The organism is Streptomyces sp. NPDC003011, assembly GCF_053591515.1.
Genome location: NZ_JBSFTY010000069.1, coordinates 1 through 45,093, shown reverse-complemented (window position 1 = coordinate 45,093; position 45,093 = coordinate 1). Strand labels below are relative to the sequence as shown.

The window sequence follows — 45,093 nt, the reverse complement described above, 5'->3', positions numbered from 1 at the left end:
GAACGGTGGGGCCCTTCGACATCGTGCCCGGTGAGGCACTGGCGGAGGATACGAGATTCGAACTCGTGAGGGGTTGCCCCCAACACGCTTTCCAAGCGTGCGCCCTAGGCCACTAGGCGAATCCTCCGCGGCAAACAATACAAGACGTTGAGGAGTGCTCGCGAACTCGTTCCCCCCGCTCAGATCCTGTAGCCTTGGCGCAGCCCCTCACGCGGCGCTATCTGACTGAACTCCCCCAGGGCCGGAAGGCAGCAAGGGTAGGTCGGCTCTGGCGGGTGCGTGGGGGGCGTTCGCGTTCCCGGGCGGGCTCGGGCGGGGCTGGTTGTCGGTGGGCGCCTATAACCTCGTAGGCGTGTCGTCTCTCGCGTTGTACCGCCGCTATCGCCCGGAGTCGTTCGCCGAGGTCATCGGACAGGAGCATGTCACTGACCCGCTGCAGCAGGCGCTGCGGAACAACCGGGTCAACCACGCGTACCTGTTCAGCGGTCCGCGCGGGTGCGGGAAGACGACCAGCGCGCGGATCCTGGCGCGGTGCCTGAACTGCGAGCAGGGGCCGACGCCGACGCCGTGCGGGGAGTGCCAGTCCTGCCAGGACCTGGCGCGGAACGGCCCTGGCTCCATCGACGTCATCGAGATCGACGCCGCTTCGCACGGTGGTGTGGACGACGCCCGTGACCTGCGGGAGAAGGCGTTCTTCGGGCCTGCGGGCAGCCGTTACAAGATCTACATCATCGACGAGGCCCACATGGTCACGTCAGCCGGCTTCAACGCGCTGCTGAAGGTCGTCGAGGAGCCGCCGGAGCATCTGAAGTTCATCTTCGCGACCACCGAGCCCGAGAAGGTCATCGGGACCATCCGGTCGCGGACGCACCACTACCCCTTCCGGCTGGTGCCGCCCGGGACCCTGCGCGACTACCTCGCCGAGGTCTGCGGGCGCGAGAACATCCCCGTCGAGGAGGGCGTACTGCCGCTGGTGGTGCGCGCGGGCGCGGGCTCCGTGCGTGACTCCATGTCCGTCATGGACCAGCTGCTGGCCAGCGCGCGGGAGGACGGCGTGACGTACGCCATGGCGACCTCCCTGCTCGGGTACACCGACAGCTCGCTCCTCGACTCCGTCGTCGAGGCCTTCGCCACCGGTGACGGCGCCGCCGCCTTCGAGGTCGTCGACCGGATCATCGAGGGCGGTAGCGACCCCCGGCGGTTCGTCGCCGACCTGCTGGAGCGGCTCCGGGATCTGGTGATCCTCGCCGCCGTGCCGGACGCCGCCGAGAAGGGGCTCATCGACGCCCCCGTCGACGTCATCGAACGGATGCAAGCCCAGGCCGGCACCTTCGGCGCCGCCGAGCTGAGCCGCGCCGCCGACCTCGTCAACCAGGGGCTCACCGACATGCGGGGCGCCAACTCGCCCCGCCTCCAGCTGGAGCTCATCTGCGCGCGCGTGCTGCTGCCCGCCGCGTACGGCGACGAGCGGTCGGTCATGGCCCGCCTCGACCGCATCGAGCGGGGCGTGCACTTCTCCGCGGGCGGCGCTCCCGCGATGGGGTACGTGCCGGGTCCGGAGGCTCACGGGGGAGCGGGCGCCGGCACGGGCGCGGGCGCGGTGGGCACACCGGCACCGCCGGTCCCCACGGGCACCGGTCCCGCCGCGGTGCGGGCCGCCGTCCGAGCTTCGGGCGGGCCGGCCGGTGGTACGCCGGCGAGTGGCATGCCGGCCGGGGCCGGTGCCGCCGCGCCGGTGGGGCACGCGGCCCCTGCGGCCGGCCAGGGCGGCGTTGCTCCGGGCTACGACGTCTCGGGCCCCGGTGCCGCCGCCGACCAGGCAGCCGCATCGGGCGTCGGGCCGGCCGCCGTCGCGGGACCGGGACCGGGACGGGGACCGGGACCGGCCGCAGCCGCGAATACGGCCGCATCCACCGGTCCGGCATCCACCGGTCCGGCATCCACCCGTCCGGCACCCGGTCACCCTGGCGGCGGACAGCCCGAGCAGCCGCACCCGTCCGAGCAACCGCACCCGTCCCCTACGGCATCCGCTCCCGCCCCCGCCGCTCCCACCGCGCCTGCCCCCGGCGCCTGGCCCACCGCGGCTCCCGCAGGCGGTGCCCGACGCCCCGGTGGCTGGCCCACCCCCGCCTCCGCGGGCGGCGTCCGCCCCTCACCGGCACCGAGCCCACCGCCCGCACCGGCATCCGCGCCCGCACCCACCCCCCAGACCGCACCGCCCCCCGGTGCCCCTGCCGCGTACACGCCCCCGGCCGGCGGCCTCGACCCCCGCATGCTCTGGCCGAACATCCTCGAAGCGGTCAAGAACCGCCGCCGCTTCACCTGGATCCTGCTCAGCCAGAACGCCCAGGTGACCGGCTTCGACGGCACGACACTCCAGCTCGGCTTCGTCAACGCCGGCGCCCGTGACAACTTCCTGAGCAGCGGCAGCGAGGACGTACTGCGCCAGGCGCTGGCCGAGCAGTTCCACGTGCAGTGGAAGGTCGAGGCGATCGTCGACCCGTCGGGCGGCGGCTCGGCACCCCCGGCGCCCGGCGGATCCCCCGGCTTCAACGGAGGCGGCGGCACCGGCTACGGCCCGGGCGGCGGTGGCGGTGGCGGTGGCGGTGGCGGTGGTTACGCCGGCGGCGGCGGAGGCGGTACGTCTCCTCAGCGCCCGGCGTCCCCCCAGGCGGGCGCCCCCGCCGGATCCGCTCCCTCCGCCACGGCATTCGCCCCCGCGGCCGGCGCTGCCCCGGCCCCCCGGCCCTCCGCCCCCGAACCGCCGCCCCCCGTCTCCCCCGAGGACGACACCCCCGAGGACGACGACCCCGACCTCGACGAGTCCGCCCTCTCCGGCCACGAACTCATCGTCCGGGAGCTGGGAGCGACGGTGGTGGAGGAGTTCTCCAACGAGTAACGAGTAGCGACGACCGGTCAGGGCCCCGGACCCTCCGACCCGCCCCTCTCGGAGGAACCCACAACCAGCCCACCCCCACCCCTTCGGAACCCCGCACAAAAACCCCGTTAGGCTGGCCCCTGTGAAGGTCCTCGTCATCGGCAACGGCGCTCGCGAACACGCCCTGTGCCGTTCCCTGTCCCTCGACCCCGACGTCACCGCGCTGCACTGCGCCCCCGGCAACGCCGGTATCGCCGAGGTCGCCGAGCTGCACCAGGTCGACGCCCTCGACGGCGCGGCCGTCTCCGCGCTGGCCGTGCGACTCGGCGCCGACCTGGTCGTCGTAGGCCCGGAGGCGCCGCTCGTCGCCGGGGTCGCCGACGCCGTGCGGGAGGCGGGCATCCCCGTCTTCGGCCCCTCCGGGGAGGCCGCGCAGCTGGAGGGCTCCAAGGCATTCGCCAAGGAGGTCATGGCGGCGGCCGACGTCCCCACGGCCCGCTCGTACGTGTGTACGACCGCCGAGGAGGTCGCCCGGGCCCTCGACGCCTTCGGTGCCCCGTACGTCGTCAAGGACGACGGGCTCGCGGCCGGCAAGGGTGTCGTCGTCACCGCCGACATCGAGGCCGCCAAGGCGCACGCGGCCGGCTGTGAGCGCGTGGTCATCGAGGAGTTCCTCGACGGCCCCGAGGTCTCCCTCTTCGCCATCACCGACGGCGACACGGTTCTGCCTCTCCAGCCCGCCCAGGACTTCAAGCGCGCGCTCGACGGCGACGAGGGGCCCAACACCGGAGGCATGGGCGCCTACTCCCCGCTGCCGTGGGCCGACCCGAAGCTGGTGGACGAGGTCATGCAGACCGTCCTGCAGCCGACCGTCGACGAGATGCGCCGCCGTGGCACCCCCTTCTCCGGCCTGCTCTACGCCGGTCTCGCGATCACCTCGCGCGGCGTACGGGTCATCGAGTTCAACGCCCGCTTCGGCGACCCCGAGACCCAGGTCGTCCTCGCCCGTCTGAAGACCCCGCTCGCCGGCATCCTGATGGCCGCCGCCACCAGCAACCTCGGCTATCTGGAACCCCTGCGCTGGAGCGAGGACGCGGCGGTCACCGTGGTCATCGCCTCGCACGACTACCCCGCCACCCCGCGCACCGGCGACCCGATCACCGGCCTCGACGAGGTGGCCGCCCAGGACGCCCCGCACGCGTACGTCCTGCACGCGGGCACCCGGCAGGACGGTGACGCCGTCGTGAGCGCGGGCGGTCGTGTCCTGTCCGTGACGGCGACCGGCAAGGACCTCTCGGAGGCCCGCGAGCGCGCGTACCGGGCCGTCGGCCGCATCCGTCTCGACGGCTCCCAGCACCGCACGGACATCGCGGCGAAGGCGGCGGGGGCGGCGGGGACGTAACACCCCGGCTCGGGCGGGGGGCGTAACGCCCCGGCTCGTCCCGCCGCTGAGAGGACCCGGGTGAAAAGCCCGGCTCCGGTCAACCCGACAGGCCTCGCATCCGTCTCAGGATGCGGGGCCTGATCCTTGCTTTCCGTCATCCACCTTTCCCCAAAGCCATTCCATCGAGTGACCGATGCCCCATCCGGCTGACGGGGGCCGGGGCCCCAACTAGGGTGCGGCGCAAGCGTTCCGGCACTTGGCCCACCGGCATTGCGATGTCAGTGGTGGCTGCCACAGTGGGGGAGTGGGCAACGCCAGGAGAGCCAGACGGCCAGGACAGCAGGGAGGGGGCGAGGTGAGGTCGTGACCGGTATGGGTGTGGAGGCAGGAGCGCAGGCCGCGCGGCACCGGGCACTCGCCGTGCTGCGCGTCCGCAGCCGGGCGCTTGCCGTGGCGCTGCTGCCCGCGGCCGTCGCCGTGGTGCTGTTGGCCGGCGGTGCCACGGACCACTTCGTGGGCCGCGGCTGGAACACGGCCCGCTGGACGGTGAACGGGGCCGCGGTGCTCGTGCTGCTCGCCGCCGCCGGCATCGCCCTGGTCGTCTCCCGCGCCCGGCCCGCCGTCAGCCCGACGGTCCCGATCGCCGAGCAGTCCGCGCCCGACCTGTACCGGATGGTGCGCGACCTCGCCGACCGGCTCGACGTTCCGGCCCCCTCCGCGATAGCGCTCACCCCCGACTGCGACAGCTGGCTGGAGGACCGCACCCACCGGGCCCACGGCCCGCCCCCGCGCGAGGACCAGGACGAGATAGCGGGCGTCCGCGGCGCCCACCGCCGGGCCACCGCCGCTCCGGTGCTGGTCATCGGCTCCCCGTTCCTGTGGTGGATGCGTGTCGGCGAACTGCGCGCGGTCCTCGCCCCAGTCGTCGCCGGTACGGGACCCTCGGCGCACCCGGACATAGCGGCCGCCCGCCGGTTCGTCCGGGGCCTGGACGCGGCGGTGGCCGTGGCCTCGGAGCCCGGCCGGAACCCGCTGACCCGTACGGTGCTGGTGGGCGTCGGCTGGGTCGCCCGGCTGCTGCTGCGGAGCTGCCGCGGCCATGCCGCCGAGATGGAGCGCGGGGTCGCCGCGGCGGCGGCCGAGCGTGCACAGGCTGTGGATTACGGCCTGAGGATCGTCGCCCAGGAGCAGGTGGGGCTCGCGTACGCGGGCTGGGACCGGCTGCTGACCAAGGTCGCGCTGCCCGCCTGGCGCATGGGCCGCTGGCCCTCCCGGCTGGACGCGGGTGTCGTCGCGGCCCTGACCGAGCTGTCCCGCCGGGACCGGCTGGCCGAGGGATTCACCTCCCGGCTGGGCGAGCGCCCCGCCTGTGACCTGCTGGAAGAGCCCGGCGCGGTGGATGAGGCGGCCTCGCTGCTCGCCGCCCGTCTCTTCCACGGCGGCCCCGCGGAGCCGGGCCCGGACTGGTCGCCGGTGGACTGGCAGGAGTATCCGGACGAGGTCGTCGACCGCAAGTGGCGCACGGACGCGGCCCGTCTCCACCGCGTCCTAGACACCCTCGGCGTCCGCCGCTCCCCCGACCCCGCGTCCCCGGCCCCCGCCGCCCCCAACCTGGCCCGGGTCATCGACCACCTCACCGACCCGAGCCCCCCGGCCGACGGCACCCGAACCGCGTCCACCGAAACCGCGTCCAATGAGACCCACCCCTTGGCCGGGCACACCAAAGCCGAAGCCAAAGCCGAGGCCGAGGCCGAGGACCACGGAAACCGAAACCGCCCCGCCGTATCCGACGAGGCACTCCCCGGCGCGTCCGCCCTTCCCGACAGCGCCCCCCAGCACTCCGCCGCCGCACAGCACGGGCCCTACGGCCACGACTATGACGACGACCTCCCCCGCGAGAGCGAGCGCGGTGCGGCCCTGGCCGCTGGTCTCAGTGCCGAGCTCGCCCGGGAGGAGGCCTCAGCCTCCCCGCAGGCAGACGCGGCTCCGCCCGCCCCGGGACAGGGCAGTCCCGACACCGCACTGTGGGACGACGGCATGCTGCCGCTCTTCCCCCTGCAGCCGCCCCGTACCGGACGCGAGCTGCTCACCGACCACGTCACCGCGATGGTGTGCTGCGCCGCGATCGACAACGCCGGCGCGACTCCCGGCCTCGACTGGCTCGACGGCCCGTCGCTCCTGGTCAACGGCGAACGCGCGACCGACCTGACCTCCCGCGTCCTGAGCCTCGTCGAGGACGGTGATCCGGAACCCCTGCGGATCTGGCTGATCGAGGCGGGCATACGCCCGGAGAAGCCGGTCCGCCTCGGCTGACGAACGCCCGCCCGCGGACCCAGCCCCCGCCTCCCGCCCTCCTCTTAAGCGGATCCCCCCGTTCCACTTCCGGTCAATTCGCAACGAGTAGTGACAGCTCGCATGCGGAATGTGATGTGCTGGAATCCTTCGCGCGCACCGCAAGAGCTTGCGACATACGACAGGCGCACACCACGCGACAAGCGCCCGCAGCGAAGACCGCACAGACCGCACAGACACCGCAGAGGCAGAAGAGACCGCGCACACCACACCCACACCGCACCTACACCACACGCACATACGGGGGCACGAGGGAGGGAAGCGACCATGGCACCGAAAGCGGGACCCGAGCAGATCCGCCGCTGGGAGTCGGGAGCACTCGCGCACGCCGTGACGGATCCCTTCGGCCAGGGACCCGTCCCCTGGCTCCGCGGCAGCGTGACGTACTTCGACGACACCGGCCAGATGGTCCCCTGGTACGTGGACCCGGCCCAGCAGCCGCCCGGCGCGGGCACCAGTACACGTACGGGCACGGGCACGGGTACGCGTACGGACCGGCACCGCGTCCCCGCCCCCCGCTCCACCGGAGGCCCCCGCTCCGCCGACGACGTCCACCGCCAGATCAAGGGCTTCACCTCCACCGGCGCGGTCACGCCCGGCGAGGCCGTGGACTTCCACGTCACCGTCGACCCGCCGCAGCAGTTCGGCGTCGACATCTACCGCATCGGCCACTACGGCGGGGACGGCGCCGCCAAGATCACCACCAGCCCCCGGCTGTCCGGGATCGTCCAACCGCCGCCCCTCGCCGCCGACCGCACGGTCTCCTGTCACCACTGGTGGCTGTCCTGGCGGCTGCAGATCCCGTCGTACTGGAGCGTCGGGGCGTACGTCGCCGTCCTCACCACCGCGGACGGCTACCGCTCCCACATCCCGTTCACCATCCGGGACGACCATCCCGCGGACCTGCTCCTGCTCCTGCCCGACATCACCTGGCAGGCCTACAACCTCTACCCGGAGGACGGCCGCACCGGCGCCAGCCTCTACCACGCCTGGGACGAGGAGGGCCGTCTGCTCGGAGAGTCCGAGGCGGCGACGACGGTCTCCTTCGACCGCCCGTACGCGGGCGCCGGCCTCCCCCTCCACGTCGGCCACGCCTACGACTTCATCCGCTGGGCCGAGCGCTACGGCTACGACCTCGCCTACGCCGACGCCCGCGACCTGCACGGCGGACGCATCGACCCCACCCGCTACCGGGGCCTGGTCTTTCCCGGCCACGACGAGTACTGGTCGCAGGCCATGCGCCACACCGCCGAGCGGGCCCGCGACCACGGCACGTCCCTCGTCTTCCTCTCCGCCAACACCATGTACTGGCAGGTGGAGTTGAACGCCTCTCCGTCGGGCGTCCCCGACCGCCTGCTCACCTGCCGCAAGCGCCGGGGGCCGGGCAAACCCGTGCTGTGGCGCGAGATCGACCGGCCCGAGCAGCAGCTGATCGGCATCCAGTACGCCGGCCCCGTCCCCGAGCCCAGCCCGCTGATCGTCCGCAACGCCGACCACTGGCTGTGGGAGGCGACCGGCGCGCACGAGGGCGACGAGATCGGGGGCCTGGTCGCGGGCGAGGCCGACCGCTACTTCCCCCGCGTGCCGCTGCCCGACCACGACGAGCGCATCCTGCTCGCCCACTCCCCCTACACCGACGCCGAAGGAACCGTCCGCCACCAGGAGACCTCCCTCTATCGGGCCCCCTCCGGCGCCCTGGTCTTCGCATCCGGGACGTTCGCGTGGTCCCCGGCCCTGGACCGCCCGGGCCACGTCGACCAGCGTGTCCAGCGAGCCACCGCGAACCTCATGGATCGCATCTGCAAGCGAGACTGACCGCCCACCTGCCAGTCCCTCTGCCAGTCCCTCTGCCAGTCCACCTGTCAGTCCCTCTGCCAGTCCCTCTGCCGGTCCCCCTGTCCGGAGCCGGACTCCCGTACGGGAGAATCGAGTGACTTGGACAAACCACGGGGAGGAACCGTGTCCGGATTCGTCGAAAAGCCCGAGCCGCTTCAGGTTCCGGGCCTGGTGCACCTGCACACCGGCAAGGTGCGCGACCTGTACCAGAACGAGGCGGGCGACCTCGTGATGGTCGCCAGCGACCGCATGTCGGCGTACGACTGGGTGCTGCCGACCGAGATCCCCGACAAGGGGCGCGTCCTTACGCAGCTGTCCCTGTGGTGGTTCGACCAGCTCGCCGACCTGGTCCCCCACCACGTCCTGAGCACCGAACTGCCGGCCGGCGCCCCCGCCGACTGGGCCGGCCGCACCCTGGTGTGCACCTCGCTCCAGATGGTCCCGGTCGAGTGCGTGGCCCGCGGCTACCTGACCGGCTCCGGCCTGGCCGAGTACAACGAGTCCCGCACGGTCTGCGGCCTCGCCCTCCCCGAGGGTTTGGTCGACGGCTCGGAACTCCCGGGCCCGATCTTCACCCCGGCCACCAAGGCCGCGGTCGGCGAGCACGACGAGAACGTGTCGTACGAGGAGGTCGCCCGGCAGGTGGGTGCCGAGACCGCCGCCCAGCTGCGCCAGGCCACCCTCGCCGTGTACAGCCGCGCCCGCGACATCGCCCGGGACCGCGGGATCATCCTCGCGGACACGAAGTTCGAGTTCGGCTTCGCGGGGGAGACGCTCGTCATCGCCGACGAGGTCCTCACCCCGGACTCCTCCCGCTTCTGGCCGGCCGACCAGTGGCAGCCGGGCCGCGCGCAGCCGTCGTACGACAAGCAGTACGTCCGCGACTGGCTGACCTCCTCCGAGTCCGGCTGGGACCGGGGCAGCGAGCAGCCCCCGCCGCCGCTGCCGGACCGGGTGGTGGAGGCGACCCGCGCCAGGTACGTGGAGGCGTTCGAGCGCCTGACGGGCACGAGCTGGCGCTAGCGGCACGAAAAGACCCCGGTCCAGTGGACCGGGGTCTTGTTCACACGAGCGGACGACGAGGTTCGAACTCGCGACCTCAACCTTGGCAAGGTTGCGCTCTACCAACTGAGCTACGTCCGCACTGCGCGTGGCGCGAGAGCAACTATACCCAACCTCGCTCGCGCGCGAGGCGTACCGCCGTGTGCCGGTTCTCCGCCCCGAGCTTGGAGACGGCCGACGACAGATAGTTCCGTACGGTCCCCTGTGACAGCGCGGCCCGCTCGGCGATCTCCGCGACGGGCGCTCCGTCGGCGGCGAGCTCCAGCACCTCCGCCTCCCGCGCGGTCAGCGGTGAGTCCCCGGCTGAGATCGCGTCGGCGGCCAACTCTGGGTCGACGTAGCGGTTTCCGTGGTGCACCGTGCGGATGATCTCCGCGAGCCGCTGGGCGCTGACGGTCTTCGGGACGAATCCGCGCACACCCGCCTCCAGGGCCCGCTTCAGATGCCCCGGCCGCCCATGACTGGTCACGATCAGCACCCGGCACTCGGGCAGCTCGGCCCGCAGAGATGTGGCGACCTTCACACCGTCCGCGCCGGGCATCTGCAGATCGAGTACGGCGACGTCGGGCGCGTGGGCCCGCGCCATGGCCAGGGCCTCGGGCCCCGTCGCCGCCTCGGCCACGACCAGCAGATCGTTCTCCAGCGACAGCAGCGCGGCGAGCGCCCCCCGGATCAGATGCTCGTCATCAGCGAGCAGCAGCCGCACGGGAACCGTCACGATCCGACCTCCTCCGCACCCGCCACCCGACCCGCACCTGCCGCGCCACTCATGTACGCCGCGCCGACCGCGCTGCTCCCGGCCCCCGCAGACCCAAGCACTCCCGCAGGCCCGGCGACTCCCGCGTGCTCCGCCCCCGCGTGCCCCGCCCCCGCCAACAACGGCACCTCCGCCACCACCCGGAACACGCCCCCCTCGGCGAACCCCGCCTCCAACGTCCCGTTCACCGCGGCCAGCCGTTCCCGCAGCCCGGCCAGCCCCGACCCTCCGCTTCCACCAAAGGCGCCACGAGAGGCGCGAGATGCGCCACGAGAGGTGCCGCGAGAGGCCCCACCGGACACCGCGGCTGCCTTGCCCGAGGCCGGACTGGAGAATCCGCCGGGGACCCCGCCGGGGACCCCGCCGGGGATCCCACCGGAGGCCCGCCCCGAGGCTTCACCGGACGCCCGTCCCAAGCCCCCGCCAGAGGTCTCGGGGGTTTCGCCGGAGACCCGCGCCCCGTCGTTCTCCACCGTCAGCACCACCCGCTCCTCCCTCACCCGTACGGCCACCGTGCACCACTCGGCGTCCCCGTGCCGCAGCACGTTGGTCGTCGTCTCGCGCACCACCCACCCGAGCGCCGACTGCACCTCGGCCGGCAGCCCGGAAGCCCCGCCGCCGGTCACCTCGCGTCGCAGTCCCGCAGCCCGACCGCCGGCAACCGGACCGTCCGCGGCCCGACCACCCGCCGTCTGACCACCCACGGTCTGACCGTCCGCAGCGTCGACGCCGATCACCTCGCACCGGATCCCCGTGGCCGTCAACACCCCGTGTGCTCCGGCGAGTTCGACCCCGAGGTCGGCCTCGCGGTACCCCCGTACGACATCCCGCACCTCCCGCTGCGACTCCCGCGCGATGCGCTGCACCTCGATCATCTGCTCCACGGCCTCGGCGCGCCCGCGCCGCGCCAGCTGTACGGCCAGCTCGCTCTTCAAGGCGATCACGGCCAGGTTGCGCCCCATCACGTCGTGTAGGTCCCGTCCGAACCGCAGCCGTTCCTCGGCGACGGCGAGCCGGGCCCGGGTCTCGCGGGCCGCGTCGAGTTCGTAGACGGCGTTGAGGAGCCAGACGGAGAAGACGGCGGTGAAGGCCAGCCCCCCGGCGCCGAGCAGCACCGCGAACGCCGTGGCGAACGCGGCGGGAGCGGGCAGGCCCATCGGGAACGCCACCAGCGCGGAGCCCGCCGCGAAGCCCGCGACCAGCGCGTACACGCGCCGCCGGTCGCGTACCCCGAGGGAGACGAAGCCGGCGCCGAAGGTCAGCGTCAGCCCGTAGAGCGTGCCCGCCGCGGTGTCGACGCCCTCGCCCTCAGGCCCGCGTTCCGCGACGGCGAGGGCACCGACCGCGACCACCGCGGTGACGGCGGACAGCAGTCCCAGCAGCCGTACGGGCTGGGGGCGACGGCCGCGGGTCCAGTCCAGCGCCCGGGACGCGGTCACCGCGCAGAGCGCGCTGTGCACACCGGCCGGCACCAGCAGCAGGACCGCGAGCACCCCTCCCACCTGGCCCAGGACCGCCAGCCAGACCGCCGCCGCCTCCAGCACCGCGAAGGAGTGGAACGACCATCGCGTGTACGTCTCCACCTTCGCCGGCGTGGTCTTCCCCCGCCACCACCCGCCCGGCCCGCGCATCTCCGTGCCCCCGTCCCCGTCCGTGCCGTCCGTCAGCGCCTCGGCTCCCAGCGGAACCACCGCCGTACAGCAAACACGCCGAACGCGGTCCAGGCCAGGGCGACCATCACCGGACCGACCGCCTCGTAGACGGAGAGGTCACCCGTCCAGCCCGCGCGGACCAGCGTGATCACCGGTGTCAGCGGCAGCAGTTCGAGCACCGTCGCCACCCGGTCGGGCAGCAGTTCCAGCGGTACGGCGATCCCGGAGCCCGCCATCGAGACCATCATCATCGGCAGCGAGGTGACCTGCGCGCTCTCCACGGTGCGGGTGAAGCTCGCCGTGAGGGCGCCCAGGGACGCGCACATCACCAGCCCCATCAGCAGCCCGACGACGGCGAGATGGGGCGCCCGGGGAGCCGGCACGTCGAGCAGGACGGCGCAGCCCGCCGCGAGGATGAGCGACTGGACCAGCCCCGTGCCGACGCACGGCAGCGCGGCCCCGGCCAGGATCTCCCGGTCCCGCAGCTCACCGGTGCGCAGCCGCTTCAGGACGAGTTCCTCGCGCCGCCCGACGAGCACGCCGATGAGCGCCGAGTACACCGCGAACAGCAGGGAGAAGCCGATCGCGCCGGGCAGCAGGACCAGCCCGATGCTGAGCCCGGAGTTCCCGAGGTCCATGTCCGCGATCAGCGACCGCGCGGTGAACGGCAGGAGCAGCGGCACGAACACGGCCGCGACGATCATGCCCTTGCTGCGCCCGAACAGGGTCAGCTCGGCCCGCGCGAGGGCCGCCACGCGCCCCGCCGGAGTGGTGACGGCCCCGCTCATGCCGCACGCTCCTCGTCAGCCGCGAAGGATCCGGACGTCGCCGCGAAGGAACCGGACGCCCCCGACGCGCCCCCGCCGGACCCGGTCCGCCCGCCCCCGCCGGCCGCTGTCCGCCCGGTCCCGCCGGACCCCGTCCGCCCGTCCCCGCCGGCCGCCTCCCGCGCGATCCCCAGGAACGCCTCCTCCAGCGAGGCCGACCGCACATCGAGCCGGCGCAGCTCCACCCCCGCCTCCCTGGCCCACACCAGCAGTCCGGTGGCCGCCCGCTGGAGTTCCCGGGTCCGCAGCCGTACGACCCGTCCCGCCACCTCGTGTCCGCACACGCCCAGCTCACCGAGCGGGGGCAGGTCCCCGACGAAGTGGTCCCGGGGCAGTTCGAAGGAGATCCGCGACGGCTGCGCGGCGGTCACCTCGGCCGGGGTCCCGGCGGCCGCGATGCGCCCCTCGTGGAGGATCGCCAGCCGGTCGGCGAGATCCTCGGCCTCCTCCAGGTAGTGCGTGGTCAACAGCACGGTCGTCCCGCCGTCGCGCAGCGCGCGCACCAACTCCCAGGTCTCCCGGCGCCCTTCGGCGTCCAGGCCGGTCGTCGGCTCGTCCAGGAACAGCACCTCGGGCCGGCCGAGCAGGGCCAGCGCCAGGTCCAGGCGCCGCCGCTCACCCCCCGACAACTGCTTCACCCGTACGCCGGCCCGCCGCTCCAGTCCGACCAGCGCCAGCACCTCCCGCGGCGGGCGTGCCCCGCTCACGCAGCCCGCCCACATCCGGGCGGTCTCGGCGACGGTCAGCTCCGACGGGAAGCCGCCCTCCTGCAACATCACCCCGGTCCGCGGTCGTACGACGTCCCGTTCGGCGCAGGGGTCGTGGCCGAGGATCCGCACCCGTCCCCCGGCCGGCCGGGCGAGGCCCTCCAGCAGTTCGACGATCGACGTCTTGCCGGCGCCGTTGGTGCCGAGCAGCGCGAAGACCTCCCCGCGCCGCACGGAGAAGGTGATGCCGCGCACCGCCTCGAACCCGCCCCCGTACACACGCCTCAGGTCAGTGACCTCAATCACGTGTTCGTGTGCGTTCGTGTCCATGCCCTCAGCCTTCCGGCGGTCCGGCACCGGCGGCAGTGCGCGCTGTCATCACCGCGCATGACACATGTCAGACGCGTGACCGGGCTGGTCCTGGGCGCACGAAAAGGCCCCGGTCCACTGGACCGGGGCCTTCACACCGAGCGGACGACGAGGTTCGAACTCGCGACCTCAACCTTGGCAAGGTTGCGCTCTACCAACTGAGCTACGTCCGCATTGCCTCCGACCGGCTCTCACCGATCGGCGCGAGCACCAGCCTACCTGATCCACAACAGTGGCCGGATCGGCGGTGCAGAGCGGGTGACAGGAATTGCACACTGCGCCTTCCCCCTGGAAGGGGGATGTTCTACTACTGAACTACACCCGCGTGACTCCGTGGACCGGGCCTTTCGGCCTCGCCCCTCGGCGTGCTCCAGACTCTAGCTGACCAGGTGGGGTGCAACGCAAGTCGGTTGGGCTCAGGGCCCGATGACGGACCCTGAGCCCGTGCCGGGAGCGGCTGTCACTGTGCCGCGGCGAACGCCTCGTAGACCTTCTTCGGGATGCGCCCGCGCGCCGGGACGTCCATCTTGTTCGCCTGTGCCCAGGCCCGGACGGCCGCCGGGTCGGGCGCGACCTCCGTCTGCTGGTACGCCTTGCCCGACCTGGACCGCTTGCGGCCGGCCTCCACGTACGGCGCGAGCGCCTTGCGCAGGTGCTTGGCATTGGTTTGGTTCAGGTCGATCTCGTACGACTTGCCGTCGAGTCCGAAGGCGATCGTTTCCGCCGCTTCCGAGCCGTCGATGTCGTCGAAGAGAGTGACCACGACCTTCTGCGCCACGAATATCGGTCCCTTCGTGCGACACCTCTGCGATGACGTGCCAAGACGTCTGGGAGATGTCGACTGTCCGCCTGTTATTGGGCAAAGTATCGGCTATTGCCAATTCATTTGTACAGTGCCCGGCAATGCAATGTGAAGCTCGACTAAATCTGTCCGCGTGTCCCAGCGCAATGGGTCTGGTGCATCGATCAGGGATCTTTCCCTGAACTTTTCGTGAAGCCCCCGCTCCGATACCCGCACCGATACCGGATCGTGACAGCCGTCACGTAGATTCCTCCAACTCTACTCGCGTAGAAATTTTGTGCGGGTAGTCTGAAGACACACGCAGGAACCTGCTCAGCACCACAACACCGGGAGTGCCAGTGGCACGCGTCGTAGTCGACGTCATGCTCAAGCCGGAGATCCTCGACCCCCAGGGCCAGGCGGTGCAGCGCGCACTGCCGCGGCTGGGTTTCGAAGGCATCTCGGACGTACGTCAGGGAAAGCGATTCGAACTGGAAGTGGACGGCCCGGTCGACGAGGCCGCGCTCGCCCGCATCCACGATCTTGCGGAATCCTTCCTCGCCAACACCGTGATCGAGGACTTCACCGTCAAGGTGGAGGAAGTCGCGGAGGCCGCCAAGTGACCGCTCGTATTGGCGTCGTCACTTTCCCGGGCAGCCTCGACGACCGGGACACCCAGCGCGCGATCCGCCTCGCGGGTGCCGAGCCGGTCGCCCTGTGGCACAAGGACAAGGACCTCCACCAGGTCGACGCCGTGGTGCTGTGCGGGGGTTTCTCCTACGGCGACTATCTGCGCGCCGGTGCCATCGCCCGCTTCTCGCCGGTGATGGAGCCCCTCATCGAACAGGCGAAGGCCGGACTGCCGGTCCTCGGCATCTGCAACGGCTTCCAGATCCTCACCGAGGCGCACCTGCTCCCGGGCGGGATGCTCGGCAACGACCACCTGCACTTCATCTGCCGCGACCAGAAGCTGCGGGTGGAGAACGCGGACACCGCCTGGACCGCCGACTACACGGCCGGCCAGGAGATCGACATCCCGCTGAAGAACATGGACGGCCGGTACGTCGCGGACGAGTACACCCTCGACAAGCTGGAGGCCGAGGGCCGGGTCGCGTTCCGCTACCTGGACTTCAACCCCAACGGCAGCCTCCGCGACATCGCCGGCATCAGCAACGAGGCGGGCAACGTCGTAGGCCTGATGCCGCACCCGGAGCACGCCGTGGAGCCGCTCATCGGCACTGGCCGCACCGACGGCCTCCCCTTCTTCACCTCGATCCTCAAGAAGCTGGTCAACGTATGAGCCGGACGCCTCTGGACACGGTCGAGCACGCGGCCGCTACCCCCGACGTCGAGCTGCCCTGGGCCGAACTCGGTCTGAAGAAGGACGAGTACGAGCGGGTCGTGGAGATCCTCGGCCGCCGGCCCACCGGTGCCGAGCTCGCCATGTACTCGGTCATGTGGTCCGAGCACTGCTCCTACAAGTCGTCGAAGGTGCACCTGCGCCAGTTCGGCGAGAAGGCCCCGCAGTCCGACGCGCTGCTCGTCGGCATCGGCGAGAACGCGGGCGTCGTGGACGTCGGCCAGGGCTACGCGGTCACCTTCAAGGTCGAGTCGCACAACCACCCCTCCTACGTCGAGCCCTACCAGGGCGCGGCCACGGGCGTCGGTGGCATCGTCCGCGACATCATCGCGATGGGTGCCCGCCCGGTCGCCGTCGTGGACCCGCTCCGTTTCGGCGCGGCCGACCACCCCGACACCAAGCGCGTCCTGCCCGGCGTCGTCGCCGGCATCGGCGGTTACGGCAACTGCCTGGGCCTGCCCAACATCGGTGGCGAGGTCGTCTTCGACGCCTGCTACCAGGGCAACCCGCTGGTCAACGCGGGTGCCATCGGCGTGATGCGGCACGAGGACATCCACCTGGCGAAGGCGTCCGGCGCCGGCAACAAGGTCATCCTCTACGGCGCCCGGACCGGCGGCGACGGCATCGGCGGCGCGTCGATCCTCGCCTCGGAGACCTTCGACGACGCCAAGCCGTCCAAGCGCCCCGCCGTCCAGGTCGGCGACCCCTTCCAGGAGAAGCTCCTCATCGAGTGCACCCTGGAGGCGTTCAAGGAGAAGCTGGTCGTCGGCATCCAGGACCTCGGCGCGGCGGGCCTGTCCTGCGCGACGAGCGAGCTGGCGTCCAACGGCTCCGGCGGCATGCGCGTCACCCTGGACGACGTACCGCTGCGCGACTCCACGCTCTCGCCCGAGGAGATCCTCATGAGCGAGTCGCAGGAGCGCATGTGCGCGGTCGTCGAGCCGGGCAAGGTCGACCGCTTCCTGGAGATCTGCGACAAGTGGGACGTCATCGCCACCGTCATCGGTGAGGTGACCGACGGCGACCGGCTGGAGATCTACTGGCACGGCGGCAAGATCGTCGACGTCGACCCGCGCACGGTCGCCCACGACGGCCCGGTCTACGAGCGCCCGTACGCCCGTCCGGACTGGCAGGACGCCCTCCAGGCCGACGACGCGAACAAGCTGCCCCGGCCGCGGACGAGCGAGGAGCTGAAGGACCAGGTCCTGAAGCTGGTCTCCTCCCCCAACCAGGCATCCAAGAAGTGGATCACGTCCCAGTACGACCACTTCGTGCAGGGCAACACCGTCCTCGCCCAGCCCGAGGACTCCGGCATGATCCGCATCGACGAGGAGACCGGCCTCGGCGTCGCCATCGCGACCGACGGCAACGGCCGGTACGCCAAGCTCGACCCGTACGCGGGCGCGCAGCTGGCGCTCTCGGAGGCCTACCGCAACGTGGCGACGACCGGCGCGAAGCCGCTCGCCGTCTCCGACTGCCTGAACTTCGGCTCCCCCGAGGACCCGGCCGTGATGTGGCAGTTCGCGGAGGCCATCCGCGGGCTCGCCGACGCCTGCCAGCAGCTCGGCACCCCGGTGACCGGCGGCAACGTCTCGCTCTACAACCAGACGGGCGAGGTGGCCATCCACCCCACCCCGGTGGTCGCGGTCCTGGGCGTCATCGACGACGTCGCCCGCCGCACCCCGGTCGCCTTCCAGGAGGAGGGCCAGCTGCTGTACCTCCTCGGCGACACCCGGGAGGAGTTCGGCGGCTCGGCCTGGTCCCAGGTCGTCCACGACCACCTCGGCGGGCTGCCCCCGAAGGTCGACCTGGAGCGCGAGCGGCTGCTGGCCGAGATCCTGATCTCCGCCTCCCGCGACGGCATGATCGACTCCGCGCACGACCTGTCCGACGGCGGCCTGATCCAGGCGGTCGTGGAGTCGGCGCTGCTCGGCGGCAAGGGCGCGCGGCTGGTCGTACCGGACGGCCTCGACGCCTTCACCTTCCTCTTCTCGGAGTCGGCCGGCCGCGCGGTCGTCGCCGTGCCCCGCTCGGAGGAACTCCGCTTCAACGACATGTGCGGCGCCCGGGGCCTGCCCGTCACCCGCATCGGTGTCGTCGACGGGGACACCATCGAGCTCCAGGGCCAGTTCGAGCTCCCCCTGGAGCAGCTCCGCACGGCCCACGAGGAGACGATCCCGGCACTGCTGGCGTAAGCGGCCCACGGCGGCCCCACGACGGCGGCCCCACGGCACGGAAGGCCCCCGCCCGGCTCCTGGACGGAGTCCGGGCGGGGCCTTCTCGTGGGACGAGGTCACGGGCGGACGGCATGCGGGAGACCTGAGCCGACGCCTGTGATGCGAGGGCAGCCGCCGCCTAGGCTGACCGCCATGCCCCCGGCCAAGAAGCGCGCGCGCACCTACGACCCCGCCAAGATCCGCACCGCCGTCCTCACCCAGTTCGGCCATGTACGCGAGGCGGTCCGCGGCCTCGGTCCCGAGCAGGCGGTCCTGCCCACCCGCCTCGGGGACTGGACGGTACGGGACCTGGTCGCGCACATCGGGATGGCCCTCGGAGCCGTCGACCGGCTGCTCGGCGAGCCCGAGCCGGCGGGGCGGGCCGGAGCCGTGCTCGACTGGCCCGCCGCCATCGGTGCCGACGCCGCGGACATCGCCGGCCACGCCCGTGGGCTCGCCGAACGGAACCCGGACCTCGACGCCCACCTCGCCGACGTCGAGCAGCGCTTCACCGCCCGCCTCGCCGCACACCCCGGCACCCGGCTGCTCGCCACCAGCGCCGGCGCCCTGCCGCTCGCCGACTACCTCGTCACCCGCACCGTCGAACTCGTCGTCCACACCGACGACCTGAACGCCGCCGTCCCCGGCCTCGGCATCCCGTACGACCGTCAGGCGCTCGCCGCCTGCACCCGCCTCCTCGCCGACACGCTCGCGGCGAAGGCGCCCGGCGGCTCCACCGAGGTGCGGATCCCGCCGTACGCCGTGGTGCAGTGCGTCGAAGGGCTCCGGCACACCCGCGGCACCCCGCCCAACGTGGTCGAGACCGACCCGCTCACCTGGATCCGGCTCGCGACCGGACGGGTGAGCTGGCAGGACGCGGTCGAGGAGGCGAAGGTCAGCGCGAGCGGGGAGCGGGCGGATCTGGGCGCGCTGCTGCCGCTGCTGGCCTGAAGCACTGCCCGCGCCACCCGCCCGGACGCCACCGGACGCCACCCGACGCCACCCGGACGCCACCGGAGCGGAACCAATCACCCCGCTCGCTCCGTCGAAGCGGCATGGACCAGCAGAGGCAGCAGAGGAAGAAGCAGCGACTGATCACGACAGCGGCCGTGGCGCTCCTCCCGCTCGCGGCGGCCTGCGGCGGCGAGCAGGCGGACAGCGGCGAGCAGGCGGGCAGCGGGGAGGTGAGCGCCGAGCGGCCCGTCACCGACGTCCGCTGGAACATCGACCGCGTCACGGCGGACGGCGCGGCCCAGCGCGCCCAGGGCGAGCCGCACCTGACCTTCGACCGGAAGACCGGCAAGGTCGCCGGCCGGCTCGGCTGCAACCACGTCAACGCCACCGCCACGGTCCGCGACGGACATATCACCCTGGGCCGCCCCTCCACCACCCGAATGATGTGCGACACCTCACTCATGAAGACCGAAAGGGCACTGCTGACCCTTTTCAACAGCACCCTCAGTTACCGGGTGGATCAGGAAACCCTCACGCTGACCAGCGAGAACGCAACGACCGTCCACGCGGTCGCGGCCGACTGATCCACACGTTTCCGGTATCCCCAATTCGGACCAGTGCACGATCTCGCCTACACTCGGTTGCGTGCCACGTGGTGACGGACGACTCAGTCATGATCTGCTCCCCGGTGAGAAAGGCCCCCAGGACGCGTGCGGCGTCTTCGGTGTCTGGGCTCCCGGCGAAGAGGTCGCCAAGCTCACTTACTTCGGGCTCTACGCCCTCCAGCATCGAGGCCAGGAATCCGCGGGAATCGCGGTCAGCAACGGCTCCAAGATCCTCGTCTTCAAGGACATGGGTCTCGTCTCCCAGGTCTTCGACGAGGCCTCGCTCGGTTCGCTCCAGGGTCATATCGCGGTCGGACACGCCCGCTACTCGACCACCGGCGCCTCCGTGTGGGAGAACGCCCAGCCGACGTTCCGTGCCACCGCGCAGGGTTCCATCGCGCTCGGCCACAACGGCAACCTGGTCAACACGGCGCAGCTCGCCGAGATGGTCGCCGACCTCCCGAAGGACACCAACGGCCGTTCGACCCGCGTCGCGGCCACCAACGACACCGACCTGCTCACCGCGCTGCTCGCGGCCCAGGTCGACGACGACGGCAAGCCGCTGACCATCGAGGAGGCCTCCGCGAGGATCCTCCCGCAGGTCAGGGGCGCCTTCTCGCTCGTCTTCATGGACGAGCACACCCTGTACGCGGCCCGTGACCCGCAGGGCATCCGCCCGCTGGTCCTCGGCCGCCTGGAGCGCGGCTGGGTCATCGCCTCCGAGTCCGCCGCCCTCGACATCTGCGGCGCCGCCTACGTCCGCGAGATCGAGCCGGGCGAGTTCGTCGCCATCGACGAGAACGGCCTGCGCACCTCCCGATTCGCGGAAGCGAAGCCCAAGGGCTGCGTCTTCGAGTACGTCTATCTGGCCCGCCCGGACACCGACATCGCCGGCCGGAACGTGTACCTCTCCCGTGTGGAGATGGGCCGCAAGCTCGCCAAGGAAGCCCCGGTCGACGCCGACCTGGTCATAGCGACTCCGGAGTCCGGCACCCCGGCCGCGATCGGCTACGCCGAGGCGTCCGGCATCCCCTTCGGCGCCGGCCTGGTCAAGAACGCGTACGTCGGACGTACGTTCATCCAGCCCTCGCAGACCATCCGGCAGCTCGGCATCCGGCTGAAGCTGAACCCGCTGAAGGAAGTCATCAAGGGCAAGCGTCTGGTCGTCGTCGACGACTCGATCGTGCGCGGCAACACCCAGCGCGCCCTGGTGCGCATGCTCCGCGAGGCGGGCGCGGCGGAGGTCCACATCCGGATCTCCTCCCCGCCAGTGAAGTGGCCCTGCTTCTTCGGCATAGATTTCGCCACCCGCGCCGAGCTCATCGCCAACGGCATGACCATCGACGAGATCGGCACCTCGCTGGGCGCCGACTCGCTGGCCTACATCTCCATCGACGGCATGATCGAGGCGACCACCATCGCCAAGCCGAACCTGTGCCGCGCCTGCTTCGACGGCGAGTACCCGATGGAGCTCCCGGACCCCGAGCTGCTCGGCAAGCAGCTCCTGGAGACCGAGCTGGCCGCAGGGCCCGCCGCCACGGCCGCGTCCGACGCGATCCGCCGCCCGTAGCCGCCGGTCGCCGGTCCGACAGCCCGCCCTCCCCGCAGTACGACACGAAAGTTCTCCTCGTCATGCCTGAGACCCCCAGTGCCGAAGGCGGCGCCGCAGCGGCGTCATACAAGACCGCCGGTGTCGACATCGAAGCGGGCGACCGCGCCGTCGAGCTGATGAAGGAGTGGGTGAAGAAGACACAGCGCCCCGAGGTCCTCGGCGGCCTCGGCGGTTTCGCCGGCCTCTTCGACGCCTCCGCCCTCAAGAACTACGAGCGTCCCCTGCTGGCCTCCGCCACGGACGGCGTCGGCACCAAGGTCGACATCGCCCGCCGGCTGGGTGTCTACGACACGATCGGCCACGACCTGGTCGCGATGGTCATGGACGACATCGTGGTGTGCGGCGCCGAGCCGCTGTTCATGACCGACTACATCTGCGTCGGCAAGGTCCACCCGGAGCGGGTCGCCGCCATCGTCAAGGGCATCGCCGAGGGCTGTGTCCTGGCCGGCTGCGCCCTGGTGGGCGGCGAGACGGCCGAACACCCCGGTCTGCTCGGCCCGGACGACTTCGACGTCGCCGGCGCCGGTACGGGCGTGGTGGAGGCCGATCACCTGCTCGGCCCCGACCGCATCCGTAAGGGTGACGCGGTCATCGCCATGGCGGCCTCCGGTCTTCACTCGAACGGGTACTCGCTCGTCCGCCACGTCCTGCTGGACCAGGCCGGTCTGTCGCTGGACGCGCGGATCGAGGAGTTCGGCCGCACGCTGGGCGAGGAGCTCCTGGAGCCCACCAAGATCTACTCGCTGGACTGCCTGGCGCTGACCCGCACCACGGCGGTGCACGCCTTCTCGCACATCACGGGCGGCGGACTCGCCGCCAACCTGGCCCGTGTGATCCCGGACACACTCCACGCGGTCGTCGACCGCTCCACCTGGACCCCCGCCCCCGTGTTCGACCTGGTCGGCACGGTCGGACGCGTCGAGCGGCTGGAGCTGGAGAAGACCCTGAACATGGGCGTCGGCATGATCGCGATCGTCCCGCAGGACTCGGCGGACGTAGCCCTGGCGATCCTGGCCGACCGCGGGGTCGAAGCCTGGGTGACCGGCGAGATCACGGACCGTGGCGACCACGGGACGGGTGCGGAACTGGTCGGCGACCACGCCTGACCGGACCCTTGCGGTGGCGAGGAGAAGGCCGGTGCGCAGCCCGTGACGGCAGCACAAAACCCGGTCCGGCGCGTAAGCGCCGGACCGGGTAGAGCACAGCTAAGCCGCCGAGGACATCACGCGCCACGGCGTTGAGACGCAGGACCGGACGGGTCGTCCTCGTCCTCGTCGTCGTTGTACAGATCCGCGTACTGGGCGTACGGGTCGTCTTCCTCGTCGTCGTCCTCGAACGGCTCGCCATTCGGCGGCTGACTCGAAGTCGAAGCGCCCAGCTCGCTGGCCAGACGCGACAGGTCTGTCCCGCCGCTGTTGTACTTCAGCTGGCGGGCGACCTTCGTCTGCTTGGCCTTGGCCCGGCCGCGCCCCATGGCTCGACCCCCTCGGTGACGGGGCTCGACGGCCCCAGAGTCTTGACACGCGTTCATGATCTGGAACGGACTCTCCGTGGAGAGACCGGTCCGTAGGGCTTCCACGGTACCTGAGCCCACGCCCATACGGTACGTCGCCCGCAGGACGTGCCTGGACCCAGAACCCTCGGGGAGCCCCGTCCCCGCTGGTCAACCGCGATTTTAACCACTTCTCGGCAGGCGACCCGCCGACGGACGTGAGAGTTCTCTCCCCGTGCGCGCCGACGGGTACCGGTCGCACCCGCGAGGTGCCGCTCAGCGCCCCCGGCGCCCCTCCGCCATCCGCTGCTCGGCGATCCGGTCGGCCGCCGCGGCCGGCGGAATCCCGTCCGCCTTCGCACGTGCGAAGATGGCGAGCGTGGTGTCGTAGATCTTCGCCGCCTTCGTCCGGCACCGCTCGAAGTCGAACCCGTGCAGCTCGTCGGCGACCTGGATGACGCCGCCGGCGTTCACCACGTAGTCCGGCGCGTAGAGGATCCCGCGGTCGGCGAGGTCCTTCTCGACGCCCGGGTGGGCGAGCTGGTTGTTGGCGGCGCCGCAGACGATCCGGGCGGTGAGCACGGGCACGGAGGCGTCGCTCAGCGCCCCGCCCAGCGCGCAGGGGGCGTAGATGTCCAGGCCGTCGACCCGGATCAGCGCGTCGGTGTCGGTCACGGCGCGCACGCCCGTCGGGTGCTCGTCGAGGATCCGCAGGACGGCCTCCGCGCGCACGTCCGTGATCACGGCCTCGGCGCCCTCGTCGAGCAGGTGCCGCACCAGGTGACGGCCGACCTTGCCGACGCCCGCGATGCCGACCGTACGGCCGCGCAGCGACGGATCGCCCCACAGGTGCTGTGCGCAGGCCCGCATGCCCTGGTAGACGCCGTACGCGGTGAGCACGGAGGAGTCGCCCGCGCCGCCGTTCTCGGGGGAGCGCCCGGTCGTCCAGCGGCACTCGCGGGCCACGACGTCCATGTCGGCGACGTACGTCCCGACGTCGCACGCGGTGACGTACCGTCCGCCGAGCGAGGCCACGAACCGGCCGTAGGCCAGCAGCAGCTCCTCGGTCTTGTCCCGCTCCGGGTCCCCGATGATCACGGCCTTGCCGCCACCGTGGTCCAGACCGGCCATGGCGTTCTTGTACGACATCCCGCGCGCGAGGTTCAGCGCGTCGGCGACGGCCTCCGCCTCGCTCGCGTACGGGTAGAAGCGCGTGCCGCCGAGCGCGGGGCCCAGGGCAGTGGAGTGGAGGGCGATGACGGCCTTGAGACCGCTGGCGCGGTCCTGGCAGAGCACGACTTGCTCATGACCGCCCTGGTCCGTGTGGAACAGGGTGTGCAGTACATCAGCAGGTGCGCCGGTTACGTCGGTCACGGTGGTGACTCCTGAAGTAAGTAGCGGCGGTCGGGAGGCCAGCTCCCGTGCGGATGGCGGGGGCTGTGAGCACGAGATTAGAGCCTGCGCGCCCCGTCATCCGAGCAGTGCTCGGGATCCCCTGCTCCCGGCGTGCGTCCGTGCGACGATTTGCATGGTTTTCCCGCTCGTCGTGTGCGGGTTCAGCAGGTTTTCCTGGCAGACGGCGGGGGAGGGAGCAGGCGTGCCCAAGGTGTCCTCCGTGATCGTCCCGTACGCGACCTATCTGCGCGTGTACGAACCGCTGGCCGCCTTCCCCGAGCCGGAGCGCGGCCACTGGGCGCGTTACGCCCGCCGCCCGGACCGCCCCTCCTACCAGGACGAGCTGCGCCGTTCCCTGGCCGACCTGCTGCCCACCCCGCCGATCCCGGTGCCGGTGCACGAGAGCGGCGACGCCTTCGTGCTCGACGTGGACGGGGTCGTGTGCGTGTGCCCGTGGCGCACCCGGCTGCGCGGCTGGCAGGCCCTGGACGGGCTCCCCGAGGAGCTTCCGCCGCCCGTCCTGGACGCGGTGCTGCCCCCGGTCGTACGGCGGCAGGCGGCCCAGGACTACGAGCGCTGGCTGGCCCGCAACCCGGACGCGCGGCCCTGGATCCGTACGGCGACCTGGCAGGTGCCGCTCAACTGGTTCGTGCTGGTGTCCGACGAGGAGCGGCGGTTCGACGAGGGCTCCGGCGAGATCCCGCCGATGCTGCGCTACCGCACGCCCATGGTGCAGGCCCGCAGGCGCGTGGCCAGGGGCCTGCGGGCGCTCAAGGACGCCATCGACGAGGGACCGCTGATCGACGGGCTGATCGACGTGGGCCGCTGGCTGGAGGAGTTCCATCCGCGCTCGCTGGTGGAGCTGGACTACGGCGGCCTGGTGCACGCGCTGCCGGCCGGCGAGCTGGAGGACGACCACTCGGCGGCCGACGTGGCCGAGGGGATCGAGGCGCTGCGGCACGGTGACGGGCCCGCGGCGGGCGAGGCGTACGGGCGGCTCGTGGAGCGCTGGCGGTCGGTGCGGGACCGCAGGTCGGCGAACTGAACTCGCCTCGGTAACGAACTGACGTTTGACCTGGCGCCCGTTTTGGGGTTTCGTCCTCGGACCGGCGTATGTCCTGAGGTGTCGTCAGCAAGGGACGTAGGTCCCGATCCGGGCGTTCGTCCCAAGTGTGTCAAGGGTGACGGACCGCACGTACGCGGCCCTTGCGTCCCTTGCCCCTCCTCATGCCAAAATAGGACAAGGAGTCCGGGGAGGACTCCTTCCGTCCTGTTGCATCGTGATGTGGGCGGAATCTCAGCATTGCACTGCTTTGGGGGGTCTGATGACTCCTGATCGTCCTGTGACTGATCGTCACAGTGGCGTGACTGTCCGCTATGGCATGGTCCATCGGCTTCCGTCGCTGATGAACACCTGGAGGGGCAATTCCATCGGTTTGGCCGACGCGGCTGGACAGATGGTGTAGTTGTAGTGCCGAGGACAAGCCGTTCGTCCTATAACCGACTCGACTCGCGTCCGCCATTTCGGGCAACGCGGGTCAAGGTGCAGAATTTAGAGGAAAGAACCGAGAAGGTTCGGTTCTCCCGAGGAGGCCGCTCATGACCGCTCGCACCCCTGATGCCGAGCCGCTGCTGACCCCGGCTGAGGTCGCCACGATGTTCCGCGTCGACCCGAAGACGGTCACGCGGTGGGCGAAGGCCGGCAAGCTCACATCCATCCGCACGCTCGGCGGGCACCGCCGTTACCGCGAGGCTGAGGTCCGCGCTCTGCTCGCGGGCATCCCGCAGCAGCGCAGCGAGGCCTGAACAACTGAATAACCGGGCAAAACCGGCAGGTCCCCCACGTGCCGCAGCGCCCACGCCATAGCTCCGAACGACGCGGGTCTGCCCCAACAGACCCCTCGCCCAAGCCCTTTGGGGGGCTCTCAGCACAGCACGCCGGGTGCGTCGTAGATCGCGCTGGACTCCGCCGGGTCCAGCGCGATCTTTTTTGTGCGCGGAACGTGGGGAGAGGGGCGGCCCTGTGAGCGGCCTTGTCGGAGTCTGGGGAGGGGTGTCGGATCTGCTGTGGACACCCTCTGAGGCTGGTGCAATTGCACATATTAAATTGACCAGTTGTAGGTGAGGCGTAAGTACCGCAGTTTCAAAAACTCATGCGGTGACACCCGTCACATGCCAGAGTCCTTTTGCCTCTGGCTCATGTGCGCTAGAGGAGGCACGGGTTCCGGCGTTCGACGGCGGCCGGGGCCGGGAGCTGTCGGGGGTCACGCGGGGGCGGGACTCTCGTCCGCGACGCCCGCGCCCCGGTCCGGCGTCCGGGCGGCCGTCGGGGTCTGTGGAGCCTGTGGAGCCTGCGGGGCGGAATCCATCGCCAGCCGCAGCAGGCGGTGGCAGATCGGGCAGTGGCGCGTCAGATGGCGGTAGGAGGAGGCGGCCGCCAGATGTGCCCGCAGCAACGCCCGCGTCTCGTGCCTGCCCGATGCCGCCATACGCCACCTCCGGAGTCCGCAGGGAAGCGAGCCCTGGTCTCTGGGTACCGGCGGAACGAGGCGCCGTCAAGACGGCGTGGGGCCCCGCGGGGGCTTCGCGCCGGAGGGCGGAACGCGAGAGAGCCCGGGTCCGAAGACCCGGGCTCTCTCGATTACTGCGGTCCTGACGGGATTTGAACCCGCGGCCTCCACCTTGACAGGGTGGCGAGCACTCCAAACTGCTCCACAGGACCAGGTTTCGCAGGCGATTCGTGCGGTGCGCTGCGAGACGAAACTGTACAGGAGGGTGAGCCCCGGGTCGAACTCACCCGGGGTGCGGGCCCGGTCACGGGGCCGCCGCGTCGATGGCCTTCACGATCCGCTTGTCGGAGACGGGGTACGCGGTGCCCAACGCGTGCGCGAAATAGCTGACCCGGAGTTCCTCGATCATCCAGCGGATGTCCAGGACCGAGGACGGGACCGGGCGGCCCTGCGGCATCTGCTCCAGCAGCCACGCGTACTCGTCCTGCATCTCGTGGACCTTCTCCATGCGTGCCGTGTCCCGCTGGACGTTCGTCGGCATCTGCTGGAGCCGCCGGTCCGCGGCGACCAGATAGCGCATCAGGTCGGGCAGCCGGCGTATCCCCGCCTCCGTCACGAAGCCCGGCTTCACGAGGGCGTCCAGCTGCTTGCGTACGTCGGCCAGGTTCGGCAGCAGCACGGGGCTGCGTACGGCCTTCAGACGGCGCTCACAGGCCTGCCAGGCCGCCAGGACCTGCTGCACCTGATCCACCGCACGGACTGTCGTGTCGACGATCTCCGCACGCACCTTCTCGTAGAGCTTGCGGTACGACTCCTCGTCCCACGCCGGACCCCCGAAGTCGCCCATCAGTTTGTCCGCCGCCGCCATCGCGCAGTCGTCGAACAGGGCCTGGATCGTCCCGTGCGGATTCGCGGACAGGGCGAGCTTCTGCGCATTGGTCAGCTTCTCGGACGCGAACTTCGCGGGGTTGACCGGGATGGCGCGCAGGATCAGCCGCCGGGTGCCCTTCCACATCGCCTCGGCCTGCTCGGCCTCGGTGTCGAAGAGCCGGACGGAGACGGTGTTCGCCGTCGGTCCGTCGTCGACCAGCGCCGGGTACGCCTTCACCGGCTGCCCGGCCCGGCGCGTCTCGAAGACCCGGGTCAGGGAGCCGATCGTCCAGTCGGTCAGGCCCGTGCGCTCCAGGGACTCGCCGCCCTGCCGCTCGGCGGTGGCCGCGGCGGCCTGCGAGAGGGCCTTGCGCGCCTTCGGCCTCAGCTGGAGCTTCAGCGCCTGAAGGTCCTTGTCCTCGGCCAGCTTGCGGCGCCGTTCGTCGACGATCCGGAAGGTGATGCGCAGATGCTCCGGGACCCTCGACCAGTCGAAGTCGTCGGCGGTGAAGGGGACACCGACCATGCGCTTCAGCTCGCGGGCCATGGTCGTGGTCAGCGGCTCCTGGAGGGGGACCGCCGTGTCCAGGAACCGCCGCGCGAAGTCCGGCGCCGGCACGTAGTTGCGCCGGATCGGCTTCGGCAGGGACCGGATCAGCTCGGTGACGAGTTCTTCCCGCAGGCCCGGGATCTGCCAGTCGAAGCCCTCGTCCGTGACCTGGTTGAGGACGTGGAGCGGGATGTGGACGGTGACACCGTCGGCGTCCGCGCCCGGCTCGAACTGGTAGGTCACCCGGAACTTCAGCGGCCCCTGGCGCCACGCGTCCGGATAGTCGTCCTTGGTGACCGCCTGAGCCGACTCCCGGATGAGCATCTCGCGCTCGAAGTCGAGGAAGTCGGGCTGCTCGTGCCGCTTGTGCTTCCACCAGGAGTCGAAGTGCGCGCCGGAGACGACGTGTTCGGGGACCCGCTGCTCGTAGAAGTCGAACAGTGTGTCGTCGTCGACGACGATGTCCCGGCGCCGCGCCCGGTGCTCCAACTCCTCGACCTCGCTGAGGAGTCTGCGGTTGTCGGCGAAGAACTTGTGGTGGGTACGCCAGTCGCCCTCGACCAGGGCGTTGCGGAGGAAAAGCTCCCGGGAGGTCTCCGGGTCGATCCGGCCGTAGTTCACCTTCCGCTGCGCGACGATCGGCACGCCGTACAGCGTGACCTTCTCGTACGCCATCACCGCGGCCTGGTCCTTCTCCCAGTGCGGTTCGCTGTACGTCCGCTTGATCAGGTGCTCGGCGAGCGGCTCGACCCACTCCGGCTCGATCTTGGCGTTGACCCGGGCCCACAGCCGGGAAGTCTCCACCAGCTCGGCGGACATCACGAAACGCGGCTGCTTCTTGAACAGGGCGGAACCGGGGAAGATCGCGAACTTGGCGTTGCGCGCGCCCAGGTACTCGTTCTTGTTGCCGTCCTTCACGTCCTTCATGCCGACGTGCGAGAGCAGGCCGGCCAGGAGGGAGACGTGGATGCGGTCGGCGGGCGCGTCGTCCTCGTTGAGGTGGACGCCCATCTGCTTGGCGACGGTGCGCAGTTGCGAGTAGATGTCCTGCCATTCGCGGATGCGCAGGAAGTTCAGGTACTCCTGCTTGCACATCCGGCGGAACGACGAGGACCCGCGCTCCTTCTGCTGCTCGCGCACGTACCGCCAGAGGTTGAGATAGGCGAGGAAGTCGCTCGTCTCGTCCCGGAAGCGGGCGTGCTGCTGGTCGGCCTGGGTCTGCTTGTCGGCGGGGCGTTCGCGCGGGTCCTGGATGGACAGCGCGGCCGCGATGACCATGACCTCGCGGGCGCAGCCGTTCTTGTCGGCCTCCAGGACCATCCGGGCCAGCCGCGGGTCGACGGGCAGCTGGGCGAGCTTGCGGCCCAGCTGCGTGAGCCGCTTGCGTACGTCCTTCTGCTCCGGGTCCAGCGCGCCCAGTTCCTGCAGGAGCTGGACGCCGTCGCGGATGTTGCGGTGGTCCGGCGGGTCGATGAAGGGGAACTTCTCGATCTCGCCGAGACCGGCGGCGGTCATCTGCAGGATGACGGAGGCGAGGTTCGTCCGGAGGATCTCGGCGTCCGTGAACTCGGGCCGGCCCTCGAAGTCCTCCTCGCTGTACAGCCGGATGCAGATGCCGTCGCTGGTGCGCCCGCAGCGGCCCTTGCGCTGGTTGGCGCTGGCCTGCGAGACCGGCTCGATGGGCAGCCGCTGGACCTTGGTGCGGTGGCTGTAGCGGGAGATCCGGGCGAAGCCGGGGTCGATGACGTACTTGATGCCCGGGACGGTCAGCGAGGTCTCGGCGACGTTGGTCGCCAGAACGATCCTGCGGCCGGTGTGCTGCTGGAAGACGCGGTGCTGCTCGGCGTGCGAGAGCCGGGCGTAGAGGGGCAGGACCTCCGTGAACCGGTACTTCTTCTTCTCCAGCGCGTCGGCGGTGTCCCGGATCTCCCGCTCGCCGGACAGGAAGACGAGGATGTCGCCCTTGCCCTCGGCCATCAGCTCCTCGACGGCGTCGGTGATCGCGGTGATCTGGTCGCGGTCGGAGTCCTCGCCGTCCTCTTCCAGGAGCGGCCGGTAGCGCACCTCGACGGGATAGGTCCGGCCGCTGACCTCGACGATCGGCGCGTTGGAGAAGTGCCGGGAGAAGCGCTCGGGGTCGATGGTCGCGGAGGTGATCACGACCTTCAGATCCGGCCGCTTGGGCAGCAGCTGGGCCAGATATCCCAGCAGGAAGTCGATGTTGAGGGACCGCTCGTGGGCCTCGTCGATGATGATCGTGTCGTAGGCGCGCAGCTCGCGGTCGGTCTGGATCTCGGCGAGCAGGATGCCGTCCGTCATCAGCTTGACGAAGGTGGCGTCCGGGTTCACCTGGTCGGTGAACCGCACCTTCCAGCCGACGGCCTCGCCGAGCGGGGTGTCGAGCTCCTCGGCGACGCGCTCGGCGACGGTACGGGCGGCGATACGACGGGGCTGGGTGTGCCCGATCATGCCCTTGACGCCACGGCCGAGCTCAAGACAGATCTTCGGGATCTGCGTCGTCTTCCCGGACCCGGTCTCACCGGCGACGATGACCACCTGGTGATCGCGGATGGCGGCCGCGATGTCGTCCTTCTTCTGGCTGACGGGCAGCTGCTCGGGATAGCTGACGGCGGGCACGCGCCCGCGCCGCGCACGCATCCGCTCCTCGGCCCTGGCGGTCTCCGTCTCGATCTCGGCGAGAACGGCGGCCCGGGCGTCGGACGTGCGGATCCGGCGCGCGCCTTCAAGCCTGCGCCCGAGCCGGTGCGCGTCGCGCAGGGACAGCTCGGTCAGGCGGGAGGCGAGATCGCCGAGGACGGGGGTGCCCGGTGCGGAGGCGCCGGGGGCGGGGTGCGTAGACATACGCGGTCCAGGATCTCATCCCGCGGAAAATCGTGGCGAACGCTTTTGCGTCCGGCAGTCCGGCAGCCCGGCAGCCGGCGTCCGAGTGCGAGTCCGGCGTCCGGCGTCCGGCATACAAGAAGGCCCCGATCCGGAGATCGGGGCCTTGACTGTGGCTGGGGCCGGGGTCGAACCGGCGACCTATCGCTTTTCAGGTGATCGCTCGTACCGACTGAGCTACCCGGTCACGAGGTTTCCGGGGAAGCCTCAGCGGTCCTGACGGGATTTGCTGTACCCGTTTGCGGCTGCGCCGCGGGCGCGGCCTCCACCTTGACAGGGTGGCGAGCGGGGGTGCGGGAAAGGTCGAGGGCTGGAGGGGGGAACACAAGGGCCCCGACCGTTTGGTCGGGGCCCTTGGAGGTGGTGGCTGGGGCCGGGGTCGAACCGGCGACCTATCGCTTTTCAGGTGATCGCTCGTACCGACTGAGCTACCCGGTCACGAGGTTTCCGGGGAAGCCTCAGCGGTCCTGACGGGATTTGCTGTACTCGTTTGCGGCTGCGCCGCGGGCGCGGCCTCCACCTTGACAGGGTGGCGAGCGGGGGTGCGGGAGAGGTCGAGGGTTGGAGGGGGGAACGCGAGGGCCCCGACCGTTTGGTCGGGGCCCTTGGAGGTGGTGGCTGGGGCCGGGGTCGAACCGGCGACCTATCGCTTTTCAGGCGATCGCTCGTACCGACTGAGCTACCCGGTCACGAGGTTTCCGGGGAAGCCTCAGCGGTCCTGACGGGATTTGCTGTACCCGTTTGCGGCTGCGCCGCGGGCGCGGCCTCCACCTTGACAGGGTGGCGAGCGGGGGTGCGGGAGAGGTCGAGGGTTGGAGGGGGGAACACGAGGGCCCCGACCGTTTGGTCGGGGCCCTTGGAGGTGGTGGCTGGGGCCGGGGTCGAACCGGCGACCTATCGCTTTTCAGGCGATCGCTCGTACCAACTGAGCTACCCAGCCACGAGGCTTCCGGAGAAACCTCAGCGGTCCTGACGGGATTTGAACCCGCGGCCTCCACCTTGACAGGGTGGCGAGCACTCCAAACTGCTCCACAGGACCTAGCTGTTGCGTACGACAGTGTCGCACACCGTACTGCGTGCCCCCAACGGGATTCGAACCCGTGCTACCGCCTTGAAAGGGCGGCGTCCTAGGCCGCTAGACGATGAGGGCTATCGGCCCGCCTGGGCGCTTTGCAGCGCGTCGGGGACGTGAGAAGCATATGGGATGGCGGGAGGGATCGCCAAAACGGTTTACGGGACGGGGATGGAGGGGGCGGGGGAGGACGGTGTCGGCGATGGTGTCGGGGACGGGCCGTTCGGCTGGTTCTCCTTCACGAGGTGGCGGCTGACCTCGGCCGTCGTCAGGCCCAGGCCGCCCAGTCTGATCTCGTCCCAGGCCTGGAGGCGACGGCTGTCGCGGTCCATGTAGAGGATCGACGCCTCGATGGGGTCGGGGTACGTGCCCTCCACGGCACGCAGGCCGCTGCCGCCCGTCGAGCCCTCGATCCGCAGCCGGGTGCCGTAGCGCATGACCTCCATCTCGTTGTGGTGGACATGGCCGGCCAGGACCATCGGGACCGTGCCGTCGACCTCGCGGGCCGCCGACGGTTCGTGGGCGACGGCGATGTCGACGGGGGTGCCGGCCGTCCGCTGGTCGCGCAGGGCCGAGGCCAGGCGGGCGCCGGCCAGCTCCTGGGACGCCTCGGCGCCGGGCCGCGTCGAGCGGTCGGGGGTGAACTGCGGGTCGCCGATGCCGGCGAAGCGCAGGCCCGCCACGGTCTCGGCCCGGCCGTCGTCCAGGACGTGCACGTTCTTCAGGCGGTCCAGGTAGCGCTGGGTGGTCATGGAGTCGTGGTTGCCGCGCACCCAGACGTACGGCGCCCCGAGGTCCTCGATCGGGTCCAGGAAGCCGTTCTCCGCCGCCGAGCCGTGGTCCATGGTGTCGCCGGAGTCGACGATCACGTCCACCTTGTACTGCTCCACCAGCGAGCTGATGATCTTCCAGCTCGCCGGGTTGAGGTGGATGTCGGAGACGTGCAGGACGCGGATGGTGGACGGGTCGGGCGCGTAGGCGGGGAGCGTGGAGGTGGCGTCGTACAGCTTGGTGACGTTCGTCACCAGGCGGGCCAGCTCCTTCTGGTAGACGTCGAACTCGGTGACGATGCTGCGCGCGTTGCCGACGAGGGACGGGGCGGAGGAGAGCAGGCCCGAGAACTTCGGTTCCAGGACGGACTCGGGGTTCCAGGTGGCGTACGCCGTTCCGCCCGAGGCGGCCAGGAGGGTCAGCGCCAGGCCGCCTGCCCCCAGGGCGCGGCGGGGGCGGCGGTAGACCGCCAGGCCGAGGGCGGTGGCGCCGGAGACGACGGCGACGCAGGAGCGGACGGCGAGGTCGAGGGTGCCGTGCCGGACATCCCGGCTGACCTCGTCCTGGAGGCCGGTGAGGCGTTCGGGGTGGTCGACGAGGGCCTGCGAGCGGACCGGGTCGAGCTGGTCGACGTTGACGTCCAGGCGGACCGGGGCGTGGTGGCTGTCCAGTTGCAGCGCGCCGAGCGGAGAGACGTTGATCTTCGTGCCGCCGGTGAACGACGGGCGCAGGGTCATCGTCGTGTTCATGGGACCGACCGGGGCCCGTACGTCGCCGACGATCAGCAGGCCCAGCCAGGCGCCGAGCACGACGACCGCGACCAGACCGAAGGCGCGGACCCAGGGATGCGGCTGGGGGACGAGTTCGGCGGCCGGGTGGGGGCGGCGGGTGCGGTAGTGGCGGGCCAGGACACGCGGGGCTCTGCGGAGCGGGTGCATCAGGGTGCGGACGGCTACGGGGACGCGGACCATTGGTCGCGTATGCCCAAGTCCGTGTGTGCCTATGCGGACGTGCGCATCACTCTCCTCCGGACGCCGCGTACCGGAGGACGGGCTCTGTGCTGGAGGGGACCGCCAGGAGGTCAGCCCCAGCCCAGTTCGTGGAGCCGCGCGTCCTCGATGCCGAAGTGGTGCGCCACTTCGTGGACGACCGTCACGGCCACCTCGTGCACCACGTCTTCCTTCGTCTCGCAGAAGCGCAGGGTCGGACCCATGTAGATCGTGATCCGGTCGGGGAGGACCCCCGCGTACCACTCGCCGCGCTCCGTGAGCGGTGTCCCCTCGTAGAGACCCAGTAGCTCGGGGTCGTCCGCCGGGGGTTCGTCCTCCACGAACACCGCCACGTTGTCCATGACCCGCGTCAGCTCAGGCGGGATCTGGTCCAGGGCCTCACTCACCAGCTCTTCGAACGCGTCGCGCGTCATCTCCAGCACACGGCCCATTGTCAACGACAAGTCGCGTGATCGGAGAGCCTGAGGCCCGGTCCGTCCGCCACGGGGGAACGACGGACGGACCGGGCCGCCCTGGTGTCACTCAGCTCGTGAACGAGGCGGCACGGGACACGGCGGCGGGGACGGGCCCGTGCGGGGTGAGGGCGTTCGTCACGGGGCGCGTGTCCTCTTGTGGGCGGCGGGAGTTGAACGGGTTGACTCCTTCACCCTCCACCGGAGGTGGCTGCTCGTGCGCCCCTTGTACGTACCCGTCCGTCTGGCCGCCACGGTCATGGCCGTCGCCGCTGCCGCCGGCTGCATGAGCGTGGGCGACGACGGCGGAGGCGGCAGCGCGAAGCCGTCCCGGTCGGCCGGGCCCCGGGGTGGTGAGGCGCCCGACGGCGGGGTGGCGGGGACGGGCGGCGGTGCGGGCGGCGCCGCGGTGGGCGGTGACGGCAAGCGCGGGCACGGCAAGCACAAGAAGGGCAAGGGCGAGTCCGCCGAGCCGTCGGTCTCGCCGTCGGCGAAGGCCAGCGCGTCGGCGTCGGCCGGCGGCCGGCCCCCGAAGCCGCAGAAGCCGGGGGAGCCGTCGCCGACCAGGGCCGAGCCGACGCCCACCCGGACCGTCGAACCGCAGCCGACGCCGACCCCGCCGCCCGCCTCGCCGACTCCCGAACCGACGGTCGCCGAGCCGTCGTCCTCGGCGCACGAGCCTCCGGGACCGCAAATGGTCCAGCGGGAGCCGGCACCGGAGGCGGGGGCGCCGGCGTAGTGCCCGAGCACGGGCCGTGGCGGGAGGTGAGGAGCGGCGTCAGCCGGTGGCCGAGGCCGGGGGCAACCCGTGTGGCCTGCGCCGATGGGGCTCAGTTTGCCTTCGGGGGTGGTGGGTGCGTATGGTGATAGATCGTTTGATCCCAATGCCCGGCGCCAACGCAGAGCGCGCCGTGTGGCGCGTACTCTCCTTTGCCGTGGCGGACCGCATCGAGGCGGTCGTATTGCGAAACACGGAGTTGACGGGCGCGTGCCGACGAGACTCCGGAAGGTTTCGCATACGCATGTCCATTTCCCTCACTGATCACGCTGTCGCGCCCGAGAACGGCGAGAACGACGACACGACCGGGACCCCCGAGGTCACCTTCGCCAGTCTCGGTCTCTCCGAGGGCGTCGTGCGCAAGCTGACGCAGAACGGCGTGACCTCCCCCTTCCCGATCCAGGCGGCGACCATCCCGGACGCCCTGGCCGGCAAGGACATCCTCGGCCGCGGCCGCACCGGCTCCGGCAAGACCCTCTCCTTCGGTCTGCCGCTGCTGACGCGCCTGTCCGAGGGCCACACGGAGAAGAAGAAGCCCCGCGGCATCATCCTCACGCCGACGCGTGAGCTCGCGATGCAGGTCGCGGACGCCCTCCAGCCGTACGGCGACGTGCTCGGCCTGAAGATGAAGGTCGTCTGCGGCGGTACGTCGATGAGCAACCAGATCTACGCCCTGGAGCGTGGCGTGGACGTGCTGGTCGCCACGCCCGGCCGGCTGCGCGACATCATCACCCGCGGCGCCTGCTCCCTGGAGAACGTCCAGGTCGCCGTCCTCGACGAGGCCGACCAGATGTCCGACCTGGGCTTCCTGCCCGAGGTCACCGAGCTGCTCGACCAGATTCCGGGCGGCGGCCAGCGCATGCTGTTCTCGGCCACGATGGAGAACGAGATCTCCACGCTGGTCAAGCGCTACCTGACGAACCCGGTCACGCACGAGGTCGACAGCGCCCAGGGCAACGTCACGACCATGTCGCACCACGTCCTCATCGTGAAGCCCAAGGACAAGGCGCCGGTCACCGCCGCGATCGCCTCCCGCAAGGGCCGCACGATCATCTTCGTCCGCACCCAGCTGGGCGCCGACCGCATCGCCGAGCAGCTCTGCGACGCCGGCGTGAAGGCCGACGCGCTGCACGGCGGGATGACGCAGGGCGCGCGTACCCGCGTGCTGGAGGACTTCAAGAAGGGCTACGTCAACACGCTCGTCGCCACCGACGTCGCCGCGCGCGGCATCCACGTCGACGGCATCGACCTCGTGCTGAACGTCGACCCGGCCGGTGACCACAAGGACTACCTGCACCGTGCCGGCCGTACGGCCCGTGCCGGCCGTACCGGAACCGTCGTCTCGCTGTCGCTGCCGCACCAGCGCCGGCAGATCTTCCGCCTCATGGAGGACGCCGGCGTCGACGCCGGGCGCCACATCATCCAGGGCGGCGCGGCCTTCGACCCGGAGGTCGCCGAGATCACCGGTGCCCGGTCGATGACCGAGGTCCAGGCCGAGTCCGCGGGCAACGCGGCGCAGCAGGCCGAGCGTGAGGTCGCGGACCTCACCAAGCAGCTGGAGCGGGCGCAGCGGCGCGCGACCGAGCTGCGCGAGGAGGCCGACCGGCTGGTCGCCCGGGCCGCCCGCGAGCGCGGTGAGGACCCGGAGACCGCGGTGGCCGAGGCCCAGGCGGCGACCGCCGCGGCGGCCGAGGTGTCCGTGCCCGAGCAGCCGCTGGCGCAGGACGTCGACAAGGCGGAGCGTTCTTTCGAGCGCCGCGACAACGACCGTGGCGGGTTCCGCCGGGACGACCGCGGTGACCGTAACGACCGTGGCGGCCGTACCTTCGAGCGCCGCGACAACGACCGTGGTGGCTTCCGCCGTGACGACCGGGGCGACCGTAACGACCGTGGCGGCCGTACCTTCGAGCGCCGCGACGACCGCGGTGGCTTCCGTCGCGACGACCGTCGGGACAACGACCGCGGTGGCTTCCGTCGGGACGACCGCGGTGACCGTAACGACCGTGGCGGCCGTTCTTTCGAGCGCCGTGACGACCGTGGTGACCGGGGCGACCGCACCGACCGCACCGACCGTCCCGCCGCGGGCCGTTCCTTCGAGCGCCGTGACGACCGTGGCGGCTTCCGTCGCGACGAGCGTCCCGCCGCCGGCCGTTCCTTCGAGCGCCGTGACGAGCGGGGCGGCCACCGTGGCAGCGACCGTCCGTTCAACCGCGACCGCCAGGCCGACCGTCCCGGCTTCCGCCCCGGCGGCCACGACCGTCCGACCAGCCGTCGTGACGACCACCGCACCACCGGCACCGGCACGGGCACCGGCTCCTTCGGCCGCCGTGACGACAAGCCGCGCTGGAAGCGCAACGGCTGACCGTCCGCAACGCTCGTACCACTGACGCACGCGCCGTGGCCCCCACCGAACCGGTGGGGGCCACGGCGTTTTCCCGGTACCGGGCGGTGGGATCAGCCAACGCGTGAGACCCATGAGACCCATGAGACGCGTGTGGCGCTTAGTACGCCTGCGTCTCGTCGCCGCTTCCGCCGTGCCATGACGGCGCGGGCCGGCAAAGCGTCTTCCACACGCTGGAGGGGTCGGGGCAAGCCCTGGAGCCCTTGGGCCACAAGTAGGGCCACTTTCTAGCCAAGTTGTGACGTGTGTCACGCCTCCGGCAGGGGAATTGCTGGGGGCATGACAGATGACGCCACAGCGAGCGGACACTCCGGTCTCTCGGGTCTCTCGGACGAGGAACGGCTTGCCCAGCTCGGCTACACGCAGGTTCTCGCCCGCCGCATGTCGGCGTTCTCCAACTACGCGGTCTCCTTCACGATCATCTCGGTCCTGTCGGGCTGCCTGACGCTGTACCTGTTCGGCATGAACACCGGCGGCCCGGCGGTGATCACGTGGGGCTGGGTGGCCGTCGGCCTGATGACGCTGTTCGTCGGACTCGCCATGGCCGAGATCTGCTCGGCCTACCCGACGTCGGCGGGCCTGTACTTCTGGGCGCACCGCCTGGCCCCGCCCCGGACCGCGGCCGCCTGGGCGTGGTTCACGGGCTGGTTCAACGTGCTCGGCCAGGTCGCGGTGACCGCCGGTATCGACTTCGGTGCGGCGTCGTTCCTGGGCGCGTACCTGAACCTCCAGTTCGGCTTCGAGGTGACACCGGGCCGGACGGTCCTGCTGTTCGCCGGGATCCTGGTGCTGCACGGCCTGCTGAACACCTTCGGCGTCCGGATCGTCGGTCTGCTCAACAGCGTGAGCGTGTGGTGGCACGTGCTGGGCGTGGCGGTCATCGTCGGCGCGCTGACCCTCGTCCCCGACGAACACCAGTCGGTGTCCTTCGTGTTCGGCGAGTTCGTGAACAACACGGGCTGGGGCAGCGGGGTGTACGTCGTGCTGCTGGGCCTCCTGATGGCCCAGTACACCTTCACCGGCTACGACGCCTCCGCCCACATGACGGAGGAGACCCGCGACGCGTCGACGGCGGGCCCCAAGGGCATCGTCCGCTCGATCTGGACGTCGTGGATCGCGGGTTTCGTGCTGCTGCTCGGCTTCACCTTCGCGATCCAGTCGTACGACGGGGCCCTCGCCTCGCCGACGGGAGCGCCGCCCGCCCAGATCCTGCTGGACGCCCTGGGCGCGACGGCGGGCAAACTGCTGCTGCTCGTGGTGATCGGGGCGCAGCTGTTCTGCGGCATGGCGTCGGTGACCGCCAACAGCCGCATGATCTACGCCTTCTCCCGGGACGGGGCGCTGCCGTACTCACGTGTCTGGCACTCGGTGAACCCGCGTACGCGCACACCCGTGGCGGCGGTGTGGCTGGCGGCGGGCGGCGCGCTGGTGCTCGGTCTGCCGTATCTGATCAACGTGACGGCGTACGCGGCGGTGACCTCGATCGCCGTGATCGGCCTGTACATCGCCTACGTCATCCCGACCCTGCTACGGCTGCGCAAGGGCGAGGCCTTCGAACGGGGCCCGTGGCACCTGGGCCGCTGGTCGCGGGCGGTGGGCGTGGTGGCGGTCGGCTGGGTCGGCGTGATCACGGTCCTCTTCATGCTGCCGCAGGTCTCCCCGGTCACCTGGGAGACCTTCAACTACGCCCCGTTCGCGGTCCTCGCCGTCCTCGGCTCCGCGGCCACCTGGTGGTTCGCCTCGGCCCGCCACTGGTTCCTGAACCCCGACCACGAGCGGACCCGGGCGAGGGAGGCGGCGCGCGGGAACGCGCCCGAGCCGGTTGATCCGTGACGCTCCGGGGCTGTTGCGGCCGATCCCCGACACCTCGGGCCGGTGAGGGGCGATCCCGGCACTCCGGGCCCGTCGTGGTCGTTCCCTGACACTCCGGGCCGGCCACGGCCGGCGGTGACCGTCCGGCGCGGCCGTGTCCCCGATACCCGATCGGAGACACGGCCGCGTGCGGCTATGCTCGGGGTGGCAACATCGCCTGGGCCCTTAGCTCAATTGGCAGAGCAGTGGACTTTTAATCCATTGGTTGTGGGTTCGAGTCCCACAGGGCCTACCGGTGGCGAGGCCACTTCGTGGCCCTGACCAGCCGTTTTGTGGCCCCGACCGGTTCTTCCGGTCGGGGTCGTGCCATGTGGGGAGGACGTCTGCGTGAGCGGGTGTGCCGACAGACAGCGTGGCTTGTTCAGTCACCGCCTCCTTCTTCAGGGTTCGCTGCCGTAGGCCGTGCTCCCCTGTGGGGCATTGAAGGCATTGGTGACACCGTCGAGGCGGTCGGCGAGTTCTCGAAGCCGATCCGTATGTGCCGCGAGAGTGTCCGAGAGGTGGCGCAAGTCGTCGGAACCATGTGGATGCCAGCCGCCATCCATTTCGACGTTCACGAAGGGGACGTGACCGGGTGGGAGCTCGGTGAAGGGGCGTTGTTCGAAGCACGCACGCAGGATCACCGCTGTGCCACGGCTCGTTGAGGTCGTGAATTCGTAGTCAGGGCTCGCGTGAGTGATGTCGACGCGGTAGCCGCCGGGCTGATGCTCTTCCTCGCTTCCCGTGCACCAGTCGGGTTCCCAGACGGCGACAGGCCCGTGGTCGCACGGGTTCCTTGGTCCGATAGCCGGTTGGCCCTGAGGCGGAGAGGGGTGAGGATCCCAGCTCATTCCTCGTTCAGGAGTTCAGCCGCGGCCTTCGGATCCATGAGGGTCGACCAGGCTTGCTCGGCGGGAAGAAGGGGGCGGCTGGGGAGGGCGTACTCGGGGTACCAGACGGTGGGATCGCAGCCGGGGACATGGCGCAGGATGACCGCGATGAGATCTTCCGGGATGGAGCCGGTGATGCGCACGGCGACATAGGTCTCATGGCCGTCGTCGGCGCGTACGAGGATGCCGAGGCGGAAGGTGGGAAAGTCGGCGGCGTGTTCATGCCCGTCGTGCAGTGATCCACGAGCCAGCTCCCGGACAGCCACAGCGAGATGGCGGACAAGCCGCGTACCGGCTTCGAGCTGGTAGCGGTCACGGTCGTTTTGGTCAGGGAGGAGATGCCCTACGTACGTTTTGGTGCTCAGGGGCTGACGTTTGTCGGCGTTGTAGCGGGCTCGTGCCGCCATCGCGGACGTCTCCAGGGCTGAGTAGAAGTCGTCCGGCGACCCGTCCTCGCGTTGCCCGGCGGCGATGAGCCAGGGCAGGTCCTCGTCCGTCCAGATCGCTCCGCGCCAGCGCTGGACCTTGACTTTGAAGAGCACCTCATCATCGATCGAGCGGATCCGCTCCTGCCCCGACTCGCTGTCGGCGAAGCGTTCCCGGGCCTTGGCCAAGATCGGATGATCCAGTTCATCGAGCGGGTCCCGGGCTGACGGGAGCGGGAGTTTCAGGTCCTCGCGGAGCGCGCGGAGGGTGGGGCGAGCGGGCTGCACCGATCAGTCGTCCTTACCTACTCCGCCGAGTTCCTTGATCCGCTCCGGCGACAGTCCGGTGAGCAGCGAGACGCTCGACTCGACGGATCCGTCAAGCTTGCGCATCTTCTCCAGCATGCTGGCCCGAACCTCCTCACGGCGGATCTCCAAGTAGGTTCGGACGGCCTCCGCGACCAGGTCCTTCTTCGTCATTCCCAGGAAGTGGGCGCCGTCCGCGATCAGCTCGTCTATGGCCGCATCGACCTTCAACGGTGCCGTTGTCCGGGTTGTCCTACTCCGGGCTTCCTCTGTGATTCCCATGCCGACATCCTCTCTCGGGTACCAAAAGATACTCGTATTCTTCTCTACTCGCGACCGATGAGTGGACAGTGGCGTGCCTGCGCGACCTGCTTGTCGGTCTCGATGGGCCAGGCGCCCGTCCCGCCGGCGCGCACTTTCGTGTCGGTGTTGGTCTCGGTGCCGCCGACTCCGGCATCTACCTGGTCCAGCAGGTCGATCTCTCTCGCCAAAGGATCGTGGCCGTCGACCCGGCCAGCGGTGAACCACTGTGGCGGTTCGATGCAGCAACCGACCTCGCTATCGCCCCGGCTGCGGTGAGCGGATTGTGGTGTTCGGGTCTGCGTGAGCGGATTCCGGAGCGGTACGCCGGCGCGTACGTGGGGTGAGCACGAGACGCGGACCGCGGTGGCGGCTGGTTCGGCCTCTCGCGGAGCAACCACCGGGATCCGGACCTGGGGCTGAGGTTCCGTCAGGCGGCCGACGGTGGAGGGCCTCATGCTCTCTCGCAATATTGCGCACCGGATGAATCAATATCTGTGCCCGTGGGGTGAGGTTTTAGCGGAACATGTAGACAGATTCTTTGTCGCAATAAATAGGGTGGGGATCTTCGTCGTACGCCGGCCGTTGTGGTGTGCTACTGTCGATCTCAGTTGCAGTTGTGGTTCCCGAAACTTCAAGTGCTCTCCGGTCGGCTTCTGAGCGACTGGGAGCACTTTTGTATTTCCGGTCTTTTCCGGGCGGGGTGATCATCGCGGCGACACGGCGTCCGCGCAGTGCGGACGCCGATGCACTGCCCCAAAGGAGAAATGACATGGCTGCTGGTACCGTGAAGTGGTTCAACGCGGAAAAGGGCTTCGGCTTCATCGAGCAGGACGGTGGCGGCGCTGACGTGTTCGCCCACTACTCGAACATCGCCGCCCAGGGCTTCCGCGAGCTGCTCGAGGGCCAGAAGGTGACCTTCGACATCGCGCAGGGCCAGAAGGGCCCGACGGCTGAGAACATCGTTCTCGCCTGACGCTGACGCGTACTTTGCAGCTGGGGCCCGCATCCTTCGGGGTGCGGGCCCCAGCTGCTCGCATTTTCCGCAGTGGTTTCACTGTGAGACGACGACTCCGAGAACGCGCAGTGTCACCGCGCACGGATCCTCTCCGGGATGCAGACGCATCGCGGTCCCCTCACAGCCACGCCGCAGCAGACGCTCCGGATCTCGCATCCACATCGCGTCACTTATCTCAGCGCCTGCGTCCGCACGGGTTTCCCGTCGGCCAGATTCGCTTTCGCGTTCCACCGGCCCATTCTTGCAATTCTCCGTGCTGCTCATCGCTGCGGGAATTCCTTGGTATGTGCCGCATCGAGGAAGGTCCCGCATGAACCGCACACGCACGAACGACCGCTTCGCCCGCACCCGTAACGGTGGTGCCGACTCCGGACGGGACTCCGGAAGGGGTGGCAGCCGATTCGGCTCGTCGGCCCCGAGCCGTTCCGGCGGGCCGAGCCGTTCCGGCGGTTACGGCCGCCGACCCGCCGCGATCCAGGGGGAGTTCGCTCTCCCCAAGACGATCACCCCGGCGCTTCCCGCCGTGGAGGGCTTCGCCGATCTCGACATGCCCGGGGAGCTGCTGGCGGCGCTCGGCTCGCACGGCATGACCGTACCGTTCCCGATCCAGGCCGCGACCCTGCCGAACTCCCTCGCCGGCCGGGACGTACTGGGCCGCGGGCGCACCGGCTCCGGCAAGACCCTCGCCTTCGGGCTGGCGCTGCTGGCCCGTACGGCCGGGCAGCGCGCCGAGGCCGGGCAGCCGCTGGGGCTGATCCTCGTACCGACGCGTGAGCTGGCGCAGCAGGTCACCGACGCGCTCACCCCCTACGCCCGCTCCGTGAAGCTGCGACTGGCCACGGTCGTGGGCGGGATGTCGATCGGCAGGCAGGCGAGTGCGTTGCGCGGTGGCGCCGAGATCGTCGTCGCCACCCCGGGACGCCTCAAGGACCTCATCGACCGCGGCGAGTGCCGGCTGAACCAGGTCGCCATCACCGTCCTCGACGAGGCCGACCAGATGGCCGACATGGGCTTCATGCCGCAGGTCACCGCCCTTCTCGACCAGGTCCGCCCCGAGGGCCAGCGCATGCTGTTCTCCGCCACCCTCGACCGCAACGTCGACCTGCTCGTGCGCCGCTATCTGACGGACCCCGTCGTGCACTCGGTCGACCCGTCGGCCGGCGCGGTCACGACGATGGAGCACCACGTCCTGCATGTCCACGGTGGCGACAAGCACGCCGCCACGACCGAGATCGCCGCCCGCGAAGGCCGCGTGATCATGTTCCTGGACACCAAGCACGCCGTCGACCGGCTGACCCAGGACCTGCTCAACAGCGGGGTGCGGGCCGCCGCCCTGCACGGCGGGAAGTCGCAGCCGCAACGCACCCGCACGCTGGCGCAGTTCAAGACCGGGCACGTCAACGTGCTGGTGGCGACCAATGTCGCGGCGCGCGGCATCCACGTCGACAACCTCGACCTGGTCGTCAACGTCGACCCGCCGACCGACCACAAGGACTACCTCCACCGCGGCGGCCGTACCGCCCGCGCCGGCGAGTCCGGCAGTGTCGTCACCCTGGTCACCCCGAACCAGCGCCGCGAGATGACCCGCCTCATGGCCGCGGCCGGCATCGTCCCGCAGACCACCCAGGTCCGCGTCGGGGAAGAGGCCCTGCACCGCATCACCGGTGCCCAGGCTCCTTCCGGCATCCCGGTCGTCATCACCGCGCCGGTGGTCGAACGCCCCAGGAGGAGCGGCGCCACCTCACGTGGCCGACGCCGCCCCGCTTCGGCGACCCGCCGCGCCCCCGTACGGCAGTCCGCCGCCGGTGCGGCCGCATAGAACCTTCGTGGCAGGAAGCCGATCCGACTCCGCAGGAGGCACCCTTTGACGCTGGTCAAGACGCAGTCCCGCCCGGCGAGTGCCCACCTCGGGCACGGCGCGGTGGCCGACGCCATGGACACGGCCGGACCGCAGGTCTGGGACGACATGACCGTCGAGGTGGCGCTGTCCGTGATGGCCGCCGCCCGTACGGGTCGGCTGGTCGTCTGCGACGAGGACGGCGGGCACGTCGGCCTGGTCACCGAAGCCCGGCTCACCGCCGTCCGGGACAGCTCCGGATACACGGACCGGATCCGCCTGCGTGACATCACCGACGGCAGCGGGCCCTTCGCCGCAGCGCTGACCACCACGAGGGCCGAAGCCGAGGACGCGATGCCCCACGGGCGGCTCGGGCGCCTGCCCGTGGCCGACGGACACGGCAGCGCCCTGGGTGTTCTCGCCCTCTCCCGCTGAACCGCTGCACCGCGGTCGGCCCCGTCTCCCCTTCTCCCTGTGAGGCATCATGCGCTGTGTCATCGCCCGCTTCCCGTTCGATCTGACCAAGATCGGCGTGCTGGAATCGATGAAGGGTGTCAAGCCCGAGCCGGTCACCGGCGAGTCCGTGATCATCGGACGACGCCACTACCCGGTCAAACAGGTCGGCCAGGTCATCACTCACCAGGACCGCCGCGATTTCAGCGCCGGCGAAGTCCTCAGGGCCATGGCTCAGCTCGGCTTCACCTGCCGCGCTCTCCCCAAGGCCGCCCCCGCGCGTAGCGAAAGTCCGCTCCAACGGGCTTCCGTGATGCTTGGTACTCCCGTGTCCGTCTGACCGACGGGACCGGCGCGAGCCGAACAGCGGAGAGGGCCCGCCTTCAAGGTGACCAACCCCGGTGCCGCGATCGTCTTCTTCGACACCGAGACCGCCCAGCGTGAACTTCTCGGCGCCAC

General features: G+C 70.7%; 36 protein-coding genes, 10 tRNA genes and 1 other RNA gene. 23 read left to right on the top strand and 24 right to left on the bottom strand.

The genetic code is table 11. From position 1 onward, the window contains the following. Nucleotides 1-39: 39 nt before the first annotated feature. Nucleotides 40-127: transfer RNA gene (locus ACWD0J_RS30105), tRNA-Ser, on the bottom strand. Between the two features lie 71 nt (nt 128-198). On the opposite strand from ACWD0J_RS30105, the gene ffs reads away from it, so the two are divergent. The 6 genes from ffs (at nt 199) to ACWD0J_RS30075 (ending at nt 9,473) form a co-directional block, all read left to right on the top strand. Continuing rightward, an RNA gene (gene ffs / locus ACWD0J_RS30100) (signal recognition particle sRNA small type) lies at nt 199-297 on the top strand. 55 nt (nt 298-352) lie between these two features. Continuing rightward, nucleotides 353-2,899, top strand: a complete 2,547-nt coding sequence (locus ACWD0J_RS30095) for a DNA polymerase III subunit gamma and tau (protein WP_451498991.1) — start codon at nt 353-355, stop codon at nt 2,897-2,899. Between the two features lie 121 nt (nt 2,900-3,020). Beyond that, nucleotides 3,021-4,280, top strand: coding sequence for a phosphoribosylamine--glycine ligase (purD, locus tag ACWD0J_RS30090; RefSeq protein ID WP_451498990.1), 1,260 nt, complete (start codon nt 3,021-3,023; stop codon nt 4,278-4,280). Between the two features lie 354 nt (nt 4,281-4,634). Further along, nucleotides 4,635-6,575, top strand: a complete 1,941-nt coding sequence (locus ACWD0J_RS30085; protein ID WP_451498994.1) for a hypothetical protein — start codon at nt 4,635-4,637, stop codon at nt 6,573-6,575. A gap of 306 nt (nt 6,576-6,881) precedes the next feature. Further along, on the top strand, nt 6,882-8,429 hold the full coding sequence (locus tag ACWD0J_RS30080; protein ID WP_451498989.1) for a N,N-dimethylformamidase beta subunit family domain-containing protein: 1,548 nt from the start codon (nt 6,882-6,884) through the stop codon (nt 8,427-8,429). A gap of 144 nt (nt 8,430-8,573) precedes the next feature. Further along, nucleotides 8,574-9,473 carry a phosphoribosylaminoimidazolesuccinocarboxamide synthase gene (locus ACWD0J_RS30075; RefSeq protein ID WP_451498988.1) on the top strand — a complete coding sequence of 300 codons (900 nt, stop codon included), beginning with the start codon at nt 8,574-8,576 and terminating at the stop codon, nt 9,471-9,473. 47 nt (nt 9,474-9,520) lie between these two features. On the opposite strand, the gene ACWD0J_RS30070 is transcribed toward ACWD0J_RS30075, so the two are convergent. The 8 genes from ACWD0J_RS30070 to ACWD0J_RS30035 form a co-directional block, all read right to left on the bottom strand. Then, a tRNA-Gly gene (locus ACWD0J_RS30070) sits at nt 9,521-9,593 on the bottom strand. Nucleotides 9,594-9,615: 22 nt separating this feature from the next. Further along, a complete protein-coding gene (locus tag ACWD0J_RS30065; protein ID WP_451498993.1) occupies nt 9,616-10,218 on the bottom strand; it encodes a response regulator in 603 nt (200 codons plus the stop codon). A gap of 8 nt (nt 10,219-10,226) precedes the next feature. Continuing rightward, entirely contained in the window at nt 10,227-11,900 is a 1,674-nt protein-coding gene (locus tag ACWD0J_RS30060; RefSeq protein ID WP_451498992.1) for a sensor histidine kinase, read from the bottom strand. Between the two features lie 32 nt (nt 11,901-11,932). Beyond that, nucleotides 11,933-12,709: an ABC transporter permease gene (locus tag ACWD0J_RS30055; protein ID WP_451498987.1), complete on the bottom strand. Its 777-nt coding sequence runs from the start codon at nt 12,707-12,709 to the stop codon at nt 11,933-11,935. Further along, complete coding sequence (locus ACWD0J_RS30050) at nt 12,706-13,785, bottom strand: ABC transporter ATP-binding protein (RefSeq protein ID WP_451498986.1); 1,080 nt, start codon at nt 13,783-13,785, stop codon at nt 12,706-12,708. The genes ACWD0J_RS30055 and ACWD0J_RS30050 overlap by 4 nt, the downstream gene beginning before the upstream one ends. 139 nt (nt 13,786-13,924) lie before the next feature. Next, nucleotides 13,925-13,997: transfer RNA gene (locus ACWD0J_RS30045), tRNA-Gly, on the bottom strand. A gap of 80 nt (nt 13,998-14,077) precedes the next feature. Further along, a tRNA-Gly gene (locus tag ACWD0J_RS30040) sits at nt 14,078-14,149 on the bottom strand. A gap of 135 nt (nt 14,150-14,284) precedes the next feature. Next, entirely contained in the window at nt 14,285-14,602 is a 318-nt protein-coding gene (locus tag ACWD0J_RS30035; protein WP_451498985.1) for a histone-like nucleoid-structuring protein Lsr2, read from the bottom strand. Nucleotides 14,603-14,964: 362 nt separating this feature from the next. Here ACWD0J_RS30035 and purS point away from each other — a divergent pair, with 362 nt between their 5' ends. From purS to purM, 7 genes are all read left to right on the top strand, one after another. Beyond that, entirely contained in the window at nt 14,965-15,228 is a 264-nt protein-coding gene (gene purS, locus ACWD0J_RS30030) for a phosphoribosylformylglycinamidine synthase subunit PurS (RefSeq protein ID WP_015659417.1), read from the top strand. Then, complete coding sequence (purQ, locus tag ACWD0J_RS30025; protein ID WP_451498984.1) at nt 15,225-15,905, top strand: phosphoribosylformylglycinamidine synthase subunit PurQ; 681 nt, start codon at nt 15,225-15,227, stop codon at nt 15,903-15,905. The genes purS and purQ overlap by 4 nt, the downstream gene beginning before the upstream one ends. Then, nucleotides 15,902-18,160 (top strand): phosphoribosylformylglycinamidine synthase subunit PurL, encoded by a 2,259-nt coding sequence (purL, locus tag ACWD0J_RS30020; RefSeq protein WP_451498983.1) that lies wholly within the window; start codon nt 15,902-15,904, stop codon nt 18,158-18,160. Before purQ ends, purL begins: the two co-directional genes overlap by 4 nt. 174 nt (nt 18,161-18,334) lie before the next feature. After that, on the top strand, nt 18,335-19,132 hold the full coding sequence (locus ACWD0J_RS30015) for a sterol carrier family protein (RefSeq protein WP_451498982.1): 798 nt from the start codon (nt 18,335-18,337) through the stop codon (nt 19,130-19,132). A gap of 104 nt (nt 19,133-19,236) precedes the next feature. After that, on the top strand, nt 19,237-19,719 hold the full coding sequence (locus ACWD0J_RS30010) for an META domain-containing protein (RefSeq protein ID WP_451498981.1): 483 nt from the start codon (nt 19,237-19,239) through the stop codon (nt 19,717-19,719). Between the two features lie 61 nt (nt 19,720-19,780). Next, nucleotides 19,781-21,310, top strand: coding sequence for an amidophosphoribosyltransferase (gene purF / locus ACWD0J_RS30005; RefSeq protein WP_451498980.1), 1,530 nt, complete (start codon nt 19,781-19,783; stop codon nt 21,308-21,310). A 62-nt stretch (nt 21,311-21,372) separates the two neighbouring features. Then, on the top strand, nt 21,373-22,458 hold the full coding sequence (gene purM / locus ACWD0J_RS30000; RefSeq protein WP_451498979.1) for a phosphoribosylformylglycinamidine cyclo-ligase: 1,086 nt from the start codon (nt 21,373-21,375) through the stop codon (nt 22,456-22,458). 116 nt (nt 22,459-22,574) lie between these two features. Here purM and ACWD0J_RS29995 read toward each other — a convergent pair whose 3' ends face one another. Continuing rightward, nucleotides 22,575-22,826 (bottom strand): DUF3073 domain-containing protein, encoded by a 252-nt coding sequence (locus ACWD0J_RS29995; RefSeq protein WP_451498978.1) that lies wholly within the window; start codon nt 22,824-22,826, stop codon nt 22,575-22,577. Between the two features lie 294 nt (nt 22,827-23,120). Continuing rightward, nucleotides 23,121-24,218, bottom strand: a complete 1,098-nt coding sequence (locus ACWD0J_RS29990; RefSeq protein WP_451498977.1) for a Leu/Phe/Val dehydrogenase — start codon at nt 24,216-24,218, stop codon at nt 23,121-23,123. Nucleotides 24,219-24,441: 223 nt separating this feature from the next. Between ACWD0J_RS29990 and ACWD0J_RS29985 the strand changes: the two genes are divergently transcribed. Then, nucleotides 24,442-25,284 (top strand): hypothetical protein, encoded by an 843-nt coding sequence (locus ACWD0J_RS29985; protein WP_451498976.1) that lies wholly within the window; start codon nt 24,442-24,444, stop codon nt 25,282-25,284. 554 nt (nt 25,285-25,838) lie between these two features. Then, entirely contained in the window at nt 25,839-26,045 is a 207-nt protein-coding gene (bldC, locus tag ACWD0J_RS29980) for a developmental transcriptional regulator BldC (RefSeq protein WP_003949541.1), read from the top strand. A 458-nt stretch (nt 26,046-26,503) separates the two neighbouring features. On the opposite strand, the gene ACWD0J_RS29975 is transcribed toward bldC, so the two are convergent. The 9 genes from ACWD0J_RS29975 to ACWD0J_RS29935 all read right to left on the bottom strand — a co-directional run bounded on the left by ACWD0J_RS29975 (nt 26,504) and on the right by ACWD0J_RS29935 (nt 34,345). Continuing rightward, nucleotides 26,504-26,728, bottom strand: coding sequence for a DUF6274 family protein (locus ACWD0J_RS29975; protein WP_451498975.1), 225 nt, complete (start codon nt 26,726-26,728; stop codon nt 26,504-26,506). A gap of 158 nt (nt 26,729-26,886) precedes the next feature. After that, nucleotides 26,887-26,961: transfer RNA gene (locus ACWD0J_RS29970), tRNA-Asp, on the bottom strand. 92 nt (nt 26,962-27,053) lie between these two features. After that, nucleotides 27,054-31,031 (bottom strand): ATP-dependent RNA helicase HrpA, encoded by a 3,978-nt coding sequence (gene hrpA, locus ACWD0J_RS29965; protein ID WP_451498974.1) that lies wholly within the window; start codon nt 31,029-31,031, stop codon nt 27,054-27,056. 152 nt (nt 31,032-31,183) lie between these two features. Continuing rightward, a tRNA-Phe gene (locus ACWD0J_RS29960) sits at nt 31,184-31,253 on the bottom strand. 680 nt (nt 31,254-31,933) lie between these two features. Beyond that, a tRNA-Phe gene (locus ACWD0J_RS29955) sits at nt 31,934-32,010 on the bottom strand. 24 nt (nt 32,011-32,034) lie between these two features. After that, nucleotides 32,035-32,109: transfer RNA gene (locus tag ACWD0J_RS29950), tRNA-Asp, on the bottom strand. 38 nt (nt 32,110-32,147) lie between these two features. Continuing rightward, a tRNA-Glu gene (locus ACWD0J_RS29945) sits at nt 32,148-32,220 on the bottom strand. A gap of 80 nt (nt 32,221-32,300) precedes the next feature. Further along, nucleotides 32,301-33,884 carry a metallophosphoesterase family protein gene (locus ACWD0J_RS29940; RefSeq protein WP_451498973.1) on the bottom strand — a complete coding sequence of 528 codons (1,584 nt, stop codon included), beginning with the start codon at nt 33,882-33,884 and terminating at the stop codon, nt 32,301-32,303. 110 nt (nt 33,885-33,994) lie between these two features. Next, complete coding sequence (locus ACWD0J_RS29935; protein ID WP_451498972.1) at nt 33,995-34,345, bottom strand: metallopeptidase family protein; 351 nt, start codon at nt 34,343-34,345, stop codon at nt 33,995-33,997. 247 nt (nt 34,346-34,592) lie between these two features. Here ACWD0J_RS29935 and ACWD0J_RS29930 point away from each other — a divergent pair, with 247 nt between their 5' ends. From ACWD0J_RS29930 to ACWD0J_RS29915, 4 genes are all read left to right on the top strand, one after another. Next, nucleotides 34,593-35,114, top strand: coding sequence for a hypothetical protein (locus tag ACWD0J_RS29930; protein WP_451498971.1), 522 nt, complete (start codon nt 34,593-34,595; stop codon nt 35,112-35,114). A 283-nt stretch (nt 35,115-35,397) separates the two neighbouring features. Beyond that, nucleotides 35,398-37,515 (top strand): DEAD/DEAH box helicase, encoded by a 2,118-nt coding sequence (locus ACWD0J_RS29925; RefSeq protein ID WP_451498970.1) that lies wholly within the window; start codon nt 35,398-35,400, stop codon nt 37,513-37,515. 318 nt (nt 37,516-37,833) lie between these two features. After that, nucleotides 37,834-39,387: an amino acid permease gene (locus ACWD0J_RS29920; RefSeq protein WP_451498969.1), complete on the top strand. Its 1,554-nt coding sequence runs from the start codon at nt 37,834-37,836 to the stop codon at nt 39,385-39,387. Between the two features lie 198 nt (nt 39,388-39,585). Then, nucleotides 39,586-39,658: transfer RNA gene (locus ACWD0J_RS29915), tRNA-Lys, on the top strand. Between the two features lie 148 nt (nt 39,659-39,806). On the opposite strand, the gene ACWD0J_RS29910 is transcribed toward ACWD0J_RS29915, so the two are convergent. The 4 genes from ACWD0J_RS29910 to ACWD0J_RS29895 form a co-directional block, all read right to left on the bottom strand. Then, the gene (locus tag ACWD0J_RS29910; protein WP_451498968.1) at nt 39,807-40,256 is read right to left on the bottom strand and encodes a DUF6907 domain-containing protein; all 450 of its coding nucleotides are present in this window, start codon (nt 40,254-40,256) and stop codon (nt 39,807-39,809) included. After that, the gene (locus ACWD0J_RS29905) at nt 40,253-40,909 is read right to left on the bottom strand and encodes a hypothetical protein (RefSeq protein WP_451498967.1); all 657 of its coding nucleotides are present in this window, start codon (nt 40,907-40,909) and stop codon (nt 40,253-40,255) included. Before ACWD0J_RS29905 ends, ACWD0J_RS29910 begins: the two co-directional genes overlap by 4 nt. Nucleotides 40,910-41,011: 102 nt before the next feature. Further along, nucleotides 41,012-41,308 carry a hypothetical protein gene (locus ACWD0J_RS29900; protein WP_388542102.1) on the bottom strand — a complete coding sequence of 99 codons (297 nt, stop codon included), beginning with the start codon at nt 41,306-41,308 and terminating at the stop codon, nt 41,012-41,014. Nucleotides 41,309-41,352: 44 nt separating this feature from the next. Then, on the bottom strand, nt 41,353-41,517 hold the full coding sequence (locus ACWD0J_RS29895; protein WP_451498966.1) for a hypothetical protein: 165 nt from the start codon (nt 41,515-41,517) through the stop codon (nt 41,353-41,355). A gap of 581 nt (nt 41,518-42,098) precedes the next feature. On the opposite strand from ACWD0J_RS29895, the gene ACWD0J_RS29890 reads away from it, so the two are divergent. The 4 genes from ACWD0J_RS29890 to ACWD0J_RS29875 all read left to right on the top strand — a co-directional run bounded on the left by ACWD0J_RS29890 (nt 42,099) and on the right by ACWD0J_RS29875 (nt 44,974). Continuing rightward, a complete protein-coding gene (locus ACWD0J_RS29890) occupies nt 42,099-42,302 on the top strand; it encodes a cold-shock protein (protein WP_014145516.1) in 204 nt (67 codons plus the stop codon). 352 nt (nt 42,303-42,654) lie between these two features. Further along, nucleotides 42,655-44,163 (top strand): DEAD/DEAH box helicase, encoded by a 1,509-nt coding sequence (locus tag ACWD0J_RS29885; RefSeq protein ID WP_451498965.1) that lies wholly within the window; start codon nt 42,655-42,657, stop codon nt 44,161-44,163. A gap of 45 nt (nt 44,164-44,208) precedes the next feature. Beyond that, entirely contained in the window at nt 44,209-44,616 is a 408-nt protein-coding gene (locus tag ACWD0J_RS29880) for a CBS domain-containing protein (protein ID WP_451498964.1), read from the top strand. Nucleotides 44,617-44,665: 49 nt separating this feature from the next. Next, entirely contained in the window at nt 44,666-44,974 is a 309-nt protein-coding gene (locus ACWD0J_RS29875; RefSeq protein ID WP_451498963.1) for an SCO5918 family protein, read from the top strand. Nucleotides 44,975-45,093 lie beyond the last annotated feature (119 nt).

Excerpts from the sequence above, each read along its gene's own strand:
- ACWD0J_RS30085 (WP_451498994.1), top strand. The coding sequence starts at position 4,635 with ATGGGTGTGGAGGCAGGAGCGCAGGCCGCGCGGCACCGGGCACTCGCC.
- ACWD0J_RS30080 (WP_451498989.1), top strand. The coding sequence starts at position 6,882 with ATGGCACCGAAAGCGGGACCCGAGCAGATCCGCCGCTGGGAGTCGGGA.
- ACWD0J_RS30060 (WP_451498992.1), bottom strand. The coding sequence starts at position 11,900 with ATGCGCGGGCCGGGCGGGTGGTGGCGGGGGAAGACCACGCCGGCGAAG.
- ACWD0J_RS30055 (WP_451498987.1), bottom strand. The coding sequence starts at position 12,709 with ATGAGCGGGGCCGTCACCACTCCGGCGGGGCGCGTGGCGGCCCTCGCG.
- ACWD0J_RS30050 (WP_451498986.1), bottom strand. The coding sequence starts at position 13,785 with ATGGACACGAACGCACACGAACACGTGATTGAGGTCACTGACCTGAGG.
- purL (WP_451498983.1), top strand. The coding sequence starts at position 15,902 with ATGAGCCGGACGCCTCTGGACACGGTCGAGCACGCGGCCGCTACCCCC.
- ACWD0J_RS30015 (WP_451498982.1), top strand. The coding sequence starts at position 18,335 with ATGCCCCCGGCCAAGAAGCGCGCGCGCACCTACGACCCCGCCAAGATC.
- ACWD0J_RS30010 (WP_451498981.1), top strand. The coding sequence starts at position 19,237 with ATGGACCAGCAGAGGCAGCAGAGGAAGAAGCAGCGACTGATCACGACA.
- purM (WP_451498979.1), top strand. The coding sequence starts at position 21,373 with ATGCCTGAGACCCCCAGTGCCGAAGGCGGCGCCGCAGCGGCGTCATAC.
- ACWD0J_RS29995 (WP_451498978.1), bottom strand. The coding sequence starts at position 22,826 with ATGGGGCGCGGCCGGGCCAAGGCCAAGCAGACGAAGGTCGCCCGCCAG.
- bldC (WP_003949541.1), top strand. The coding sequence starts at position 25,839 with ATGACCGCTCGCACCCCTGATGCCGAGCCGCTGCTGACCCCGGCTGAG.
- ACWD0J_RS29975 (WP_451498975.1), bottom strand. The coding sequence starts at position 26,728 with ATGGCGGCATCGGGCAGGCACGAGACGCGGGCGTTGCTGCGGGCACAT.
- hrpA (WP_451498974.1), bottom strand. The coding sequence starts at position 31,031 with ATGTCTACGCACCCCGCCCCCGGCGCCTCCGCACCGGGCACCCCCGTC.
- ACWD0J_RS29940 (WP_451498973.1), bottom strand. The coding sequence starts at position 33,884 with ATGGTCCGCGTCCCCGTAGCCGTCCGCACCCTGATGCACCCGCTCCGC.
- ACWD0J_RS29925 (WP_451498970.1), top strand. The coding sequence starts at position 35,398 with ATGTCCATTTCCCTCACTGATCACGCTGTCGCGCCCGAGAACGGCGAG.
- ACWD0J_RS29920 (WP_451498969.1), top strand. The coding sequence starts at position 37,834 with ATGACAGATGACGCCACAGCGAGCGGACACTCCGGTCTCTCGGGTCTC.
- ACWD0J_RS29910 (WP_451498968.1), bottom strand. The coding sequence starts at position 40,256 with ATGAGCTGGGATCCTCACCCCTCTCCGCCTCAGGGCCAACCGGCTATC.
- ACWD0J_RS29900 (WP_388542102.1), bottom strand. The coding sequence starts at position 41,308 with ATGGGAATCACAGAGGAAGCCCGGAGTAGGACAACCCGGACAACGGCA.
- ACWD0J_RS29890 (WP_014145516.1), top strand. The coding sequence starts at position 42,099 with ATGGCTGCTGGTACCGTGAAGTGGTTCAACGCGGAAAAGGGCTTCGGC.
- ACWD0J_RS29885 (WP_451498965.1), top strand. The coding sequence starts at position 42,655 with ATGAACCGCACACGCACGAACGACCGCTTCGCCCGCACCCGTAACGGT.
- ACWD0J_RS29875 (WP_451498963.1), top strand. The coding sequence starts at position 44,666 with ATGCGCTGTGTCATCGCCCGCTTCCCGTTCGATCTGACCAAGATCGGC.